We start from the raw sequence: 57,671 nt of genomic DNA, 5'->3' as shown, positions 1-57,671 counted from the left end.
TATCCGGTGTAATGATGTCTCCGTCGGTGTCAAAAAAGCCTTGGGTTTTGGTATACGCGACAGAGGCACGAGCCTGAACGTTATCATTGCCACCTGAGATAGATTGCGCCAGTTTGTAGTCAAAGTCTTCACTAGAATTTAGGCCGGAAGTGCCTCCTACAAAGGATTCAAATTCCAAATCTTCACTGGTTGCTTTCTTCGTTATGATATTAATGACACCGCCTGAAGCCCCCGCACCGTATAAAGAGCTCGCGCCGGAAAGGACTTCCACACGCTCTATATTGAAGGGGTCAATAGCATCAAGTTGGCGGCTAACTGAACGAACGGTCTGTAGCGATACGCCATCGATCATTACCATCATCTTACGGCCACGAAGGTTTTGGCCAGCATGGGTTCTTCCTCCGCTATTCACATCAAGTGATGGAATCGAAGCAGCCAGAATCTCATCGAGACTTTTACCGCCTCGGTATTCTTCTTCAATTGTTGCAGAGTCGATGTACCAAACCGTACCAGGGATATCGCTGATCGCTTTGGGCATGCGGCTTGAAACAACGACCATTTCATCGAATGTGCTTGTCTCTTGAGCTTGACTGACAACCGGGGACACGATAGCTGCGACAGCTAATGCAGTCGCGGTGATTGGAAAACTTCCTTTTTCTTTCATTACTTTCACTTTAATTGTAGGCCATAAATATTGTGGCGAATAATAATTATTATCGTTTGTCTTATCAATACTGTTTTGTTGTTTATTTATGCAGAATGTTAAATACGAGACAGTGAGAAAGGTAAATCTAACGGTAGAGATATTTACCTTTCTAATCATGCGGTTATTGGCGTCGCATTAGGTAAAGGAAGTATCCGCCTCCGATAAGAGAAGCGAGCAAGCCGGCAGGGAACTGCCAAGGGAACCACAGCGTGCGGCCTATCCAGTCGGCGGTTACCATCACCACTCCACCTATCATCGCGGCGGTTAATACCTGCGGCAATGCGCGATACTGATGAAATGAGCGCGCCATATGAGGAGCAAGTAGCCCGATAAAGCTCAGAGGCCCTATAACGATGGTGCACAAAGTCGTTAATGCGGCGACAAGAAGCAGTAATAACAATCTTACCAAGCTGCAATTTAATCCAATGCTGGTCGCTGTAGTTTCTCCAAGCCCGATCAGTTCGATCCAACGGTGTGAAAGCGCGGAAAGTGTACCTAAAACAGTGACTCCAATCAGCAACAAGAAAATATCTTGCTCAGACACTAGATACGTAGAGCCGGAAAGCCAAGTGAGTAATGCGCGAGCATTCTCGTGATCAGAACTCATTGCTATGCGCAAAAAAGCGTCCAGACCAGCACTTAGTGCGATACCCGTAAGCAAGGTTTGTGTAGGAGCAAAGTTATGCTTACGACCCATGAGCCAGACAATGGAGGTGACCGCTATAGCTCCCATTGTGCCAAGTAGCATTTGGTCACCTCGGGTGACAACTACACCAGATAATGTTCCTAAGACCAGTGCAAGGGCTGCGCCTGAGCTTATCCCCAAAACCTCGGGGCTTGCCATTGGGTTATTGGATATTCTTTGGATGATGGTGCCTGCAAACGCGAGCCCAATACCAGCCAGCAGCGCAACAAAAACGCGTGGTGCTCGCAGTGAAAACAGTGACCAGTCTGTAGTGATTGTCCAGCCTAACTGATTCCGGCCAATCGCAATCGCAGCTATGGTTGCAGCCAGTAACGCGATGGTTAAACCGCCAACCACTTGTTTTACGTTAACATGCCGATAGTGAAGGGTGGTTTCGTCGCGTGCTTTTTGCTCGGTTTGTAGGTTCGTACGCCGTAGCAGCCACAGCAAAAATGGGGAACCAATTAAAGCAGTCATAGCTCCTGTTGGTAAGAGCTCTCCACCTACACCAGAAAAAGGCTGAATGGCCAAGTCGACAATAAGCAGCATGGTTGCGCCTAAACTACCGCTCAGAATAATTTGTTGTGACAGTTTGCGAGCCCCAAGGATTCGAGCGATTGCAGGAGCAACGATTCCAACAAACCCTATCAATCCTACTTCACTGACGACAGCTGCGGTCATAAAAATGGCAATAGAGAGGCACACGAGCTTTATTTGCTTGATATTCACACCGATAGATGTCGCGACGGTATCACCAAATTGCAAAGCGGCTAAAGGTCGTTGCAGCATCAACAAAATAGAAGTGGGAACTAGAATGAGTGGGATCAAGGTTTGAACGCTTGTCCAGCCATTTTGGTTGAGAGCGCCTGCTCCCCACACAAAAACGCTTGTGAGCTGCTGTTCATTTAACATCACCAGCATGGTGTTTACTGAGCCCAAAAATAGGCTAACAACCATACCCGCGAGTACCATGTGTAATGGAGCAAAACCGCGTGGCGCACTTAAGATAAACACTAGCCCTGTTGCCAAACACCCACCTAAAAAGGCAGGGATGAAAGCTGAAACAGCAAAGCCCGCAGGCAATAATAGCAGCCCTAAAACCATACCGAGTTCAGCGCCTGCCGCTACGCCAAGAGTGGTTGGTGACGCTATCGGGTTTCTAAGTACAAACTGTATCACACAGCCAGAAACCGCGAGCGCAAAACCACATAGGATCGCGACGGTAAGTCTTGGTAGGTACGTTAAATGGGTGATCAGTTGTTTAAAATCAGCAGAATCGAAGTTAAAAATGGTGTCCCAGAGTAGTGACAGCCCCTGTGAGTACGGGGCCGTGATATGCAGTAAAACCAGAATGATCGAAGAAAGGCTGAAGATAGTAAAAAGCGCTTTTGGGGTTTTGAAAAACGCGCTTTCTAAGGCGATAGAATTTGAGTTCATTTACTGTTTATCAATTGCTGAGTTATGTTTTCACTGAATCGCTGTGCGGCGATCAATCCACCGAATGTCCAAATAGCAGGGAGTTCATACACAGAGTTGGTGCGTGTAAACTCCATTGCTTGCCAGAGTGGGGAAGTTGTCAGTTTTTGACGCTCTGATTCTTTAAGCGGCCCAAACAGCATTAGGTTTGTTTGTTGGTGTTCAGCAAGCTTCTCAGTACCAGACGTTGTAAATCCCCATACATTGGTTTGCTCTTGCCAACTGTTGTTTAAACCCATCACATCGATTGTCGCTTGGGCTAACGAACCCTGGCTGTGAATGCGTAAGGTTTTATCATTAATAAAACGAGCAAAAAGGAGAGGTTTATCTGCCTGACCGGATGAGCGAACTTTGTCCCCATTGGCTTTTAACATAGCTAGTGTTTGCTGGATCACTTGTTTCGCTTTTTGCTCTCTATCGAGCAATGTTCCCAATTGCAGGGTTACCAACTTTGCCGCCTCTATGGGTTGTTTGGTCTCGTTGTACACACTGTGAACCACCACAGGAGCAATGGCGTTAAGTTGTTCATAGGCGGGAGCCAAGTGTTTACTGATGAGTATTACATCGGGCTTGAGCGAGGTAATTAACTCTAAGTTTGGCTCACGTCGGGATCCAACATCTACAGCGTCTTTGTTTAATTGCGGTTGCACCACCCAGTTTTGATATCCTGTTACATCAACAACACCTAGTGGCTTCACCCCAAGACTGAGTACCGTCTCAGCCAATACCCAATCGAGTGCAATCACTTTCTTTGGAGTTTCATTGAACGTTGCTGTGCCCATCTCGTGTTGAATTTCTAACGCATGGATATTGAAAGAGAGCAGGGCTAACAAAAGAGCGGATATTTTTTTCACAACAGAGTCCTTTTGTATTGATTTATGGAACGTAACTGATTGACTGGCCTGTTTCCGGGTGCTTGAACAGGGCCAATTCCATTCCATATATTTGCATGAGTGTTTCTGGAATCATGATGTCGGTAGGGGAGCCAGATGCGATAACTTTACCTGAATGCAAAGCGATTAGGTGGTCACTAAATTTGGCGGCCATATTGACGTCGTGGAGGACCATGATCACTGTCAATCCTATCGATTGATTAAGCTTACGGATCAGTGACAGCAGTTCATACTGGTGTGCCACGTCAAGCGCAGACGTTGGTTCATCCAAAAGAATGCATTTACTTTGCTGGGCAAGCAGCATAGCAACCCAAGCTCTTTGTCTTTCTCCTCCAGAAAGGGTGGCGACAAATCTGTCTTTAAAAGATGACAATCCCACTTTTTCAATCGCTTGATCCACTAAGTCATAATCGGTTTGCTTGTATCGGCCAAAAGCCCCTTTCCAAGGGTAACGCCCGAAACACACTAACTCTCGTACCGTGACGCCATCAGTGATCGGAGGGTGCTGAGGAAGATAAGCGACGTTATGAGCAAAATCGAGCGCGGTAAAACTTGAAACAGGTTGGTTGTTAAACAAAACGCGCCCAGATGACGGCGTATTTTGTCGGCTCAGCAACTTAATCAATGTCGACTTTCCACAGCCGTTATGACCAAGCAAAGTCGTCACTTTCCCTTCTTCAAATGTCACGCTGGTCGGTGTAAGAATCGTTTTGTTGTCTATTTGGAAGGACGCATCGACAAGTTGATACATGGCAAAATTATTGTTTTATCAATGATTACGAGATATGGACTTTAACATGATTAAATGAAAATGATAACAATTATCATAACTAATAATTATGTAGATAGCACTGAACGGCATTGAAAGGTATTAGGGCTTGCGCTTATTGTCTGGATGCCTAGGGCAGTCAGAGCACAGCTTTCGTCCGTCGCACTTGTAAACTAGGCAACAGCTAGTGCGAATCAACTTTAAACTGCTGCTGTTCTGATCATAGTGCAGTGTATTGGCGAGCTTTAGTGGCAGATTAAAAGCAGAGAGCCATAGTTGTGCTTGTTGGTGGAGGTAATCTGCGTTCAGGTCAGGCATAAACTGATTTAACCTGACTATTGAACCAAGAATACCATCAGCAATGAGATGGTTAGTAAAACCAGGCCTTATACGCGTCCAATGGCTAATTTCTTCCCTGAAGTAGCTAAAGAGTTGCTCTAATTCTGCTCCTGCGCGCACAATTAACTCTTCTGTCCTTCCTTCTGTGTAATGGCTGTCAGAAAACTGATAACCCGAAATAAAGTTAGGCTGAACTTTTTGGCCAATCTTCAATAAATCGGGAAGACCACCGCAGGAATAAATAGAAACAAAAGCCACGTAGATCGGTTGCCAGCAAAGCAGCGTCCAAGTCCGTGTTAACCAGTATGCTGAACCCGCTTCCGGGTGCGTTGCTTTTAGGGTCTCATACAATTCACGTATATTTTCGGAGCAAGGATGCTCAATATGCAGGATCTTCTGCGCTTGAGCATCGTCCGGAATAACTTCTATCGTTCCATCGAGATAGGGCGTGATTTGTCTAGAACGCTCAAAGAGATGTTCATAGAAAGAATGAGAGTTCATTTGCTGGTTGGCCAGGTTAATTCAGGTGCTCAGTAGCATAGTGAAACCAAAATAAACTTGCAAACGAAAATCATTATCAATACGAAGTGTCTACTAATCTTTGATACTTGCTGGTGTCACTTCTTCTGCATCCTGTGTCCGTTTAAATATTGGCTTTGCCATGTAAAAGTCCATGATACCAGCAGCCAAAATCATATAGACGCTAGCAGCGAGAATCTGGGCGATTCGTGGGTAAAACGTCGCAGAAAAATCACTGTCCGGAGATTGTGTGGTGGAAAGAAGAATCACCAAAAACGCGTCAAATATACCTGCATAAATCGCCGCTTTTTGACCTTGTGAAAAGATCTGTTTGGACGCTAAGAACGCGATGGTCCCAGCTAAGAGCAGATAGAAATATAAGTTAGGATTTAATGTGATAAGAGTGAGTGCCACTAGGGTGATTAATCCACCAACTGTGTTGGTTAAGAGTAAAAAGATACTCACCTTAGCACTATTTTCTACCGTGACTTGCAGTGACAAGATCACCACAAAAATCATCATGACGAGGTAGTCAATCGAGCCTAGCCAGTAGACATATAAAACAACAGGAAATGCGATGACCAGTGCACGTATACTTTCGGTCACTCTCTGCTTTTGCGAAGGAAGAGCAGGTGGTTCCACTTCTTCACTTTTACGGTGTGGCACAAGCATGTGTACCAGTATATAGAGAACAATAGCCACACCACCAGATGTGGTTATCCCCAGAGCAACAAGCAACGATCTGCTTGATGCGCCTTCACCAAATAGCGGGATCATAACTGCCCCTACCAAAACCAAAGTGGCTAAGAAGTTCCACTTTGGATCAATAAAGCCGTAGTAGCACCAGAACATGAGCAGCCCTATGGCCAGTAACATGGGCAAGGGATATTGGACTAGCCCCGCGGACGCGAACACGGCTATTCCAAGCAAACAGAGCATGGCAAGAACTAGTTCATACACGGTGTGCCAAGTAGGAGCCTGACGACCCACTAAAAACTTTGACAGTAATACGGGCATTATGTACGCCAAGGTCCAGTTGTACGTAGCAGCGACACCAATCGCTAGTGTTAGTGCTAACGTAAAACGCAGTACCGTAAGCTGAAAATCCGTTAATCTAGCGAACATATGACAACGCGCTTACGATGCGAATCCACATTTTTCCAAGCATATCGAAGAAAAAGTTACTGTTGTCCGAATAGATAATGACATCAGCTTGGCCACCAATTCGTCTTAAGCCGATTGCTTGGTCGTCAGAAAATTTAATTGTAACAGGGAAGTATTGAGTATCACGCAACCAACCCACTTGTGGGTTAATTTGAGCCAGTTTTCCGAGCTGTTCATTCTGCCCCCAGTTTACACCGTAGTCTGTTGATACCACTTCACCTTGAAAAACGCGGCCAGGTGCAAAATCCAAAGTAAGCTCAACCTTATTGCCTGGTTTTATGTGTTCTAAGCTGTTCTCACGAAAGTACGCCTCTAACCAAATATCGTCGACCGACAGAAATGACATAAGAGGTTTACCAGCGTTGGCGTAGAAACCTGCTTCTAAACGAAAGTTAGACACACCACCGTGAGCGGGAGCACGAAGAGTCGTACGCTCTAAGTTGAGCTGTGCAATTTGTAGTGCGCGCAAAGCAGACTGTACTTTTGCGTTATCTTGGCCAGCTTTACCTAAGGTTTGCTTTGCTTGCTGTAAATCCGCTTTAGCACGGCGTACATTTGCTTCAGCACTTGTTAATTGGTTATTCGCTTTGTCTTTTTCTGCTACAGGTAGGAGCTTTTTGCTGACCAGAGCAAATACGCGGTTAGCTTGTTGACGCACGTTGTCTAGGTTTGATTGCGCTTCGCTCAAACGAGCTTGGGCAGAGTCAATATTCGCGGTCTGAGCACCAACTTCTTGTCCTGCAATTTGCAAATTGTATTGCGCTTTTTCAAGTTCTAATTGGTAATCGGTTGGATCAATTTGCACCAAGACATCACCGTTTTGTACCTCTTGGTTTGGCTGTATATGGACTTGCTTGATCGCACCACTGACTTGCGGAGTAATCGGCACCACATAACTGCGTACACGGCTCAAATCAGTAGATGGAATTTTCCTATCGGCAATGATATGAAATACGAGGAAAATGACGATTAAGCTAACTAAAACAACGGTGATTTTTTTAAGGGAATTTTCAGTATCGGCGGCCATAGGTCGGAGAGTCTAGTGAGGAGTTTGATAATATTATAAGCAGGATTCGAGATGCTGTGAATCTATCACATAAGGCGCTCAATGCTGGAATAGAGTAATTAAACTAAATTTGAACGAAAAGCTGTATGGATTTTTAATTAAGAATCATAGAGATAGGCGGCTTACTTTGGTCTATTAATAATGTTTCATTTCTTGCAAAAAATTTATAAAAATTAATAAATTGAAAGTTTTTCCATGGTTGTGATGCAGGTAAGAGAAGGAAAGCAACGTTTAAAGACTGCATGAAATAAAAGTTCTAAATAGATAGATCTTGGATATGAGATCTAAAAAGCGAGCTCAGAGCTCGCTTTTAAATTGAAACTTAAACTTTACCGATTTAGATGAAGTTTATTTAACGTATACGCGTGGGTTACTGGTACCCCAAATAGTATAAAGCTCAGGGAAGATCACTTCCGCGTGTTGCTCCATTTCTGACGCGGAAATCGTCTGTTTCTTCTGCGTTCCGAATAAAACAACTTCAGAGCCTGGTTTTACGCCTTTAATCTCCGATACGTCTACCATGGTTGTGTTCATCGACGCGACACCAACCACTTTGGCGCGTTGTCCATTAATGATCACATCCGCTTTGTTGCCCATTTTTCTTGGATAACCGTCTGAATAGCCAACAGGAATGTTGGCCATCACACTTTCTTTATTAGTGGTAAAACTGCTGTCGTAGCCAACAGTGCTGTTCTCAGGCAGATGGTGCAGTGAAGCGACACGTGTTTTGAACGAAACAATCGACGGGTACTCTGGGTTAGTGGGTAAGTCACCGTACAATACGCCACCAGGACGAACCATATCCAGCTGTGCCTCAGGCACGTTTAGCGCCGTATAGGAGTTTGCTACGTGCAATAAGATGTCTTCACGATTAAGCTTTGTGTTCTCAATAAGCCAGGCAGAGTTGGTTTTAAAAGAGGCTAACTTGTTGCGCACGTCATCAGCATTGTAGTTCGGGAAGTGAGTCATAATACCTACAATACCAACGCCTGACTGCTGAGCAATCTCAATCGCTTCTTGCTTACCTTCTTCTGTTGTCATATCGACGCCGTTGCGTCCCATGCCGCCATCGTTCAACGCAAGGTGGACTTTAATCTCGCGATTTGCTTTTTCTGCAAGTTGTGACAGCGCTTTCGCTTGTTCTGCGCTCCCGATCAACTCTTCGATGTTGAACTCAAGCGCGCTTTCAATTTCAGCAAGGTCTGCAGAGCGTACACGCATAAGTTGGCCTTTAAAGCCGCTATCACGTACCGCTTGAGCTTCCGCATTGCTTGCTACCGCGACACATGGGATCTGCTGTTCGATGATGGTCGGCATTAAACCTTGAATACCGTTACCGTAAGCGTCGGCTTTCATTACAGCACAGATCTTTGTGCTGCTACTCATATGCGTTTTAAACTGCTCAATATTGTCGCGAAATTGGCCTAGGTTCACTTCCAACCAAGCGTTAGAGGCTGGAATATGATTTTGTTGCTCAACGTTACTGTTAAGCTGAATAGGGGCACTCGCCACCTGCATAGCCGGAGCAAGAGTTGCAGCAGCAATAGTCATTGAAAGTAGAGTTTTCTTTAAAAGCATAACGTCTCCATATGCATTTATGTTTTTATTAATAAGGAAAACGAGTTTACTTGGTGGTATAAATACGCAACAAGATTCATTTTTCGTTTTCTGGCAGACGATCATTAATTGAGTTTAAATCGACCCATCACTTCTTGAAGTGAGACAGAAAGTTGGCTTAGCTCGCGACAAGCTTGAGTGGTTTGATCTGAACCTTGGGCGACTTCTTGAGATGCCAAGTGAATGTTTTCAATACTACGGTTCAGCTCTTCAGCAACTGAATCTTGCTGATTACAAGCGGTCGCGATTTGGCTGCCCATGTCTGAAATGTCAGCAATAGAGTGTTCAATGTCGCTCATCAACTGTTTTGACTGGATACCTTTTTCGGCACAGCCTGAAATGCTGCTTCGTGACAGTTCAGTTGCTGATTTCGCATCTTTCGCCAGTGATTGTAGCTGCTCAATGATAGACGTGATCTCGCTGGTGGAATCCTGTGTGCGGCCAGCAAGTGTTCTTACTTCATCAGCAACCACAGCAAAACCACGGCCTGACTCTCCCGCACGCGCTGCTTCAATAGCTGCGTTTAGAGCGAGTAGGTTGGTTTGATCGGCAATGTCGCGAATCACATCAACAATGACATTGATCTTGTTGGATTGCTCTTCAAGCTCAGAAACCGTATCACCGGCAGTACCAATCACGACTGATACTTGCTCAATGGTGTCTACCATGCTTTGAGTTTCGCGAACGCCATGTTGTGTGCGTTTGTTTGCTTCATTGGCCTGGCTTGCAGACTCTTCGGTATTGCGTGCAACATCAGCGACAGTTGCTTTCATTTCTGTCATTGCAGTGGCGATATGCGTGATTTGCTGCTGCTGATCTTTCATTCCAGATGCAGACATGTCTGAGATCTGTGTCATCTCTTCTACCGCGCTGCTTAGCTGAGTGACTGCTGCGATTACATTGTCGATAACCTGGCGTAAGTCGTCTTGCATCTTAGTGGTAGCATCAGCCAAATCACCGAGTTCATCATTCCCGATGGCTTTACGGTCAATAGTGTTTGACAGGTCGCCAGTCGCAATAGCGTTTGCCTGTTCAACGACCAGTTTTAGCGGGCCGCAAATGAGACGAGTTAATACATAAGTCATGGTAACCATGATCAACAAAATAGTGATATTGCTTGCAATAGAGGAGTTGCTCAGACCATTCACAGATGAAAGGATGTGGTTTTTGTTGCTATCCATCGCTTGTTTCAGCATTTTTACTAGCTCGTACAAATCGGCATCCACTGCTTGGAAAGCCGGCAGGGATCTTTCTAATACTGGGAACGCTTTTGTTTTATCGTTGGCCAGCATCGCGTTATTGAACTGGTCCATTGTCACCAAGTAGCTTTCCCAGTTCTTCATGACACGCTGGTAAGTTTGTTGCTCTTTGCCTGGCCAAACTGTTTTTCCGTATGACACGAGCTCTTGCGTGATCTTGTCTCGCTCGCGGATGTTGCTCGCGATTTTATTTTTTATCTTATCTTCACCTTCAAAGGTGTAAGCAGCAAACTGTGAGCGGCGCCAGCGGGATAAATCATCACGAATGGCATCCACTCTCTCCATTGCAGGTAGGGTGTCATCCGTATAATTGAGTAGTTCGGATTTTATGCTTTTTAGCTCTGTAGAGAGGAATGCGCCAAAAGCAATATTGATGATAGCGATGATCAAAAAGGAGAGGGCGATCTTCTTCGCAATAGACAAATTCTTGATAAACATTCGTGACATACCTTGTTTTTATGTTGTGCAGGTAAATTAAGCTATGTCCCTATAGCTCCAATATGTGATATTGGTCCATATTTTTATGCAATCTATGTAAACTACCACTTATCCAGTGGTTTTTCGATAGCTATATGCAATTTGGATCAAAATAAATTTTGTCAATAATTTCAGAAAGGTAAGACCAGTACTCCATCAGTTGCATTGCTAGTGGGTGTGCTTGTGAATCTGGCTGGAGTTGCTTTAACACTCCTCATGTGAAGTTATATTATCTCTATAGCTCCCTAAATTGACTAACAACAACCCCTTTACAATACTTGAAAAAATGGAAGTGTTTTTTGTATTTGAACCTACTTAATATTAAGAGTTTGATTTGTGGTTGTAAGCTTTCTATTCGATAGATGTTGAATGGAATTATTCCGTAGATTTGAACGCAAAAGATATGAATTGGGCTATATCCACGCTATTTCATAATGGGAGCGTAAAATGTTAAAACATATGGGAAAAATATTAGTTCCGCTAGTTTTACTTCAGTTTATCGTTGGTTGTGAGTCAGAAGATACGGATAACTTAAAGTTAGAGATAGAATCATTAAAACAGGAAATGAGCCAACTTTCCAAAGCGGTAGGGAAGATTGAAGGCGATATAGAAGAGGTGAAAGAACTCGCATTAAAACCACCAAAGAAACAACCTAAAACCCTACCAAATCAGCCTAACTTTACAGAAAATGGAAACCTTCCAATATTAGGCAGTAGTGAAGCCAAAATCGCAATTGTCGAGTTTTCTGATTTTCAATGCCCTTACTGCAAACGCTATACGGATAATGCTTTCAAACAGATCAAAGAAAATTATATTGATACTGGGAAAGTTCAATATGTCGCGCGAGATTTTCCACTTAACTTCCATCCGCAGGCTAAACCCGCAGCAATCGCCGCCATGTGTAGTTTCAAACAAGGTGCATATTGGCCAATGCGAGACATGATGTTCGGTAACATAAAACAGTTGAGCGAAGAGTTCTTCCAAACAGCTGCTACAGATTTGTCATTGAATATGGAACAATTCTCGAATTGCTTAAAGGATAAGGCTGTTGCCGAAAAAGTGGAGAAAGATTTAGCGTTAGGCAAATCTCTAGGCGTACGTGGCACGCCAAGTTTTCTTATCGGCCGTGTCGAAAACAATCAACTCGTCGAACCTCGAATTGTTGTAGGCGCTCAACGGTATCCAGTCTTTGAATCACTATTAAATGAATTAGCTAAAGAGAAAAAATAAACTTAATAATACCGTAAAAAATTAAATTAAAGGCAGCTATATTGGCTGCCTTTTTATTTATTATGAGTATTAAATGGATATTGTAAATTATTTAATTGTTTATCGTCGGTCTTTATATTCCTTTAACGATAGAGTAATAGTTACATTATGATACTAGGTGGGTATTATGAGTTGAGGGACATTTGATTTTTTGAATTTGTCAGGGCAAGGTCATCGTTATGACAAGTGACTAATATAAAAGGATTAAGTCTGAGATTAATTAAACATTAACTCTAATACAATCATGGTTGCATATATTTAAAAGGCTTGTTTTAAGTCTATGATTATAAATTGGTTTATTTTTATTTGAGAATTTTTCATCAGATTGGTTGAAATTTAATCTAATACTTTGATAGTATTTTTGGCCTCAAAGCTCTGCTACAACAAATAAAAGTCATCTATACAGGATATTGAGTTAGCTGCATTTATGAAGGCTAACTATAAGCTTTTATACGTTAATGTTAGTAGTGCTTATATTTAAAAATGATAATAATTAAAAGTTTCTCTATTTTTAACATCCGTAATCAAAATTGAAACGTAATTTTTAGATAGTTTTTCTTAACCTAAACAACGAAAATTTCTTTCTGGTTGATAAACCAGCAGCTTTCTATGGTTGCTATTTAGTTCTGGATTGAATTTGAAATTCCAAATTAAATAAATCTGAAAAATTTAAGTATGCTTAATATTCTCTCACAATCAAAAATATTAAAAACCAATGCTTTTAAATTCTCCACTGTACTCCTTCTAGGAACATCGACACTTTTGTTCAATACATCAGCGGTATCTCAAGATGCGATCTTTACGCATGAACACCCCGCAGAGCAGAACAATAGTCAATCAAAGTCTGGTTTGGGTATTGCGTCAGAGAAGCGCCAAAGTGCTTTGGATAATACCAAAGCACTAACGAAAGCTCTCGCTCACTACCTTAGTGCAAAAGATAAAAGCAAAGCAAACTATCTTAACCAGATGGTTTCTCTCGTAAAAGAACGTCAGTCTCTTTTGTCTGAACTTGCACAAGCAGATCCTGCTTCTGTATCTAGTGTTGTTATGACAAAAAAACAGCGTAACGAAATGCCCGAGGAAGTACAGGCGTTACTGGAGCAAAAACAGGAGCTTGAAGGTGAGTTGGAAGTCTTTTATGAAGACTATGAAGATCACAGTAAGAGTCGTCTGCGTCATGTATTGAAAACAGCAAACGGTCGTATTGAGCTAAACATGGCACAAGACGTGAAGAACAAAGCGTTTAAAACGGGCAGTAAAGTTCGTGCTCGTGTCTGGAAATTTAAAAGCACCACTGAATCACCAGATTCTCTGTTAGTCACAAATGAGAAGGATGGTTTAACGATTCTGGCACAAGATAGTACAGAAACATCGCCAACTTCTGCTGTAAGTACTTCTTCCTTATCTAATACTAAAGGGGAGCAACGTACGTTAGTTTTGCTTGTCAATTTTCAAGATAATGTACAACAGCCGTGGAGCATTGATGAAGTCAAAAGCATGGTCTTTGGAACCGTCAATCAATTCGTGAAAGAAAACTCGAGTGGTCAGACTTGGTTGAACGGTGATGTACATGGTTACAACACGTTGCCAATGGACTCTACAACCTGTGACTCGAGCAGTATTGATCGTTATGCCCGTCAGTATGCCGAAGAAGACGGTATTGATTTGAGTAATTATAGCCGACTGATTTATGTGTTTCCGAAGGTAGCCAGTTGTGGCTGGACTGGAAAGGGAACTCTGGGCGGCACTCAATCAAGAGCTTGGATAAATGGAGCTCTTACCTTGAACACGATTGGTCACGAGTTGGGTCATAACTTTGGATTGCACCATGCTGAAAAGCTGGATTGTGGTGATGATGTTATTGGTGATAACTGTGTTTCGGTTACATACGGAGATACCCTAGACATCATGGGAGCGGCTGGCGTTAAAGGGCATTATGGTGCGTACAACAAAGAGCTGTTGGGGTGGATAAGTCGTAGCGAGAGCGAGATAGTTGTTGCGGATAGCGACGGCAGTTATCAACTTGCGCCATACGAGTCGACGGCGGTGGGGACGTTGAAAAGTCTGAAAGTCAGACGTGGTACGGATTCTGTCACGGGTGAACCTAGCTGGTATTATATTGAGTATCGTCAGCCGATAGGATTTGACAGCTTTCTAGAAGGCAAAGATGGTATTACCAATGGTGTGGTATTCCGTGTTGCATCAGAAGCGAATACCAAAGGCTCTCAGTTACTGGATATGACACCGTCTAGCTCTTGGGTCGATATGGATGATGCTGCACTGCCTGTCGGTAGCAGTTATACCGATCCTGAAGCTGGCGTCACGATTACCACTGAGTGGGCAAATAGTACGGGTGCAAGTGTGCATGTCAGCTTTTCGGCACAAACCTGTGCACAGAGCAATCCTACAGTGACACTGGCACCGAACACAGTAGTTAGTGGGGTAGCAGGAAGTACCGTCAGTTACAACGTGACAGTGAAAAACAATGATGGCAATGGATGTCCAGCTTCAGGTTTCAATGTGTCGGCTAATGTACCGGCTGGTTGGACTGCTAGCAATGCCACATTGAGCCTGGCTCCGGGAATCAGTGGCACGACTACGGTGAGTATCACGTCGAGCGAAATGGCAGCAGACGGCGCATACGATATCGCCATTCAGGCGGTCAACGGAGCTGACAGCCGTTATCTTAATCAAGTGACGGCAAACTATACGGTTGAAGCTCCTATGGAGGTGTGTTTGTTGGCAAACCCTGTATTGGCGCTAACGGCAAACCAAAGTGGTGAAGTTGCGCCAGGCACAACAGTGAGTTACACCGCTACGTTGACCAGTCAGGACAGTGAGACTTGTGATGCTGCGGTTGTCGATGTCATTGCCAACGTGCCTGACGGTTGGACTGCAGATAGCAATACGGTTACGTTAGAACCGGGTGGGAAGGCGTCTGTGAAGCTAAATGTAACATCCTCTATTGACGCTTCAGAAGGGGTTTATCCCGTAAATGTGAATGCATTTAATACGGCGGACATCAGCTATCGTAGTAGTGCTGAAGAGCGTTATTCGGTGGCGGCTACAGAGCTGGTTTGCAACTCAGTGGCTCCTCGAATGGCAATCTCGTCGACCTCAGGTGAGGTCGCAGCTGGTACGTCCGTAGCTTATAATGTGACGGTCACCAATCAGGATAAATCAGACTGCGCGGCAACAACCTTCAATGTGTTCGCTGAGTTGCCTGCGGGCTGGAGTGCGACAAACAGCAACGTGACCCTGAATCCAGGCCAGAGTGCGACGTTATGGCTTAACGTAACTTCGGCAACGACAGCGCCAGAGGGTATGTATAACGTTATTATCAAAGCGCAAAATACTGAACAAACTAACTTAATCAGTAGTGGAACGGCCACCTACGTTGTTGCTAGTGCAGTGAATACATCACCAGTAGCAGTGAACGATGCGATAACGTTGTCTTCTAAGAACGCTATGTTGATCAATGTCCTGGCCAACGATAGCGATCCCGAAGGGGATACGTTGTCCATTGTCAGCGTGACTCAGGGAGCTAAAGGGTCGGTTCAAATTACCGCGGATGGACAACTGCTTTATACGCCAGCTAAAAGCTTTAAGAACAGCGATACGTTTACTTATTCCATCAGTGATGGGGATAAAACGGCGACAGCAACCGTCTCTATCAGCATGAGTGGCTCTGAGAGCGGCGGTGGTAACAAGGGTAAAGGTAAAAAATAGTCGATACCTGAGCTAGTTAAAGGTTATATAAACCACAATAAAAGAGGCAATGTTGTATATCCATTGCCTCTTTTATGTTTGTCCTGTGAAATAAAAATTATGGTTTTGTTTCTTCTGAAAGTTTTTGATCAAACAAGGCTGGTAAATCCCCGAGTTCCTCTTACACCCAAAGAGTAGGTAAACTAATATCGTCACTGATCGTTTTAAGTATGGTCTTATATTGAAGGTATAATAATTAAAGGACGATGAGTTAACTAATCGTCCTTTAGTTTTACTTTGTATCAGAATGGGTTATTGCATGCTAGACAATGCTTTAAGGCTCATTCGTAACAAAGATCATTTCAACCTGTGTATCGACTGGAGCGGAATCGCCATCGTCCAGCGAGAAGATTAAGCCGTTCGGGCCAGTAAACAACTGGTTGATGTCTGGATCAGTAATACCGGTAGCAAATCCTGGGTACAGTTTGATCGTAAAGCCGCACTCAAGCGTCGACCCTTGCGAGATAACTGCACTAGCAGAACAGAACGAGTATGGTCCGTCAGCGGCACCGTAAGGTCCAAAGCCAAGCCCGGTTTCGTTGAGAATATCAAATGCTCCAGGAACACCACCACCGTCTACCAGGTTAACACCACCAATTTTCAGTGCTGCGATAGTTACATCATCGACACCGTTATTTGGCAAGCGTACAAACACTCTGGCTTTAAGAGCAATTTCAGGAGTGATCTGCAGCGGTACATCGAGGAACTCGACGTCGGCAGGGTCACTGGCATCTTTCATTGCGCCATCAGAGTCAATACCTCGGATTGTGGCCATATTGGTGAGTGTTTCACCGGCATTACCTTGAACTTGCAAAGTAATTTCACAGCTTGCGTATTCTCCTGGCATCAGCTCAACCCCGTCGCCAAGTGGCACAGTAGGGACAAGAGGGGCACCATTTTTGGAGTCGACATCACATTGTGAGGTTAGGTCTGTAAATGTCGCAGCGCCATCTGGGTCAACCACATCTTCTAAAGTGTCGAAGGTAACGTTATCCACACTGCTTCCATCCACACTGAACTCAAACTTGTAAACGACATCTTCAAAGTTGCCACTATCACCGGTTTCTGGCACTTGGTGGGTTACACCATCTGCCTCGCCGCCAGCTGTTTTGATCAGTGCAATAACGGACGGTACATCAGAGAAGCTGACAGTGGCACTGTTCATCGCTGTATCAGTATCGTTCTCATCGTCTGTCGCTACCGCAGTGACGGTGTTGGAGTGCGCTGTATCACCAAAATCCCCTTCTATAAGCGCAGTGAATGTACAAGTATAATCGCTACCTGCTGCAATCGTAACGCCGGTATTACAGGTTGTCGCTGTTACTGCTCCACCAACACTGAGTAAGTTAAAGTCAGTATCTGTTAGGCTGGTTAATGTTAGAGGTGAGTCCCACGTTTCATTGGCTGCCGCATCGTTAGTGACAGTCACAGTAAACTCAACCTCATCACCTGGTTCTAAAACGGAAGTTGGGTCGGCAGTTTTAGAAACACTAATTTCAGGTGGTAAATTGGTGATCTCTACAGACTGCTTATTACTACAGAATCGACCCGCTACACCACCAAGCCCCATTGGGCAAGTTTCACCATTGAGCACATCGTCACCATTTTTATCTAGTAGACTCAGTGCCACGACGTCGTCGATAAGTAATGGCGCTGCAATCATAGGATCGGTGATGTTTGGCAAATCACTAGCGACGACGTGTATCGTAAATTCACAGCTGTAGGTACTAGATGGAGGAATTTCGCCAGCACCATTACCTATGTCCGCGGGCTGCATACACTCGGTGTCTGTCAGATAGATTCCGTCAGGTGTAGCTGAAGTCACCGTTGTGGTAGAACCCCATAGGTTCAGAGATTCTTCACTGTAAAGACCGTCTGCACCGATATCAAATTCATCAGTTAGCGATGTGATAAACAGTGAAGTTGAGTTGTCGTTAGTGAAGCTCACTGAGTAAGTAAATTCACCCCCTGGTTCTGGTAATGTGTTGGTAGTCTTAAGTGTTTTGGTAATTGCTGGAGGATCGGGTTTGATGAATACATCAATATTAAAGGTGTCACAATTACATTTAGACTTAGTGTTCGGGATTTGGCCCGGATAAGGATCTTCTGCAATTGTACAGTTATCACGCTCTTGATTATCCCAAGCGGCACAATAAGTGAAGTCTGCACGATTGTCATTATCTTCATCGGTACACAGCATTGTGATGGTTTCGTTGGTCAGCGTGTACTCATCTGGTCCCAAGGCCTTGGTGATATCACCACAAGCGTCGCCGTCAAGGTCGACGTCTGCTGTTTCTCCACTGCCGCCAGGTACAGGTAAAATCATGCTACAGTTTCTTCCACCGTCTTGCACAATCTGCGGGCTATCTTCAGTTAAAGGGAGGTAGAAAGTCGTATCGTAACGTTCATTCGCATTGGTACGAATGGTGACATCTGCTTGAAATGAAAATATCTTACCTGGTGAACATTCCGCATTCGGATCTAATGGTATCACCTTGGTAATTTCAACGTCGTTGGCGGTACAGTTTAATGCATCCTGAGGCAGTGAGTTCCCCGGCTCTAACAGATAAGCGTCGGCCATACAAACTTTCTCGGCAGGGGAAAGCGAATAGGCCTCAGCATGAGCGGGAGAATGACTCGTTATCCCATACAGGGCAGCAGTGCTAACCAAAGCAATACTGAGTGTTTTGGTGAGCCGACTATATATTAATCGTTCCATCATTTACCTTCTTGTGTCATATCAAGTTGATAAAAAGGGTTTTTTTGATGGCAACTATGTTTGCACTAATATCGGTTGTGCTAACATCAGCACCATCTTAACTTCTAGCCCTTGTTCCAAGACAGCAGTCCTCGAATGATCAGTACCTCACTTTACGTCTTTGAGTCTGCCGTCAACTGGCCAATACAAAAGCAAAAAACAAACCAATCTATATATGACTGATTTTTATATGGTTTTTTAATATTTCAGAATGAAGCTAGCGTAATTGGTGGACACTTAGTGAAACAGCGTTGGAATGATTAACATAAAAATACATGAGAAATCAGTGGGGTAAGTAACACGTAAACTCAGGTGTTACAGGTGTTACAGGTGTTACAGCTAGAGCACTTTATACAATTTGGAGAAAGTGCTCGTGTGACGGGAAAAGTCTTTTTGTCCTAGTAGAATTTATGTCTGCGCATTAATTATAAGTAGTTAATCTTTTTTGGTTGCTTTGTGTCCGCATTGAATGCAAAGTCGTCTTGAAGGGCTATTTAATGTCCATTTGATTGATAAATATGAAAATTTTTATTGACCTCAAATCTTAATCCGTTAAAGTACGCCTCGTTCTTACGGCACAGGCCGTTAGAGCTCGATACTCCCCCTATAAGGTATCGAGGTGGTGTTACCATCGCATGATTGCGTTGCCCTGGTGGTGGAATTGGTAGACACAAGGGATTTAAAATCCCTCGGCGTTCGCGCTGTGCCGGTTCAAGTCCGGCCCGGGGCACCATCAAACTCTCTCTGATAGAGTTAAAAAAATCAGGTAAGGCGCCTTGGCAGAGTGGCTATGCAGCGGATTGCAAATCCGTGGACCTCGGTTCGACTCCGGGAGGCGCCTCCATTACTTATTTGCCAGCCCTTAGTGCTGGTATTTTTGTTTTTCGGGCCTGAAAAGCATATCCCACTGAAAAATTCCGTTGATCAGCACATTTTATAGATAGGGCGCTGTAGTATTACTGTTTGCCACATGCTTTCTAAAGGTTCTGATCTCTTCTAACGCGGCCTCTCTTGCTAATTCATGTTGTTTCTGAGTAAGACACACAAGAGAGTTAATCGCCTTTCTGACCGATTTACTCTGTTCTGATTTATCACGCAGGTCGATAAAATGCGCCAACTGAGTTGATGAGTCATTAAAATCCCCTAACTTGTCTTGGAGTGACTTGAGTCGTGCCACGTTCTTTTTGTGGTAGTTATCGATATACAGAGGCGCAAAGTACTCCAATAAGTAACGCAGCTTTTTACACTCGATACGAACTTTATGGACAGCGGCATCAGGGCTTTTTTTACTGATTTTCGTACACTTACTCAGCACTTTTTTCTGGTAGGTGAGAATCTTATTACTGGCAAATAACTTGGTTGAATACTGAATAGGGAGCGAGTCGGACGCTACTGAACGCATAAGGCTATTTCGCAACAAAGCGCAGGTAGCAGTATAGTCCGGGGTGTTTAGCCACGCTTTCACACGTGCTTGCTCTTGTTTTCTCTCCTTTGCAATACCTTCGAATAAAGTTTCGATCGCCCGCTTGTGTTTTGCTGTCCCTGATAGGTAGTTTCTCTTGCTCAACAAGAAGACATCTAGATCTCGTAGTCGGCTAGTTGGTTTCATAAGAGTAACTAAATGTGTGCTGATTAAACTAACCTCAAAAGGTGGTAGCAGTTCTTTGAGTAATTTAATTAATGAACGACAACGGCGAAGTGATACACGGTATTGATGCAAATACTCAGGGTCACGATCTTCCTGAATATCGTTTTCCAAACTACGTGCGTATTCAAATTGACCTAAAAGGTAACGACCAAACAAATAGGGTAAATCACTATCGGCAGAGAAAGTCTGATTAGTCGTGTATTTGGGAGGTAGTGTCATGGGTTGGCTCTAAGCAGTACAAGGGCTCGAATTTTTGAAACTTTCCGCCTCGCGAGTGGGGGACAAATCTATCATTCGCATTATGGCTTTCCAGTCGGTTGTTTTGCCCCAGCGCAGTTTTTCTGTTCCATCTTTTCCTATCAATACAGCTGTATGCCTACTGGGTGGAACGCCATAGATCTTGAACATATTCAGCAGGTTAAACTCTTCTTTCACCCAGCTTGGGTTAGCAAATCCATCGGCTGTGATAACAAGAGTGACGATGTCACGTTCAGATAACTCACAATCATTGATCATTGTTTCAAGCAAAAATTGCTTTACGTGCTCATCGTTGCTTGGCGCGAAATAGATAACACTTCTATGAGCCCAGTGGTTAGAGTAGGAAGGGTAGGCATCACAAACGATCGGATTGAAAATCACGCAAAGTAAAAGCAACAGGGAACGCATGCTAAGCCTCCGGGTATCACTATCCGATGTCGACAATAAGTTAAGTGTAGGTGATAAGAAGATTAGCAGTGAGAAAGATAATAACGCTTAACCTGATGGTACGATTAGCGATACAATCCATTTACAGTTATATCAGTGGGTACCTGGCAAACGATGAAGCACATACACAGCAATATTCTTTCCGCTAATTTACTGACGGAGCATAAAACTGTTTGCGCGATGATGAGTATCTATTGCCGTGATCATCATGGTACGAAAGGCAACTTGTGCGAGGAGTGCAAAGAGCTGTTGGCTTATGCGGAAGTAAGGTTAGACCGATGCCCATATGGCCAAGATAAACCAACATGCAACAAATGCCCCATTCATTGCTACAAGCCTGAGCCAAAAGTCGCAATGAAAGCAGTGATGCGTTATGCAGGGCCGAGAATGTTGTTACCCCACCCAGTACTATCCGCCAGACACCTGATTTTAGAACGCAAAGCAGTGCCCAATAAACCGCCTAAAAATGCGTCTAATCGCGCGTTAAGGCTTGCTGATAAGAAGGACTAGAACGTCCCTAAAAAACCATGGGGAGCACAGTGCGTCCTCCCCATATATTTACTCGCCGGCAACCGCCTGACGTTTGGTTTTGATGCTGGCAAGTAGCATATATACGCAAGTCGCTAGCAGCGTCGAAAATAGGTAGCCCATTAATCCCTGAGTGCTTGTCATATACCAGTCGGCAAGCACAGGTCCCGCCACAGAACCAATACTGTAGCTAAACAGCATCACCTGCGTTGCAGAGACAATATAGTTTGCTTCCAGCTTGTCGCAACCAAGGTTGATGGCTATTGGGTACAGAGCAAATACCGCCATACCCAATAAAAACAACCCTGCACCTAGTGATTTAATGCCATTGTCTTCTGCAATAATGGCGATGGCTGCAACCCCAAGTAAGCAGTAGATAGCCATTAAGAAAATGCGTCCAAAATATTTAGACATCCAAGGCACAAGCGGTTGGACTGCCATTCCACCAAGGATGACCAACGCCATTAAGCTACCTAGATTGTCGTGCCCAATACCTCGCTGCGATAGCTCTAATGGCATTAAGCCGTACACTGCGCCTAGCGTTAAACCGGAAACTAAGCAGCCAATAATGGCAGCATGATTTAGTTTGGTGATCTGCTTAAAGGAAAGCGGGGTGCTTTCTTCGCTTGCTGGCTGATCGCTCTCTCCAAAAAGCAGTACGACGATCGCAATAAGTAGCACTGTAAAAATGGCGATGAATGGGACACCGCCAGTAACCCCTAAGATGCCAATCCCAAGTTGCCCAATCGATGTTCCGCCATAAAGCGCACCCATGTACAGTCCTAGGCGTTTTGCTCTGGCAGATTCATCACCATGTAAAAGCCAAGACTCAACAATCACAAATACGCCAGCTACTGCGATACCAGCGACAAAGCGTGAAGCTAACCAAACGGGTGCAATACTAAACATTGGTAATGCCATGATGGTGACAATGAAACAGCTTAGGCAAAGCACAAACGCATTTTTATGGCCGATTTTTTTAACCAGCGGCTCAATGCCTACAGCACCTACTAAAAGCCCAGCATAAAATGAACTGGCCAGCCAACTCGCCAATGAAGATTCCAAACCATAGTGCGGTAACATTAATGGAATAAGACTCATCAAATAGCCGGATGCAACCGCGTACAAAGCAAGCGCGATAACAGGTACCGAAATACGTGGAGCAGGAACAAAGGTGTTTTCCAACGTCGTAGCCTCAAGATGTTGAAGGTTAAGTAACACCAATCAAATTCAGGTTGTTTGGTTCGTTGGCAAATCACTGAAAACACAGAAACGCTGATGACGGAGCATCAACGTAAATAAGAACTGCGAGCTGGCTTTACTCCATGCCTGTTTTCAGCAATTGATCCTGCTTAACCGACGAACGACAACCTACCTAGATTGGCATAAAAATGAACGGGTTTTGCGCAGGAATATGGAGCGAAACGAAGAGAAGGTAAAACGAAAACTTTTACTCTTGACGATAAAAACTATTTATCGACCTTAGTGTGACAAAAGTGTAATAAAAAGCCCTAGAATTAAGTGTCTAGGGCTTAAGAAAAATAGATAAGTAATGGCTGTATTACTTAGTCAAAGCCTGGTTTAACCATTGATTAAATTGACCTTTTGGCAAAGCACCATTAATAACATCGACTCTTTTGCCATTTTTAAACACCATAACTGTTGGAATGCTGCGTATCTGGTATTTAGCGGCTATGTTTTGCTGAGATTCTGTATCTACTTTTACAAATCGTACGCTTTGTGAGCGTTCTTCGGCAACGTCAGAAAAGACAGGGGCAAAGCCAACACATGGGTTACACCATGGGGCCCAGAAATCGATAACAACAGGCTGATCACTTTGCAAAATGGCGTCTAGGTTTAGCTCTGTGCCTTCAATGGGAGCACCGTCTAAAAGTGCAGCTTGGCATTTGCCGCATTTCGGGCTTTCTGAAATGCGCTCTGTAGGAACACGGTTTACGCCTGAGCAAGACGGACAGCGAGTATTAAATGTAGACATGACTTTTCTCTGCTTTTTTGTATTTAAGTGTGATGTTTATATTTTCAATCAGATGACACTAGAGGTAAAGGGTCGTTATACTTTGATGTGTCGAGTGACTCAAATAAGAAATAACAAGTATAAGGCTCAGAATGACTTCTTTTTACGCAGAAATTACCGGTTGGGGTAAGTGTCTACCGCCAGCTACGCTCTCTAATGAAGATTTAAGCACGTTTCTTGATACGTCAGACGAATGGATCCGCACTCGTACAGGTATCGAGAACCGTCGTATCAGCCATGTAAACACTTCTGATATGGCAACGGTTGCCGCGCAGCACGCACTGGCTTGTGCAGGTATCAGTGCAGACGACGTGGATGTTTTAATTGTGGCGACCTGTTCGCCAGATTCTCTGATTCCTAATATCGCATCTAAAGTTTCTCAAAACCTAGGCATCAAAGCAGCTGCTGCATTCGATCTCAATGCGGCTTGTACTGGCTTTGTTTATGGCTTGGAAACCGCCACTCGCCTGATTCAGGCTGGTAACTACCGAAACGCGGTTGTCATTGGTGCCGAGCGTCTTTCGTTCTTCATCGACTGGACTAAACGTGACACTGCGGTGTTATTCGGTGATGGGTCAGGTGCAGTGGTACTAAGCCGAACAGAGCAGCAGGTCGGTTTGCAACATGCGCAGTTAGGTTGTGACTCAGCAGGGCGCGATATTCTTTCAGTGCCTAAATTTGGTACTTGCATGGATCGCTTTGCTGCGGACAACGGCTACTGGGATTTCAACTTCGTCGGGAAAGAGATCTTTAAGCGTGCGGTACGCGGCATGGGTTCAGCGGCGCAAAGTGTGTTGGCGCGCAGTGAACTGACGACAGATAAAGTGGATGTGGTGATCCCGCACCAAGCGAATATCCGCATTATTCAAACCTTGTGTGATTTGTCAGGCATCGAGCAAGAAAAAGCCTTTGTAAACATCCAAAAATACGGCAACACTTCTGCTGCGACAGTGCCGATTGCGTTGTGTGAGTCACTTGAGCAAGGCTTTGTAAAACCAGGTGATAACCTACTTCTGGCTGCATTTGGTGCAGGCCTTACTTGGGGGGCTGGGCATATTAAGTGGGGCGAACGTGTGACGCCGATTTCTAAGAGCGACGCCGCGCTACCAGAATGTGATAAAAGTGCGCTAGAGCTGTTGGAAACCGCGATTGAGTTTTGTAAAAGCAAAGCGCAGTAAACTTTTAGAACTGTAAATTTGTAGATAAAAGAGCCATGTCATAGCATGGCTCTTTTTATTTCATCGTATTATTGTGGTTTAGCTGAATGCGCGCGCGACTCTCCCTGAGCTAGTTACCTTGTAACAATTAGCATACGCTGGCACAAATATGGATTGGCCTTTAGTGGCGGTGAGGCTTTCTCCATTGGAGCCGATTAAGGTTAAATCCTCATCAATCGCCATCAGTATCTCTGCACTTTCGATGTTTACTAACTCTCGATTAGGTTGGTGCAAGATAGCGAACTTAAAATCCGAGACAGGAATAGGGTACGCTTGTTGGCACCCTTGCGTCTTGGCTGCCAAACATAAGCTATCAAACGGCTTTGGTACAAAGTCTGTGCATTTCACCAGCTCATCGACGTCCATGTGTTTTGGTGTCAGACCCGCTCGAAGCACGTTGTCAGAATTTGCCATGATCTCTAGCCCAGTGCCTTTAATGTAAGCATGAGGTGTTCTGGCACTTAAGAACATCGCTTCACCCGGTTTTAGAGTGATGACATTCAAAATGAGTGGCGCGAACAGGCCAATATCTCCAGGGTATTGTTTGGATAGCTCGATGATCAGGTCGTAAATTTCATTGCCCGCTTTGTGCTGGGCAAACTCGACTAATTTACCAATCGCGCTGCGCTTTTGCGCATCTTCCAGAGTCAGTAACTGGCTGAAGAACTGTTCCAATCCCAACGAGTTTTGCTCTTGCTTGAATGCCGTCACTAATTCTTCCAGTTCGGGGATGTTTAGCGCCTCAAATGCCTCGACAATTGCTTTGTATTCCCGAAAACCGTTCATTGCTTGGTAATCTGTTAGTGCGTAAACCAGCTCTGGTTTGTGGTTGGGATCTTTGTAGTTACGGTGTGCAGCGTCTAGTGGGATACCGGCTTGTTGCTCTTTTTCAAACCCGGTTTCTGCGTCTTCTTTACTTGGATGCACTTGAATGGAGAGCGCACTATCTGCCGCCAAAATTTTGAACAGGAAGGGTAAGTCACCAAATTTCGCCGCCGTTTTTGTTGATAGGTAAGCTGGCATGTCGATGTTAATCAGATCAGAGAGTGCCATTGAGTACTGTTCTACACAAACACTCGAACAACCATTTGGGTGTGTGCCCATCCAAACTTCTGCTTGTGGTTGATTATTCTCGTTACAAAATCCAAACAGATCGTGCATAGAAGAGGCGCTGCCCCAAGCATAATTCTGAATTTTGTTTTCCATAGGAAAGAAGCAATGTGATGAAATTTCGTTCAAAATCATGAATTTTGTCCATAGTTAACCCTCCGAACTGAATCGGAAGAAAAAAGGTGTGATCAATAGGAGTGTGAGTGGAGGTCAACCCCACTCACGGGTTAGCCGAAATGGCGAAAATTAAAGCGGTCTACAAACGAGGTTTAGGTTCGATAGGTTTTCGTGGTGATTGCGCTTGCAAGAAAGGCAACAGCAGTAGGCCGATAACTGCGGCACAGACGGAGATAGTAATAAAGAAACCCGTCCAACTGTATGCTTCAAGAATCAGCGCCAATGGATAGCCAGATAAGGCTGCACCCATATAGGCGAAAAGCCCGACAAATCCGGTTGCAGCGCCCGGAGAATCTTTGTGTGAACATTCGGCTGCAGCCATGCCAATAAGCATTTGCGGTCCAAAAACAAAGAAGCCGATAGAAAATAACCCTGCCGCTTGAAACGCAAAGTTGGTTAACGGCATCAACCAAAGTGCCGACACCGATAAGAAAATACCGCTGGCAAACAGCAAGTTCATTGGTCCGCGATTACCCGCAAAGAGTTTGTCTGATCCCCAGCCAGCCACCAACGAGCCTGCAAAACCGCCAATTTCGAACATAGAAAGTGCAGCATTGGCATTGAGTAGGCTGTAGTTGTGTTCTTCGGTTAAATAGAGGTTGCCCCAGTCGTTAATCGCCGTACGAACGATGTAAACCAGCACATAGCTGAACGCGAGTAACCAAATGTATTTGTTGCTGAATACATAAGATTTGAGGATTTCCAGGTAGCTTAACCCTTGGCCATGGCTTTCTTGGGCCAGCTCTAGTGGATCATTACGCCATTGTCCTACACTAGGTAAACCCTGTGTGGAAGGTTTATCGCGTAGTCGACAGCAGACAAAAGCGCCGATAAGAACGCCAATGATTCCAGGGATAATGAAACCTTCGCGCCAGCTGTAATGGAAGATTAAATAACTGACGAGGATAGGGATTAACGCGCCTCCAACGTTATGGGCGGTATTCCAAACTGCCCAGCAAAAGCCGCGCTCAGATCGTGAATACCATGTGGTGAGCAGCTTAGAACAAGATGGCCAGCCCCAGCCCTGGAACCAAGCATTAAGAATCCACAGCGCGATAAAGGCCGCCAAAGAGCTCGAAAAACCAAACGCGATGTTGATTAGCCCCGTTGCAATAAGGCCAATCCCCATAAAGTACCTAGGGTTTGAACGGTCCGAAATAATCCCAGAAATAAACTTAGAGCAACCGTATGCCAGATAGAAAAGGGTACCGATCAATCCTAGATCGCCTTTATCCAGGCCAAGATCGGCAATCATAGCGGGTGCCGCATAATTAAAGGTTTTTCGGGTAAAGTAAAAACCAGCGTAGCCAATGTACATGCCAAGCATGATATGCAAGCGCCAATAGCGATAACGTTGATCCACTTGGCTGCTGTCGCGTTCATCAGAAACTGGTGAAACATTCACTTCGCTAGCGCGTAACAATTTCAACATACTGCTTTACACCTTAGGTAACGTAATGTGAATCTGAGTTCCAGAGACATGCTCATTCAGAGAATGAATAACCATTTTCCCGCCAAGTGCATGGACACGCTCCTGCATCCCTCGCACTCCAGTGCCTTGCATGGTTTCTTGCGCTTTAAAGCCAACACCATCATCAATGATCCATAGCGAAACCTCATGCGCGATATCCAGCTCAATTTCGATACAGCGAGCGTGCGCGTATTTAGCCGCATTATTGAGAGACTCTTGGCAAAGCCGAAATAGGGTGACTTTGAGCATGTCGCTCAAGCCAGCGTCGTTGCCTTTCCATTCAATACTCACCTCCGTGCCAGATTTGGAAAACTCCATCTCACGAGTCAGTTGTTTAATGGATTCTCTCAAATCGAGATCATCCAGCACTTTGGGGCGAAGCTTGGCGAGCAGGCGCTTGGTGGTGTCGTAGACGTTTAAAGACAAGCTTTCTATCGTATCCGCGCAGCGGGCACTCATATCGATGTTATCGACTCGTTTGATGATGTTGGCTTGAGTGCGGATCGCAGTAATGTTCTGACCAATCTCATCATGGAGATCACGTGCGATGTCTCTTCTTACTGATTCTTCGGCTTCGATCAACTGACGCGAAAGGTTTTGATTACGAGATAACTCACCACGTAATTGTTGGTTTAGGTCTTTTTGTTTTTGCACCGCGAGCCCCAGCACGATTCCGGTGATGGTTTGAGCAGACAACGATAAGAGTAGGTCGGTAATCTCTAAATTAGATACTCCGCTTCGGGCCGCGATCAGTGCCATGCTGTTTAACATGGTCGCGAGCAGAGCACCTTGCCAGCCATAGCGTAGCGCCAACACAATGATTGGAATTGCCATGCAAAAGGGTGCAAAACGTTTTAACTCTTCTGGCAAGGTTGTCTGGATGACGATACTGCCAACCAGAAGTACCGAATAGAGCACAATATGGCGGACTCTGAAAATCACGGTGTTATTGATCAAATGAGAAGTGAGCGGAGACCATTGGCTTTGGAATAGGTAGCTCCACAACAGATAACACATCGGCACCAACATTAGCCCACCAGAAATACTCGCGAGCCAAATCATATATAGCGATGGCACATGGAAGCCGACCGCCACCACATTAAAAAACGCCGTCACAAGAATGACGATCGCCATGATCATTACATGGCGGTTTAGATCACCGTAGTAATACTTTTTGGCTACAAAGGTGACAGGAATACTCAACACACTCGCGACCAAGGTAGTGAGCCATTGAGGCTGGTCGAGCAAAACGGCTAATGCAAAGGTCAGGCTCCACTCGGCAAGGTAAATCGCAGGCCAATAAATGGTACGAGTGTGTAAGGTCATGCCAAGTCTGAGGGCGAACGGAAATAGCAAGATAGCCATTTCTGGATCGTTAACGAAGTGATAGGCGATCACCCACAAACAAAACCAAGCACAGGCGGTCATGAATACGCCGCACACTGAAGTGACAATATACGAACGCATTAAAAAGACTCTTGCGAGAACAATTTAGCGAGCTCTACATTGTTGTTCACGCCAAGCTTATCCATGGCATTAGCACGGTGAACGTGAACCGTTTTGTGGCTTAAACCAAGCTCACTAGCGATGGTTTTTACGTCCAAGCCATTGGCCAATAATTGAGACACTTCTTTCTCGCGACGAGTCAGTTGGCAAAGTGTTGTCGCTTTATTGCTAGGCGTCGCAAGCTTAAGAGCGATATCCGGTGTCAGGTAGCAGCCGCCCGCTGCACTGGTTCGTACTGCAACGATCAGCTCATCTGGGCTGCAGCGTTTGCTTAAATAGCCTTTTGCCCCGAGTTCTAATGATTTTTCAACCATGGTTGAAGAGTCATGCACGCTCAACATAACGCAAGCAATGCCAGTTGGAATCTCACTGAGTAAATCCAAGCCACTACCATCTTGCATAGAGATATCTAGAATCACGACCTGAGCGCCAGATGCAGGCAAGCCCAGCCTGGCTTCCGCGACTGAGCTAAATTCGCCAACAACAGTAATATCAGATTCTAAGCTCAGTAATTGAGCAAAACCGGAACGTACAATGACATGGTCATCAACTAGGGCAACGTTAATCATCAAAACAACCTAAATATGAGGGAAACATAAACAGCAATAAGCCCCATGCGGAGCCAAAAGAAAAAATACTGCAATGATACTCAATAAAAGCGCCAAAATTTATGATCTAGCGCGCTTTACCTAGGCAAAGCGCGCCATTTAATTAAGCTTGGTTTTCAGCTAGCTGAAGCTTCTTCTTCGCTTGGCGAATTTTCTTCTCTTCTGCGATGGCAACAAATAAGAGTAGCGTGATACAAATCGCGGCCGATGTATCCAGCGCAGCGAATGTACCTTGCCAACCGGTTAAACCGAAGATTGGAGTGCCATCAGCAATCATACCTAGGCCCAGTTTCGCAAAGCTGTCACCGATTAGGTAAGCAAACGTGCCTTTCACGCCATCTGCCACACTGATTGCCTTTTTAGGAACAAAACCAACTGCAGCAACACCGATAAGCAACTGAGGACCAAACACCAAGAAGCCAAGGACAAACAGCGCGGCTAAGTACATGAACTCGCTGGTGGCGTGTTGGTAGAACTCAAGCGACAGAATGATCAAACCAAGTGACACACAAGCAACCAGTGCACGACGGCCGTTTGCTAAGTCCGATAGGTAACCCCACATCAAAGTACCGACTAACGCGCCCACTTCGAAGAAGGTAAAGCCTGAAATTGCCGTTTCTTTTGAGAAGCCAAGTTCTTGGTATGCGTAAACCGTAGACCACTGATCGATACCGATACGCACGATGTAAAGGAAGATGTTGGCGAAGCACAATAACCAGATCACTTTGTTCTTAAGAATGTACTCTACAAAGATCTCTTTCTTCGTCATCTTGTTTTCTTCAGCAGCCGTATCTTCTTCACTGACGACTTCATCAAACAGTTCTTCTACTTTACCCAGACCGTAAGCTTCAGGAGAGTCGTTACCGAAACGCATACCAATAAAGCCAACGATGATCGCGATAATAGAAGGGAAAACGAACATGCCGATCACGTGGCCATCAAACAGGTAGTTTGCACCGAATAGCGCGACACCCGCAGCACCCGCACCACCAACGTTGTGGGACATGTTCCACAAGCCTAGGTAAGAGCCGCGTTTATTACGTGGCGTCCATTTAGTAATGGTCGAGTAACTTGAAGGGCCGCCCGTACTTTGGAAGAAGCCACTTAGCGCGTAAAACGCCACCATCGCGAACAGGCTTGCGCTGCCACCACCCATGCTGAAACTGAAGCCCAACATCGCAAGGCCAGAAAGGATAAGCATAAATGGTAGGAATTGCTTGGTGTTTTTGCCATCGGCGTAGTATGAAACAACCGTTTTACCAATACCGTAAGTAATAGAGAAACCAAGGCCGATAAGACCTAAGTCCGTCATAGACAACCCGTAAGTTGAGATCATGTCGTTTTGCGCGACGTTGAAGTTTTTACGGATCAAGTACATGGTTAGATAACCAATAAATACCACAAGGTAAGATTGGATGAATGGTTTAAACCACATCTTTCTTCTGGCTTCGACTGGGAGGTCGAGGGTTGGTTTTCGCACCTGTTCTAGGAATTTTAACATGGTGAACTCTCTTGTAATTTTTATGGAAACACAACGCTGTTTCGTTAAGAAGTTACGCTGCGTGCTCTTGCTACATTTGACTGACTCGAATATTAAACAAGCGAGCTTATTCCCACATGAGAGAGCGGCTTAGAGCGGCTAGGAAAAATTCCTAGAAATAACGTTTACTGATAAAAAGCGTGAAAAGTGTCACACTAAAACCATACGTATTTTATGGGGATGTGTGTCCGGAAGGGGATGAAAAGCAAGCAGTGGAAAAGTAAGCAACAAATGGGCGCTATTTTGCTCAGCTTACGTGAATTTATAAGTGCGGTTCAGGCGCAGGAGGTTTATCATATATCGCCTAAAGATAATAAGAATATAGGGCTTGCATGAAGTTTCTTCACACCTCGGATTGGCACTTAGGTCGCCAGTTTCACAATGTCTCACTCCTAGACGATCAAAAAGCGGTACTCGATCAAATCCTTAGCTACATCCAAAGCCATCCTGTTGATGCATTAGTCATCGCGGGAGATGTGTATGATCGCTCTGTGCCGCCGACCGCTGCGATAGAAGTGATGAACCAATTTGTGAACCAAGTGTGTGGTGAGCTAAAACTTCCGATTATTCTTATCCCTGGTAACCACGATGGCGCGCAACGATTAGGCTTTGGTTCAGGGAGAATGCGTGAATCAGGGCTACATATTCTGTCTAGTTTTGACGACATAATAAATCCTGTGGTGATTGAGTCTGATATCGGCCCAGTCGCGTTTTATGGGATGCCTTACAATGATCCGGAGATTGTAAGACACCATTTCAAGCAGAGCGTTTCCACACACGATGAAGCGCATCAATTCTTAGCCCAGCAGATTCGTGACTGTTTCAAGCCTGAGCATAAAAATGTGCTGGTAAGCCACTGTTTTGTGGATGGCGCGATTGAATCTGAGTCTGAACGTCCATTGTCAATTGGCGGTTCAGACCGAGTCAGCCATGAACATTTCACCGAGTTTGACTATGTCGCGCTAGGGCATTTACACCAGCCACAGAGAAAGGGTGAAGAATACATTCGCTATTCGGGTTCTTTGATGAAATACAGCTTCTCTGAGCAGCATCAAAAGAAAGGTATGACGTTGGTCGAGCTAGACGAAAAGGGGTTTAAGTCGTCCACTCATATCGAGCTAACTGCGCCGCATGAGATGCGTATCATCGAAGGAGAATTGCAAGCGATTATTGACGCTGCGCATACCGATCCAAGACAAGACGACTACCTACTTGTTCGCTTGATGGATACTCACGCGATTTTAAACCCAATGGAAAAGCTAAGAGCGGTATATCCGAACGTACTGCATTTGGAAAAACCGGGCATGTTGGTGGGGGTAGAGCAAGAGATGGCTCAGGCTAAGCTTGCCAGAAGTGAGCTAGATATGTTTAAAGACTTTTTCTCTGAGGCGCAAAACAGCGAAATCAGCAGTGAACAAGAACAAGCGCTTAATCAGATTATTAAGCAGCTAAGCCAGCAGTAAGGAGCGAACATGAAGCCACTAAAACTCACCATGCAAGCGTTTGGTCCTTTTGCAACAAAAGAAGTGATTGATTTTACGCACCTGGGCAGCAACCCTTTGTTCCTTATCAATGGCCCGACAGGATCAGGTAAAACCTCTATTTTGGATGCGATCTGTTTTGCGTTATATGGCGAAACCACCAGTAACGAGCGTCTGGGTATGCAAATGCGTTGCGATCTGGCCGCTATCGATGTTCCGACGGAAGTTCAGTTTGAATTTGCACTGCATAATAAAGTGTATCGCGTAGTGCGCGCGCCAGAACAATACTTGCCGAAAGCGCGAGGTGAGGGTACGACAAGGCGTAAGCATACTGCAGCGCTATATCAATTAGGTGAATCAGAAACGCTGATCACCAACAAAACGGCACAAGTAAAATCTGAAGTGGCAACGATTATCGGGCTGAATGAAACCCAATTTAGGCAAGTTATGGTTCTGCCGCAAGGTAAGTTTCGTGAGCTACTCTTAGCGAGCTCAAAAGATCGAGAAGAGATCTTTGGCCAGCTATTCCAAACCGATATCTATAAAAAGATCGAATTTGCGCTTAAAGATAAAGCGAGCGCCATCAGTAAAGCGAAAGGCGAGTTTGATAATCAAATTCGCGGCGCTTTAGACGTTGCGGAAGTCACAACTGAGCAAGAGCTTGAAGAACAATTAGAGCACAATAAACAGCAGTTGGCTCAAACAGTAGAAGCTGAGCAGAAAGCGCTCGCGCAACTCAATTTCAACAAAGAGCAGTTACAGAAAGCACAAACGCTTGCCGAGCAGTTTAGTAAGCTCGAACTCGCTAAGAAAGCGTTATCAACACATCTAGAGCAGCAAGAGAACAATCAAGTCATTGTTGCTCAGCTAGACGTCGCAACCAGTGCCGCGAAGCTTAACCTTCCTTACGTGAGTTGGCAGAATGCGCGTAAACAAGCACAAGATCTAAAAAGCCGGATTCAGTTGCTTGTTCGTGACTGTGAGCAAGCGGGTCTGGCGCTAAAGCAGCATACGCAAGTGGTGGAAAAAGCCGATCAGGAAGCAAAGCAAATCCCTCAGCTTAACGAGCAGAAGTATCAGCTGGAGATTACCAAGTCAAAGCTGCAAGAAAAAAGTGAACTAGGCAGCCAGTATGCCACACTTAAGCAAGCCAAGGCTCAGCAAGACGAGACACTCGTCAAATACCTCGCTCACAAAGAAAAGCTGGTGGCTGAAGCGAATGCAGGTCAACAAGAGTTAGAGCGTTTGAAAGGCGAGCTGAATGAAAAACCAGCGCTGGAAGCGGAACTCGCACGCCTTACTCGACTCAGTAACGACTTAAATAAGCTCAACCGCGTCCGTCACGATCATACACAGCTTACTACACAGCTAGAAGGGCACACCAATGAGGTGGCCAAGGCTAAGAAAATACTTAGTGCCGCACAAGTCGAAGCTGATGGGCTCGAAATGCGTTGGCACAGTGCTCAGGCTGCTGTTTTAGCGAAGAAGCTGAATCAAGGTGAACCTTGCCCCGTTTGTGGCAGTTGTGAACACCCCGCGCCAGCGGCCTTTGAAGCGGAAGAAATTACCAAGCAACAAGTTGAAAAAGCGCGAGAGCAAGAAAGATTCGCGCTTAACGACTTTAATCAGGCGCAATCGAAGTTAGAGCAGCATCAATCACTGATTAAGCAGTCGCAAAAGCAGATTGACGAAATGGTGTCAGAGTTGGGAGTGAACGCGACGGCAGAAGTTACTCAAGTGACACAAGAACGGTGCGTGGTGGAGAACAAACTTGGGCAGTTTGCGACGATAGATATAGCAAAATCTGAACAAGCCGTTACAGAGCTAATCCAGCGTAGTGAAACTGGTGAAGCAAAAATTATCGAATTACGTCAACAAATGACGGCAACCGACGCCCAATTAAAAGATGCGGCTGAGCGATTAGAGAAGCTTTCCAAATCGATTGATCCTAAGTATCCGAACCTAGAGGTTGTAAACGCAGCACTGATCGAACTGACACAGAAAATCGATCTGTTTACCAAGCAGGTAGAGAGTGCTAAGCAGCAGCAACAAACCTTGAGCGTGAATTACTCCGCGTTAGAAAGTCGGTTAAAAACACTTCAAGAGGCTGAGCAGCAAGCACAGCAAGTTGCAGCGGAAACTGAGCAAGCATGGTTGTCTGCACTGACGGCGACTTCGTTTGTAGATGAACAAAACTATCTGAATGCTCGAGCAAGTGATGAACAGCTGCAACAGTGGCAGCAGCAAGTGGATGAGTACAGTCAAACACGCATCAAATTAGAGCAGACTGTAGCAGATCTCAAACAAGCTTTAGCGGATGCAGAGCAACCCAATATAGAAGCGTTTGAACAAACCGTGGAAGAATCGCAAGTCGCTTACACTCAGGTACGCGGTCAGCTAGATTCTGTGCGCTCAACTTATGAGCGTGCTGTTCAAGTGGCGAATAAGTTAGAGAAGCTTCACCAAGAGAACACCAAGTTAGAGCAAGAATATAAAGTCTTTGGTACGCTGTACGACGTTGCCAGTGGTAAAACAGGCAGCCGAGTGAGCTTACATAGATTCGTCTTAGGTGTATTGCTGGATGATGTGCTGATCCAAGCTTCACAGCGATTAAATATCATGAGTAAAGGCCGCTACATACTGATGAGAAAAACCGAAGGGTTCAAAGGCGCGGCTGGTCGTGGCTTAGATCTGATTGTTGAAGACAGTTATACCGGTAAAACGCGTGATGTTGCCACACTTTCCGGTGGTGAATCCTTTATGGCTGCACTCTCTTTGGCACTTGGCCTTTCAGATGTTGTTCAGTCTTATAGCGGTGGCGTGCGCTTGGAAACGCTATTTATTGATGAAGGGTTTGGTAGCTTGGACCCTGAGTCACTTGATCTTGCCATCCAAACATTGATTGATTTGCAGCAAATGGGACGTACGATTGGGCTAATTTCACACGTCTCTGAGTTAAAAGAGCAAATGTCTTTGCGTATTGATGTTGAGCCGACCAAAACAGGCAGCTCGATAAATGTCATCGCAGCATAAAGAACATTAGACATTACTAAATTTATGGCCTATATAGATAGTTAATCTATTCGGCACAAATAAACCGGTTAGAGTGAAGATAATAATAAATTGAGCAAGTTGGCAGCGGGATTAAAAATGCAGGCAATGAGTGGCGCCACCAAAAGTGCTATTCGGAAGGTCTATGAATATGCAGAGCCGAACCTTACCCTAGTAGGGTGGTTTGGCCTTATTGGTTTTCCAACCTATTATTATGTTTGGTCATACCTTTACCCTCAGCCATATGAAAACCTACCGCTCAGAGCGTTTTGCTCAATACTATTTGCAGTACTGATTTTCCGTAATGCTTTACCGACATTCTTACATCGCCGAATGCCCGAGCTCTATTTATGTATATTGAGCCTATGTTTACCATTCTTCTTCAGTTTTATGATGTTTGAAAATGGGTGGAATACCATATGGGCGATGTCATTCCTATCATCAATATTCCTGCATATCTTACTTGTCCACCAAACCCGGATTGTTCTAGCACAAGCGACGGTTTCCATCGTTTTCGCATTTTTCTTCGCTTATGGAGTCGACTTTGATAAGGCGAGCGACGAAGTCGTATGGGCTTATGTGCCCATTTTTATGTTTACTTATGTATTCGGTAACCTGTTCTATTTCCGTAATCAGGCTGAGCATGAAAGTAAAGTTTCTATCGCGAAGTCATTTGGTGCCGGAATTGCCCATGAAATGCGGAACCCGCTAAGTGCACTTAAAGCCTCGATGGAAGTCTTAGGATCTATTTTAAATAAGAAGCCAAAGGAAAAGAGCGTTAGCCTTTCACCTCAAGAAACGGATATGGTTCGCGAAGTGCTCAGTGATGCGAATACTGTGATTGAAAATGGCAACGAAGCTATTGATCTTTTATTAACTTCTATTGATCAAAATCGCGTCTCGACATCAACGTTTAAAAAATATGCAATTAAAACTGTGGTAGAAAGTGCAGTTGCGAGTTTCGCTTATAAAGGGCAACAGGATAAAAAAGCGGTAGAGGTCAAATATGAAAATGAATTTGAGTTCTTTGGCAGTGACACCTTAATCAAGTACGCTTTGTATAATTTGCTCAAAAACTCGTTTTATTATCAGGAAGGCAGTGACTTCAAGATAGAAATCAGCCTAAAGAGAGACACGCATTACAACCATCTTGTGTTTACTGATAATGGTGCAGGGATACCTCCGCACGTTATTCAAGATATTTTTAATGATTTTTATACTTACGGTAAAAAGGGCAGTTCTGGGCTTGGCCTTCCGTTTTGTAAAAAAGTGATGACGTCACTTGGCGGGAAAATACAGTGTCGTTCACAGCTCGGATTGTGGACAGAGTTCACATTGAGTTTTCCGACCTACGAGTCTGATGTTGTTGAACGCATAAAAATGGATTTGTTGAAATCCAAATCCATTCTTTACATCGGCAGTAATGATAGAGTCTCCCGTGCGCTCAATGAACATGCCTTTTACAAAGGTTTTAGCTTAATTACGGTGAGTATCGAAACTGCGCTCAATAAAGAAGAGTATGAGTTTGAGTACGACCTGCTCTGTATAGATTTAGACGAATCTAATAAGCATGAGGAAGAATTTACCAAGCTTGAGAGTAAATTACATTTCACAGAAGCTAAACTTGTCTATCTTTATGAGCAACACCAGTGCTATCAACACAGTATTGAAAGTGCGCTGACCATTTATCCAATCGAAAAGAACAAAATGATTCGTGAAAGTGGTCTTGTTCTCAATGAGCTGTTTTTTGAATACCCAAGCTCAAACCGAAATCTATTGCCACGTTTGCCTGAAACAGAGAATGAATATCAAGGAAAAACGATTGTCATTGCGGACGATAATCAGTCTTTGCGCACTTATACTTCATTGCTGCTAGAGCAGCAGGGTTTTGTCGTGATCCAAGCAAAAGATGGCAATGAAGTGTTAGATGCCCTAAATAATCAATACGCTGACCTTGTATTAATGGATCTGGAAATGCCGAACTTAAATGGCTTACAAGCGGCGGATTTAATTCGTCACTCAAAGACAGAGTATGCCAACATTCCAATATTAGCGCATACCGGTGATGACTCATCGACCATGCTGGCGCAAATTAAGGAGTCAGGAATCAATGACTATATCGCGAAGCCAGCGGCTACAGACACGTTAATCAGCAAAATATCTAATTGGGTATAAAATTAGTCGTTGGATATCGCCGCGTTAAGGAGTAGGTACGTAATACAAACATTTCTGAAAAGAGCCTTAGGTACAAAAGGCAACATAGACTAAAAATACCTACCACGCGTGTCAAATTTGTCTTAAACGCTTTGTTATGTTGAGAAACTACGCAATACGCTCGTCGCTATCTAACATTTTTATTGGAAGTTGATTCTCAACTAAAAATTTATAGAAACGTAAATCCTCGATTAAATCTGGTGATGCTAATTCAAAATCTTGATAAGTTTGATTCTTGAATCGAAATCGTACCGTATGTTCAAACCTTTTGGTCTGCACATATAAAATCTCGCTAATAGTGGAAATATCAATATCAACGCTTAAGAAAATTAGACGGCCATTATCTAAGATAACTTCTTCCGATGCCTTGGTTTTCCTTGATGCTATAAAGTCGATAGCCAATGATAAAGCTGAGAAAGATGCAATATATATAAGTTGGGTTGAAAAAGGCTCTAACGAGATTTCAACTAAATAATAAGCCAGCATGCCAAAAAAAACAGTTTTCATTATGAACTGATTTAATATATTGATATTAAATATTCTTTTTTGCCGTAATAATTTTTTCATTATCCCTCTTCTCAACATAACGAAAGTTATGCTGTTTTCTGTGTGTTAAATATTTCAGGCCAGTACATTCTTACGTACCCGACCGATACCCAAATCACTAGGCCAGTCGCGATGCTCAATTCAAAAATGCCAAATTTGTGCATCCAGTGCCACTGCGGGTAACTCTCAGAGAAAAAGCTGGTGAGTCGAAACATAGCAATAGCACTAATGACGGATGGAAATGTGACCGCTGCAATAGAAGGTTGGAACTTAAGCCGTAGCAAGCGTATGTAGCACAGATAGATAAGCAAGGTCATTGTTACTGCAATGCCAGCCAAGGCGCCGGTCAGAATTGGATCCGGCTGCTCCACATTCACTAAGTAGGCGGCAAGGGTCAGATTGATTGGGGCCGCCATAATAGCGAGGGTAGGTCGCGCTTTTTGCGGAAGCATTCCTTCAAAGACCAAGCGGTACAAAACCAGCGGCAGCATAAAGAAGTAAATAGTAATGCAGGTATTAACAACCGTTTCAGAAAGGACAGAATGGCCGAGCTGAGTGCCCGCTAGCGAACTGCTTATCAAACCCACCGGATATAAAAACCAGCTGGGAACAATATTAGCGATTCTGAAGTTCATCAGTTGAAAACCGAAAAATAGCACCATCATGGTCAGGTGTAAGAGTAGCGATGCAAACCATAAAGGGTAGGCGATAATCGGTGCGATAACGGCGAGATAATCACATAAAATCAGCAGCGCCATGCTCATTGGAGCCATTAAGCTGCCACTGAGTGGATGGCGAATGTCGGTAATAAACGCGTTAAAACTGGTTAGGTACTTAATGAGGACGGGGAGTAAAAGGACAGCACCAAGACCTGCGAGAAATGGCCGAAGCGGAATACCAATTTCAGGTACGTATAGCGCCCATGCTTGTGCTAAACCAATCACACCCAGTGCAAGTGCGGCCTGAGAAGGAGGCACACTTTGAAATTGTATTAACCGTCTCCAGTTCAATGATCTATCCCTGCTACCTATCGAACAAATACTCTAAAAACAGGCAAGTATAGGTTCTTGCCAGCAATTAAACTGGCGCAGATGATAGCAAGCCAAACGGTTGCTATGCAATTAGCATTTAGATTCGTCGGGCAGGTCTTTCTGCCTTAACTTCTCATTTTTCAATGTTCTATGTAACAACTGGCTATAAATAGGCTGACCACCGAGCATTTGTGCAAAGATAACCGCGCCTAAGCAAGTGATGATGAGTGGTAATATCAGGTAGTAGTTGTTGGTCATTTCAATGACTAACAGGATTCCAGTAATGGGCGCTCGTACCGTTGCTGCAAATAGGGCGCCCATTCCAGCAATAGCAAACATACCAGGATCAATCATTAGTTCTGGTAATAGTCCTTTGGCAATCAAGCCAAACGCGTAACCGAACAAGGTGCCAAGGGCTAACATTGGCGCAAATATTCCGCCTGGTGCACCAGAGCCAAAACAAATCAGTGTAGTGGCGATACGTGCAAAAAATAGGATAAGAAGGAACCCAGCCGAGTAACCGCCATTGGTGATGGTTGGAATAAGCCCAATACCACCACCTGTGACTTCAGGTAAGTACAGTAGAGTAATGCCGAAACAGCCACCGATGATACTGCCGATGAGCAGATAACGCTTTCTGTCGTGGTTATGCAGTTTGACAAAAATATCCTGCGACAACGTCACTAGGCGATTAAAGACAACCCCAAACACACCAAACATAATGCCGAGCAACAGAAATAGACTGAGTGCAGGCAGTTCTGGCGGTTGGTATTGGGGCATGGTGATCACGGCGTCTTGGCCGTTGATACTACGAAAAACAATATTGGCAGAGATGGCAGAAATGATCACCGCTTTAATTGAAATCAGGGAGTAACGAAACTGGGGGCGCATCTCTTCTACCACAAACATTATGCCTGCAAGGGGAGCATTAAATGCGGCAGCTAAGCCAGCGGCTGCACCAGATGCCAGTAGTGAATGCCTAGTGTCATCGTTCTTTACGCGAAATATATCAGTGACCATCCTCCCTATGGCGCCACCCATTTGAACCGTTGGCCCTTCGCGTCCGAGCACCATGCCTGAACCAAGTGCGCCCATACCACCGAAAAATTTTACAGGCAGAACTCGCCACCAACGAACAGGGCGAATGCCATCCATTGCGCCTTCTATTTCAGGAATACCAGAGCCAGCTGCCTCTGGAGCAAAGCGATGCACGAGAAAATAGCCGATAAACGCTAGCGCTGCGCTAATTAAGAAGGCCGCAAGCCAAAGTGGAATCGCACTGGCGATGGCTTCTTTCAGCCAGTCTGTTCGACGTTCAGAGACAAAGTGCACGGCCAGCTCGAATAACGTGCCGACAAAGCCAGCCAATATGCCAACCGCCAAGGATAGAAGTAAAACGGATACAGGCGTTTTATCTTTGGAGAGAAATTGATTAATAGCATCCTTTGGCATTGCTGCAATCAGGGATAAATTAATTTTCTCTCTCTTAGACATAAAAAAGTGCGCCTCGAACGTTTAATTAGCAATGTGTGATATGCGGAAAATTATACGCTTGTGTAGTCTTAACCATAGCGACAAGAATGGAATATTGATTTCCAGATTTGACCTGATGGTGAGCATTTAAACGGCGTGAAGTAGGGAATGGTGAAAAAGCAGGAAACTCAGCGATCAGAACTGAAAGCAAAGCTTGCATAATTTCGAATTTGAACCATAGTTAAAGTGTAAGGCGATCTGAACCAACCCGCATGGAGGAATTGCTGCCTTACCTACAATTTGGATGGATTCAAAAAGAAAAATATTTATATCCTCGTTTGTTGTCAGAGAGCATCTACAGACTTCTGATTCGCAAACTCACGATTGAGTAACGAGGGATAAGGCGCACTTCAGTGGTGCGCCTTTTGTCGTTTAGGGACAAGAGGTTAAGAGAGGTTAGAAATCTGCTTCAGTATCAATTCCAGTTCGTCCCAAGGTAAAAGTTGGCAGTCGATAACTTCTAAACGGCTTTCAAATCCATCCAGTGACATTTCATTGACCGACACAACACCATTGCTGACATTAAAGGCGTAGCAGCCATTGGTGGTGTTCATCACACCTTTTACGCGCTCCGCCGTGATGTCGGAAAGCACCGAGAACAAATCATCAAAATTAAAAGTGACTTCTGCACCAAAGATCCAACCACAGCTAAAGTAACCCTGGCCTTTGTTCTCTTTGCGAATCAGCTGCTGGTTTGGTGGCAGTTGAAACTGCGGTTCCATCTCTGCATGTTCGTGGTGGTGGTTTTCAACCGAAGATGACGGAGATTCATCTCGGCGGTGGGTATCCAGCAATTCGATAGGGAAGCGACCTTGTTTTACCAATTGGCTAAAAATTTTCGGCGGTGTTTGATCCGTTATCCAATCGCTAAAGGCATCAATATCGCTTACGTGGCACTCGTCAACTTTGTTACCAATAACAATATCTGAAATAGCCAGTTGCTCATTGAAGTTCTGATTCTCAACATATTTAGGCTTAGACAGATTGCGAGGGTCAACCAAACCAATGGTCGCTCTCAAATCAATATAGTCTTTAAACTGCGCTGAATTTAATGTTGCTAACACTTTGTGCGCATGGCCCAAACCAGTGGGTTCAACAATCAGTCTGTCTGGGTTAGTGCGAAGCAAAGCCGTAATCGCAACCGACATTGGTACTCCAGCCGCACAGCACATGCATCCGCCAGGCACCTCTTTGATTAACGCACCTTGTTCGGTCATCATTGCGCCATCAATACCAATTTCACCAAATTCATTCACCAGAACGGCCCAGTTTTCGTTTTCTGGTTTTTCTTTCAGTAGATTCAGAATTGCGGTGGTTTTCCCTGTGCCTAAAAAGCCAGTGATGATATTGGTTGGAACTCTCATGAATACGCTCTCGTGGTTAATGTCCTTTGCGATAATATAGCAAATATCTTTATGAAACATAGAGAAAGAAAAGGGCGACTATTCTGTCGCCCTTATAGATCAAATAGTGCAGAAACTATCGCTTATTCTTCAAGTAACGCTTGCGACGTTCTTCTTTCTTCTTCGCTTTCTCTTCCGCTTTCCGTGCAGCTTCAATTTCGACTTCGATAAGCTCTTGAGTGATCATTTCTGGTAACTCAAGCGTCAATTGGCCTAGTGTGCCGTTGCGAAGTTCATGTAGCAGAATCTCTGAACATTTATGCAAATCGACACGTCCACCAGCGCGAAGTGCACCACGGCGGCGGCCAATTTCTTCCATCAATTCAATGTCTGATTCTGGAAGATCGTCAATTTGATAACGCTCTTTAAGACGCTCAGGGTACGCTTTGGCTAAATATTCAACCGTGTAGAAGGCGACTTCATCGTATTCCATTGCGGTATCTTTCACCGCGCCAGTTGCCGCAAGGCGGAAGCCACTGTGTGGGTTTTCAACTTTTGGCCACAAAATTCCTGGAGTGTCGGAAAGCACAATGCCATTTTGCAGGTTAATACGTTGCTGACGACGAGTTACCGCCGGTTGGTTACCCGTTTGAGCGATAACACGGCCTGCTAGCGTATTGATGATGGTCGATTTGCCCACGTTTGGAATGCCCATGATCATGGTGCGAATGTTTTTGCCGATCTCTTCACGGTGCGGTGCAAGCTTACGACACAGTTCTAGGATTTTATGGACTTCCTGAGGGTTAGATGTGGTAATGGCCATCGCTTTCACGTTCTTCTCTTGCTCGAAGTGCTCAATCCACAATTGAGTCAATTCTGGGTCGGCAAGGTCACGTTTATTTAGCACCTTAACAACGGGCTTTTCACCACGCAGTTGAGAAATCATCGGGTTTTCACTACTGAAAGGGATGCGCGCATCTAAAACTTCAATAATGACATCAACTTGTGGGATGGCTTCTTCAATTTCTTTACGGGCTTTATGCATGTGCCCAGGAAACCATTGAATTGTGTTGTTAACCATTTGAAAATATTGCCTTTTTGTTTAATGGTTGTGCTGGATAAATAGTGAAAAGCTAAGCGAGGATGAGATAAAACTCTATCAATGTCCGGCTTTACCAGCGTTTATCGTCAGATTTTACCATCATACGCAATATGAGGAAAAATTTAATATCATCTAATATACCAAGCATTAAACGGAGCGATTTCTATTGAATCGCGGTGTTGTTCTATGAGGCCTAAAATTGTCTTAATTCGGGGATTGTTTCGCGGCAAGTTTCATTGGGGTACTTTCTTAGATCACCTGCAAGCTACTTTTCCCGACAAGCAGATCCTCTGTTTAGATATCCCCGGAGTAGGTGAGAGGACTAGCGAGCTTTCGCCTTGCTCTATCGAGGGAATGGTTGAAAGCCTTCGCACACAACTGGACTTAACCTCACCAGTTGATGTGGTTTCTATCTCAATGGGTGGCATGATTGGTCTGAAATGGGCAGAAATGTACCCTAGTGAAATAGATAGGTTAGTTTGTATTAATACCAGTAGCAGAGGTGCCAGCCCTTTTTACTACCGTTTAAAACCCAATAACTATGTCAATTTGCTGCTGGCGTTGATCGTTTCAGCACCCACTAGAGAATTGCTGAACTACCAGATGCTATCGAATCAAGCCTTGAGGCAGGATATTTTAGATGCGTGGGTATTACTTGATCAAAAATATCCAATGCGAAAGATTAACTTTTTTCGGCAACTCTATGCTGCTATGTGGTTTAAGGCCACCTTGCCCGAATGTGAGCTGTTTTTTGTCTCATCGACTCAAGATTCCATGGTGGATTACCGCGCGACGCAAGCGTTGGCTAAGCAATGGAATGCCAATCTTATTATCAATGAACAAGACGGACACGACATCCCTTTAGATAACCCAATATGGCTATGTGAGAAGTTAAGCCACTGCTTTAACCGAGAGCGCGGTTGAGCATCGCGATATGAGTGTGAGTTAAGGGTTTATTTGCGGCTGTTATTAAATGATTGGATGTTATTGATGTTAATGATGTGTATATGAGGTTTGACAAAATAGAAACGTTTTTTGAGTTTTTAACCTAGACACTCAACCTAAACCTCTTATACAGTATTTGCTAATTTACTTAACGAGGGTTGTTTAATGTTTAGTCACGTAATGCTTGGTTCGGATGATGTAGAGCAGTCAAAGAAATTTTATGATGCAGTGATGGCAGTGCTAGGCCACAAGGAAGGGATCATTGATGAGAAAGGGCGCTGCCTTTACTTAACGGAATCTGGTGTACTGGCGTTGACTAACCCTATTAACGGTGAGTCTGCAAGTCACGGTAATGGCATGACAATTGGCTTTGCGGCAAGCAGTCCAGAAATCGTAGATGCTTGGCATGCTGCGGGCGTTGCAAATGGCGGTACCGCGATTGAAAATCCACCGGGCGTTCGTGAGTCAGGCAGCCGCAAAATGTACCTTGCTTACCTGCGTGACCCACACGGCAACAAGTTGTGTGCGACTCACTTTATGTAATGCAACACAGCTAAGTTAACCATTACAAAGTTAACAATGAAAAAAGCCAGAGATTGACTCTCTGGCTTTTCTATTTTATCTGCTCAACATCGCATCCAGCGTTAAGTTTTCCTTTAGGTTTTCAGTTTTTTATTAGTCTAAATCCCAATTGAACCCCGCCCCAAAGCTGCCATCAGGCTTAGACTTGAAATAGGTTTTCACATCCGATTGTGGCATCTCTCGAACGTAGCATTTGGTGCCATTCGAAGTCATGAAATCAGAGCCGGTATATCTATCATTCAAACAATCACTTTTACCATACCAGTCGTTATTTGGTTTGTAGTGCTGATTATGATTATGGTGGTGATTGTACGTATAGGTGTTGCCATTTGCTGAGTATTTGTCATGAAACTCATACACTTTACCTATATCACCAACAAAAGGAGATTTGGCTAAACATAGGCTGGCGAATAGTGAACTAAGAGAAAAAACAATAGCGCGTTTAATAAACATAATGACCTCAATAGAAAAGTCTTAACTGGATTTGAGCGGCTAAAGTACTCGCATATGATATTTAAATCAATAAAAACTTATCGTAAAACGATAAGTTTTTATTGAAAAGTAATGGTGATGAGGATTAAACTAGAGCCTCAAACAAGCTCATAGGTATATCCATGTCACAACAATCTATTAGTCAATTTAGTCGTAAGTTGCTTATTCTTTTCTGGTTTTCACTGATCTTCGTTGCGGTTTTAAATACGGCATTTTGGTTTGGTGCAACGCTATTCGATGCCACTTGGTTTGACGCCTCGTTCCCTGTTCCCGTCGAGCTGCCTTTATCTTTAACTCGTTCTTTGGTTGGTTTTATACCAAGCATGCTGAATACGTTTTTGACGATGGCGCTTTTATGGCAGCTCATTGTACTGTTTCGTTTATATGCGAAAGGGCATATATTCGACCCGCTAAATACCCAGTGTTATAAAAAGCTCAGCTACCTGCTGATCGCGACACCTTTTGTGGGCATCATTGCAGACGTATTACTGACTTTGGCGCTCTCATACACTGATGGCCATTGGGAGTTCTTCTTTTACGTTGATGATGTTGATGTGACCATGATGATTATTGGTTTTATTGTTCGATTTATCGCGGTGGTTATGGATAGAGCCAACCAACTTCAAGACGAAAATGAGCTCACTATTTAGATGGAACGAAGATGGCAATTGTAGTTAATCTTGATGTAATGCTGGCAAAGAGAAAAATGCGTTCAAACGAACTTGCCAAGCTTATCGGGATCACCGAACAGAACTTATCAATATTAAAAAATGGCCGAGCCAAAGCGGTAAAACTCGCCACTTTGGAAGCCATCTGTAAACACCTAGATTGTCAACCAGGCGATATCTTAGAATACGCGCCAAGCGATGATGAAAGTAGTGATTGATAAGGCTGTGAATCAGTCAAATACTCCAAGCCAGAGCATGAATGCTCTGGCTTTTTTTGTTATGACTAATCTCTCTTTTCTTAACATTATTAATTGTTGTTTTTCACAATTAACCCAGAATGGCGCTATTCCACGCGCAACGCTAGATTGCCGGGAACTAAAATAATTACAAAAGTTGCCTTACTGGAAGAAACATGAAAATCAAACCACTCCCGCCTTTAAATAGCTTGGTGGCTTTCGAAGCATCTGCTCGACACCTAAGCTTTACCCTTGCGGCAGAAGAGCTCAGCGTGACACAAGGCGCCATAAGCCGACAAATTCGACAGTTAGAAGAGTACCTCGGCAAAGCCATGTTCACCCGAGCAAACCGCAGTATCAACTTAACCCCAACGGGTCTGCAATATTACCAATCGATCAGCCAATCTTTGCTCGATATTGCTCAAATCACTGGCGAAGTGAAAAAATGGCAAGGTGAACAAAAAATCACGGTCGCGACCACCAACGCAATGGCGGCCTTATGGCTACTTCCTAAAGTGGCGGAATTTCAAAACGAACACGATGACATTGATATTCGCATCTTGGCTTCAGACAACATCCTCGATTTGCGCCGTTTAGATTGCGATATCGCGCTGTTTTATTGCCGCACGCCTCCTGCGGAAATGGAAGTCACCACGCTTTTTTCCGAAGAAGTGTTTCCTGTTTGTAGCCCTCTTTATATGGATAAGATCGGTAACCCGACCGAAGCCGAAGAGGTTTTCAGCAAAACCTTACTTTATTTGGAAGAGTCCCAACGAGATTGGGTGAACTGGGAGCAGTGGTTTAGCGGGGTAGGGTTACCTAATATCACTCCACGAAACCGGATGAACATTAATAACTACCCAATGCTGCTGCAAGCGGCAATCAACGGCCAAGGTATTGCTTTGGCTTGGGGATCGCTGGTGGACGATTATCTGCAAAGCGGTGCGTTGGTGAGACCAGTCGAACAGGTACTTTCGACCCCTTCAAAATTTTCGATGCTAGAGCCGAAAGGAAGAGGATTAGTGCCTGCCAGTGTTAAACGCTTTCGCGAATGGTTACTGCAACAACTGCCGGATGAAGTGGGCGATAAGGGGTTAGTCTAGGTATTTGCGGCTTGGTAAGAAGCAAGAAATGAAAAAGCGGGAAGCTCTCTTCCCGCTTTGTTATTGAATGATATGGTTTAAGTCAGTGCCGGTTTTTGTTCTAAGACACTGCCTTGTTCTGTTTCCATTTCTGGCTGTACTGTAGCGCCAACCTTTGCTTCAACCAGTGGCTCGACAGGACCATCTAGCTTATCTTGCTCTGGGTGTACGTGCTCAGGAAGCATCGCCCAAGGTTTAGGTTCGCGGCGGATACTATGGAACAGCGTTAGGCTCATGACAGATATAAAGATCGCGATAGGGAAGCCCGCAATAATAGAGGCAGTCTGCATCGCTTTTAAGCCTCCCGCATACAGCAGTACGCCTGCAATGGCCGCAATCATAATGCCCCACAGTACACGAATGGATTTGGGTGGTTCGCTGTCACCTGCGGCATCTAATGTACACAAAACCAATGTTCCAGAGTCCGCAGAGGTAATGAAGTAGGTCCCAAGTAGCATACAAGCTAGCACACTGAGCAGTTTACCAAACGTACCTGTATCGAGATTATCGAATAGGGTAAACAGCGCACGCGTGGTGTCTGCTTTGGTCGCTTCTAGAATAGGGCCACCGGTAAATGGTGCTGGCGCTGCTTGATTTGCTTCTTGCGCGGCAACCACTTGAGCTTCATGTGCGACGCGTGCATTTTGTTCAACTTTTAGCGCCGCGCCACCGAAGACAGAAATCCATAAGAAGGTGATCAGTGTCGGTACAATCAAAGCACCACCAATCAATTCACGAATGGTACGGCCTTTGGAAATACGCGCGATAAACATGCCCACGAACGGTGCCCACGTCATCCACCAAGGCCAGTAGTATGCTGTCCACCAGTTTTGCCAGCCCGAGTCATTCTGTGTGTCACTCCAAAGGCTCATACCGACAATATTCTGCGCATACAAGCCAGTGCTTTCTAGCAAAGTATTGAGAATGTAGCGCGTTGGGCCGATGTAAAGCACAACCAGAACTAGCATAAGTGATAGCAGCATGTTCCATTCTGACAAGCGGCGAATACCTTTACCCACGCCCGAGAGAACGGATGCAACTGCACAGGTGCACAAAGCCACAATAATAAATAATTGCGTACCTAAACCGATACCTAAACCGAAGGCTTGATTCAGGCCAGAGTTAATTTGAATAACCCCCATGCCTAGTGTTTGTGAAATACCGAATGCGGTCACTGCAACCGTTAGGATATCTACGGTATGACCGATTGGGCCGTAAATTCGATCGCCGATCAAAGGGTGCAAAATAGAGCGGAGTGTAAACGGCAAATCTTTACGGTACGAAAAGTAAGACAGCGCGAGCGCAACAATAATAAAGACAGACCAAGGGTGCAGGCCCCAGTGGAAAAATGTCAGCTTCATTGATGTGGTGGCGGCTTCATTAGTTAACCCTTGTGAAAATGGGTTATCGGCGTAATGCCACATCGGTTCAGCGACTGACCAGAAAATCAAGCCAATACCCATACCGCCAGAAAACAACATGGAAATCCAAGACAGGTAGCTAAACTCTGGTTTTTCATCGTCTTTACTTAAACGAATATGACCGTAACGGCTGACCATTAGGTAGATAAGAAACCCGACAACCAAAGAAACGAGCCCGATATAAAACCACTTCATATTCTGCAAAAGAATACCGGAAATGGTTTCAAAGTACTGACCCGCTTGGTTGGCGAGAATGGCACAGAAAAGTACAAAACCGATCACGACAATCTTCGATGCGATCGTCACAGTCGGGTTGAGTCCTTTCAATATCCCTGATGTTGCTCTCATAGGCGTCCCTCACATTACTTTTGTTAGTTGTGTTATTGATTGTTGCTTTATTGTTAATTTTCGAAAAAGAGTAGAGAGTGCCTAACGCTGTTTCAACTGATTAATACTCATCGATTAATGAGTATTAATCATGCAGTCAATAGTCTTGTCAATTGTGTGGTTATTTTATTGTCCAAGATCAATGCATGGATGACAAAAACTCATCCAAACCCTTCGAAAAAGTCGTTTGTTTGTTGCGAGGTTGTTAATCAATATTGGCATCACTAACACAACACGATGTTGTACGCACTGGATGCAACTCGACTTTCGGAGATAAGAATATGAGCAATGTCAACCAAACCATTATCCCTGTTGAACTTGTTGATAAGGTACTAAACCCGATCAGCGAAGCGACGGGAATGCCAAATGAAGCCTACACAAACGCTGAGTATTTTACGTTTGAGCGTGATCAGGTATTTGGTAACACATGGGTATGTATTGGTTTTGCCTCGGACCTTCTTAAAGAGGGTTACGTGATGCCAGTTGACTTCATGAACCTACCACTATTAATGATGAGAAATCGTCAAGGTGAAGTGCAAGTATTCCACAACGTTTGTAGCCACCGTGGTATGAAACTTGTGCATGAAGCGGGCGAAGTTCAGGGCATGATTCGCTGTCCTTACCACTCATGGACGTACGATCTTGATGGTAACCTAAAAGGCACGCCACATATTGGCGGTATTGCAAAGCATAAGGATGAGCGTTTCAAATGTGAAAAACATGGCTTGAAACCACTACGTTCAGCGGTATGGATGGACATGGTTTTTATTAACCTGTCGGGTGATGCAGCAAGCTTTGAAGAACATATCGCGCCGTTAGAGCAACGCTGGAAAGCCTTCCTAGGTGAAGATGGTATGGGCCTTCTGCGCCGTGTCAACATGGGCGGCAACCTACAAATTGAAGTGAACAGTAACTGGAAGCTGGCCGTAGAAAACTACTGTGAAGCGTACCACCTGCCATGGGTACACCCAAGTTTGAACAGCTACTCGCGCCTAGAAGATCACTACAACATCATGTTTGACGAACGTTTTGCAGGCCAGGGTAGTCTTGCTTACAACTTGTCTGACACGGCGGGTACGCACCTACCAAAATTCCCAAGCTGGCCAGAAGACAAACTACGCCACGCAGAATACGTTGCGCTATTCCCGAACGTGCTACTCGGCATTCAGGCAGACCACGCCTTTGCGATGATGATCGAACCAATCAGTGCTGACAAGAGTATCGAACATCTTCGCGTCCTTTATGTTGGCGATGAAGCAACCAAAGACGAATTTGCAGCGTGTCGTACTGCCACGGTTGAATCTTGGCGCGTGGTATTTGGCGAAGATATCGGTGCGGTAGAAGGCATGCAGCAAGGTCGCTACTCACCAGGCTTTGGTGGCGGTGTGTTCTCACCTGAAATGGATGTACCGACACACTTCTTCCAGACCTGGTTAGCGAAACAAGTGAAAGCCGCAATGGAGCAGTAATATGACGCATTACCTTAATTATATTGACGGTGAATGGTGCGATTCAGAGCATTCACTGACCGTTATGAACCCAGGCACCGCCGAAGCGTACGCAACGATTGCAGAAGCCACTATTGCTGATGCAGATCGCGCGATGGCAGCCGCGCGCCGAGTGGTCAATCAAGGCCTACTGTCGGACGTTCGCCCGGCAGTAAGAACGGAGTGGATGCTAAAAGCGGCCGCGGCAATTCGTGAAATGGTTGATGAAGGTGGCCTAGTCGCCTGCCGTGAGAACGGTAAATCTCTGCAAGATGCCAAAGATGAGTTTCTAGAGTCAGCGCGTTACTTCGAATACTACGCGGGCATGGCAGACAAGCTGGAAGGCACGTCAATTCCGTTGGGTAAAGACTATGTTGATTTCACTCAATACGTTCCGTTTGGCGTGTCAGTGCAGATTGTGCCGTGGAATTTCCCAGTCTCTATTTGTGCACGTTCATTAGCGCCTGCATTAGCCGCAGGTAACGCAGTGGTTATTAAGTCGCCAGAGATTTCACCACTTGCCATGACGCTGTTGATTCAAGCGATTGAAAAAGCGGGCTTCCCGAAAGGCACGATTAACCTTCTATGTGGCAAAGGTTCTGTGGTTGGCAGTCACTTGGTTCAGCACCAAGAAGTCGATCAAATCGTCTTTACAGGTTCGGTACCGACAGGTCAACGCATCCTGCAAGATTCAGCGCAACGCGCTACTCCATCGGTGATGGAGCTGGGTGGTAAATCGGCTGCTATCGCACTGAAAGATGCGAACCTCGAAACACTTTTGAAAAGTGTTCAGGTCGGTATTTTCTTTAACGCTGGTCAAGTGTGCTCGGCAATGTCTCGTTTGCTGATTCAAAAAGATCGTTATGAAGAAGTAAAAGCGGCGGTAGTGGAAATGGCAAAAAGCCTAACTATTGGTCAAGGCGAAAGCCAGCCGGACATCACACCGTTGGTATCCGCTGATCAACAAGCGCGCGTGCTTGAAATGATAGAGCAAGCAAAAGCCGACGGCGCGAACATTCTGACGGGTGGCTACGCACCGGATCTATCGGGCTACTTTGTTGCTCCAACAGTGATTGAAGCCACGCCAGATATGCGTATCGCGCAAGAAGAAGTGTTTGGTCCTGTGTTGGTAATTACACCGTTTGAAACCGACCAAGAAGCGATCGAGATCGCGAATGGCACCGACTTTGGCCTAGTGGCGGGTGTTTTTGGTGGAAAGCTAAACCAAACATTACGTGTGGCGCAGCAACTTCGCGGTGGACAAGTGTTCATCAATGAATGGTTTGCTGGTGGCATTGAAACCCCATTTGGTGGCGTAGGTTTGTCCGGTTTTGGACGAGAAAAAGGACAAGAAGCGATTTATAGCTATGTCCAGACGCGCAATATTGCCATTCGTTTGCAGCAAGACGGCGACGTATAGCTACCGTGTAACTTGATTTTCATCACCTCGTACCGACTTGGATTTCAGACCACAAGATCGGGCGAGGTTGATGAAATCGCTACAAACCTGACAGGGGTTTGTAAACACGGGAATTCAGATCAAGGTAGTTGGAGTAAAAGTGATGAAAAAGTGGCTCTGTATTATTTGCGGCTTAATCTATGATGAAGCACAAGGTTGGCCATCCGACGGCATTGCACCGGGAACAGCATGGGAAGACGTACCAGATGACTGGTTATGCCCAGACTGTTTAGTGGGTAAGGCCGATTTTGAAATGATCGAAATCACCGATGATGCGCCAGTAGAAGAGGTTGCTGCAGTGTCTTCGGTATCAGTAGGCTCGGCTGTTCAGCCAAGTACGGCTCAGCCACTTCCATCTGAAGTTACTCAACCTGTATTCTCAACTGACCCTATCGTTATTATTGGCAGTGGTCACAGTGGCTACCAACTTGCGGCCGCGCTTAGGGCACAATCTGCGACGGTTCCGATCACTGTCTTTACCGCCGACGATGGCGCACTGTACAGCAAGCCTGCGTTGTCTAATGCATTGGCCATGAATAAAGACGGCGATGCGCTACAAAGTGAAAGCGCGTTGGAGTGGGAAAACCGCTTGAACATCCGTGTTTACCCGCATACCCGTGTAGAGCAAATCGATCGCGCCAACTCAACCTTGCACACCTCTATTGGCAAATACGCCTATAGCCGCTTGGTATTGGCAGCAGGTGCATCACCGATTGAAATCCCAATTGAAGGTGCTCGCTCTTATGTTGTCAGTGTGAACGACTTGGTTGATTACCGCCGTTTCAGAACTCAGCTACAAGATAAAAAGCGCATCGCGATCCTCGGTGATGGCTTAATTGGCTGTGAGTTTGCGAATGACCTGATCGAAAGCGGCTATGAAGTCACGGTGATTGGTCTCGGGCAATGGCCAATGGAGCGTTTGATCCCGCAACAGTTAGGTGAATCACTACAAAGCGCACTCACTGCTCGCGGCGTACAGTGGGCATTGCAAGACAGTATCGCCAGAATCGACCCTATGTCTGAGTCAAGCGCGGTTCTACATCTAAACAGTGGCATACAGATTGAGGCTGATATAGTGCTAAGCGCGGTTGGTCTTAAGCCAAATGTTTCCCTGGCTGAGCACGCGGGGCTTGAAGTAGGCCGCGGAATTAAAGTGAATCAATTCGGCCAGACGAGTGATGAGAATATTTACTCGCTAGGCGACTGTGTTGAAACCGAGCAAGGTTGGCAACCATATATTGCGCCGATTAATCAAATGATTCCTTCCGTAGCGAAAAGCTTGCTAGGTGATATCACGCCTATCTCTTTAACGCCAACACCAGTGATTGTGAAAACGCCGATCCTTCCTTTAACTATTTTCCCGGTTGCGCCAAATGCACAAGGGCAGTGGTACATCGAACACCAAGGCGATGATCTCACTGCGGGATTTTACTCGCCAGAAGGGGTGATGCTGGGATTCGCTTTGCTTGGACGACAAGTGCAGTCATTGCGTACGCCTTGGATAGAGCAGTTATCACTTAAGCAAACTGCTGCGTAACGGAGAAAGAAGATGATTCATTTACCCAACGATGATGCGACATGTGGTTGGTACCACGCGCTACCAAGTATCCCAGAAAAACCAACATTAAAAGGCAAACAAACCGCTGATTATGTCGTGCTAGGTGCAGGGTTTGCTGGCCTAGCTATGGCAAGACGCCTAGCGGAACACGCGCCGAATGCTCGTATCGTGTTGATTGATGCACAAAGAATCGGCCAAGGCGCGTCGGGGCGTAACTCTGGCTTTGTGATCGACCTGCCGCATAAGTTTTCATTAGAGCACCCAGACCCGGCACATAAGCAAAAGCTGCTGGGGTTAAACCGCTCGGCGATTGCCCAGCTAGATTGTTTGATTAGCAAGCACAGCATTGATTGCCAGTGGTCGGCGAAAGGCAAATATCAGGGAGCTGTTGGGGCACGCGGTGAAGCGTATTTAGACCACTTTGAACACCTAATGAAAGACCTTGGTGAACCATACTTCCACGTTGATGGTAGCGAGCTAGCCAAAGTGCTGGGAACGAACTACTACAGCCGCGCTATTTATACGCCGGGCGGTTATTTAATGCAGCCTGCTGCTCTGGTGCGTGGACTAGGGGAAAGCCTGCCAGATAATGTCGAAGTGTTAGAAAAATCACCAATCCGCAAACTGAGCAAAGAAAACGGCCATTGGGTACTGCATGGTGACGATGGCTTAGTTGAGACCACCGAATTGCTGCTGGGTACCAGTATCTTTACCCGCGAGTTTGGTTACCTAAAAAACCGACTTTTGCCTGTGATGACATTCGCCAGCTGGACACGCCCACTAACTGATGTCGAAATGCAGCGTTATGGCGGCCAATTGAACTGGGGGCTAACCCCTGCTGACCATGCGGGAACCACCTTACGTATGACCGCCGATCGACGCATTTTGATCCGCAATACTTACAAACATGTGCCGAAGTACGGCTCAAGCATGAGCGATAAAGTCAGAGATCAAATTCGCGACGATCATCGTCAAGTCTTTCTGGCGCGTTACCCAGAGCTGGCCGACGTGCCATTCACTCACACATGGGGTGGGGTGTATGCCATCTCGCGTAACTTTACTAACTTCTTTGGTCAGTTGGATGAAGGTGTGTATGCCAGTGCGTGTGATAACGGTGTTGGTGCTGCTTGGGGAACCATTTCGGGCACATTGTTGGCTGACTACGTGATGGGCGCGACCTCCAACTCGCTAGACGATATTCAAAGCGTAACAGGCATGCCGAGCTTGAACCCACCAGAACCTTTCTTAGGTATGGGCGTGAAAAGCCGCATTCAATTAGCGAAATGGCAGAGCCGGAGTGAACTATGAAGCAAGTAAAATTAGTAGACAGTAAAACGTTAGATTTCAATGTACGCGGTGACACGCCAGGAATGGCCTATGTTGCACGTGCGCTTAGCACAGAAATTTCGCCAAATATCGGCGTGGGTTTTGCTAAGTGGGAAGGCGCGAAAGTGGCGTGGACCGTACTGTACGATGAAGTGATTTTTGTGATTGAAGGGTGTTTCGAACTCACTGCAAATGGCGAAACACATTTTGTTCACCCAGGACAAATGCTCTGGATTCCGGAAGGAACCGAGCTGGTTTATGGTGGACATGCACTGTTTGGTTATGTAGTTCATCCAGGAAACTGGAAAGAGCTGCATGGCATAGAGTAACTATCGTTCATTCCCCTTCATTTTGCACAGAGTTACCCACGCCTTATCCGCCATGTGGGTAACTCCTTTTCTTTTACGGTTTAATCATGGTGTTGCTCTAAACAGTGAAAAACCACTAGTCTGCATAGTTGCTCCACAACACGACACCCCAAACCGCTAGCGAGCACACCATACTCAGCAGAACAAGAGCCGAACCAATGTTCTTCGCCACTCCGGAGAGGGTATGAAATTCTAACCCCACTCGGTCTACCACGGCTTCTATTGCGGTATTCACCATCTCAGCGAACAGCACAAAGATCATAGAAAGCATCACAAGTAGCGTATGCAGGGCTGGTAAATCTAGCCAAAATGCGAAAACCGTCAGCGGTACCAGTAGCATTAACTCTTGTTGAAAAGCGGCTTCGTTGCGGCAAAGCCACTTAAAACCGTTGTAACTATGGACAAAGGTATAAATGATACGGTGTATGCCTGTGCGTTTGATGATGACTTCTTGTTGCATTGTATGACAGCCCCATTATGAGTTGAGTGAACAGGTTCGAGTAATATCTAACGCGCTGTTGCGTACAGAGGATTGAATACCATAAAGGCCAAGTAAACTATCAAACACATTATCGTGAGATAGGCTGTTGTTGCTGGCTTTGTCTCTTAGACAGTCGACATTCAGACTTTTTTGCTGCGCGTATTGCTCTGGCAGCCACAGAAGCCAAGGCACCTGAGTTTGTTCTTTAGGTGCAATCGCGTAAGGAGTACCGTGTAAATAGAGGCCGCTTTCACCTAACGATTCACCGTGATCCGAGATATAAGTGAGCATAACGTTATATTCATTAGAGACAGCTTTTAGCTCATTGATCACCTGAGCAAGCACATAATCTGTGTAAGCGAGAGTATTGTCGTAAACATTGACGATCTCGCTGTCATTGCAGTTCTCAATATCGCTACGGTTACACGCGGGCTGAAACGGCGCAATGTTGTCTGGGTAACGTTGCCAATAGGTTGGGCCGTGGCTGCCAATGGTGTGCAATACGAGTAGCTTGTCCTTCACACCGTTGTCGATAAATTGTTTTGCGTCATCCAGCATTGCTGCGTCAAAGCAAGTGTTGCCATTGCAGTCGCTGTCTTTAAGGGAACCGTCAATCGACTTTATCGGCAGCCTTCTGGCTACGCCTTTATCGCCACCATCATTATCGATCCAAAGCACATCCACGCCTGCGTGGTGGATAACATCAAATACATTATCTTGAGCGTGGGCTCGCTGTTTATCATAAGTTTGGCGCGACAGATTCGAAAACATACAAGGTACAGACAGCGCGGTGTACGTTCCGCACGATGACACATCTTGGAAAGAAATTAGCCCCATATCTTCAGTGAAAGGGTTGGTGTTCCTTTCATAGCCGTTGTAAGCAAAATTCATCGCACGTGCGGTTTCACCTAATACCACAACCATCAATGTCGGCTTGCCATTCGGCGCGGGAGTCACTTTTGCATCTTCCCCTTGCACTTTGTAAACCAGCTTTTCAGTCAGGTAATTGCGTTTTAGGTATCTAGTGCCGTTGTATACATGGGCAGGGATAATCATCTTGTTTAGGTAATGATTATTACGACCGACAGAGGCGTAGTCTTTGTAGCTTGTCATGGCGATAAGGCCAATCCCAGCGATCGCAAGCAGAACAATCCCGACGCGAGCTGCAATCTCGCGCAGCCACGTTCGGTGGGGAACAATCTTAACGCTAAAGAGTAAAATCGCCGGAATAACCCCCAAACCAATTAAGTAAAGCAGTGTCGAGGTATTTAAGTAGAACAGTATTTCTGACGAGTTGGTTTCAAAAATACTCTCCATCATGGTCATATCAAATAGGGTTTGGAAATTGACTTGAGCGTAAAGCGCTGCCGCAGAAGAAACCAGCAAAAATGCCATAAACGGCTTAAAGAAATAAGGCCACGCAAAAAGAGAGAAGATAATAATAAACGCGCAGGTAAGGAGGATAGGCGCTGTGTAAGCGAACCAAGGATCAGACACGCCTGCACTTA

45 protein-coding genes and 2 tRNA genes (1 of these 47 running past the window's edge) are annotated in these 57,671 nt (G+C 45.0%); 19 read left to right on the top strand and 28 right to left on the bottom strand.

Going from position 1 to position 57,671, the window contains the following annotated elements; genetic code table 11:
* From VNE01S_RS15795 to VNE01S_RS15755, 9 genes are all read right to left on the bottom strand, one after another.
* Positions 1-664, bottom strand: partial view of a TonB-dependent receptor gene (locus VNE01S_RS15795; protein WP_053394631.1) — the start only. It extends 1,448 nt beyond the left edge of the window; the window shows 664 of its 2,112 coding nt (coding positions 1-664); it begins with the start codon at positions 662-664; its stop codon lies beyond the left edge, outside the window.
* A 163-nt stretch (positions 665-827) separates the two neighbouring features.
* Positions 828-2,828 carry a Fe(3+)-hydroxamate ABC transporter permease FhuB gene (gene fhuB, locus VNE01S_RS15790; protein WP_053394632.1) on the bottom strand — a complete coding sequence of 667 codons (2,001 nt, stop codon included), beginning with the start codon at positions 2,826-2,828 and terminating at the stop codon, positions 828-830.
* Positions 2,825-3,721, bottom strand: a complete 897-nt coding sequence (locus VNE01S_RS15785) for an ABC transporter substrate-binding protein (RefSeq protein WP_053394633.1) — start codon at positions 3,719-3,721, stop codon at positions 2,825-2,827. The genes fhuB and VNE01S_RS15785 overlap by 4 nt, the downstream gene beginning before the upstream one ends.
* Positions 3,722-3,743: 22 nt before the next feature.
* Complete coding sequence (locus VNE01S_RS15780; protein ID WP_053394634.1) at positions 3,744-4,511, bottom strand: ABC transporter ATP-binding protein; 768 nt, start codon at positions 4,509-4,511, stop codon at positions 3,744-3,746.
* 120 nt (positions 4,512-4,631) lie between these two features.
* Positions 4,632-5,369 (bottom strand): siderophore ferric iron reductase, encoded by a 738-nt coding sequence (locus VNE01S_RS15775; protein ID WP_053394635.1) that lies wholly within the window; start codon positions 5,367-5,369, stop codon positions 4,632-4,634.
* A gap of 93 nt (positions 5,370-5,462) precedes the next feature.
* Positions 5,463-6,512 carry a DUF2955 domain-containing protein gene (locus VNE01S_RS15770; protein ID WP_053394636.1) on the bottom strand — a complete coding sequence of 350 codons (1,050 nt, stop codon included), beginning with the start codon at positions 6,510-6,512 and terminating at the stop codon, positions 5,463-5,465.
* Positions 6,502-7,578 carry an HlyD family secretion protein gene (locus VNE01S_RS15765; protein ID WP_053394637.1) on the bottom strand — a complete coding sequence of 359 codons (1,077 nt, stop codon included), beginning with the start codon at positions 7,576-7,578 and terminating at the stop codon, positions 6,502-6,504. Before VNE01S_RS15765 ends, VNE01S_RS15770 begins: the two co-directional genes overlap by 11 nt.
* Before the next feature lie 387 nt (positions 7,579-7,965).
* The gene (gene alr, locus VNE01S_RS15760) at positions 7,966-9,195 is read right to left on the bottom strand and encodes an alanine racemase (RefSeq protein ID WP_053394638.1); all 1,230 of its coding nucleotides are present in this window, start codon (positions 9,193-9,195) and stop codon (positions 7,966-7,968) included.
* Positions 9,196-9,299: 104 nt separating this feature from the next.
* Positions 9,300-10,931 (bottom strand): methyl-accepting chemotaxis protein, encoded by a 1,632-nt coding sequence (locus VNE01S_RS15755; protein ID WP_053394639.1) that lies wholly within the window; start codon positions 10,929-10,931, stop codon positions 9,300-9,302.
* Between the two features lie 486 nt (positions 10,932-11,417).
* Here VNE01S_RS15755 and VNE01S_RS15750 point away from each other — a divergent pair, with 486 nt between their 5' ends.
* Positions 11,418-12,200, top strand: coding sequence for a DsbA family protein (locus tag VNE01S_RS15750; RefSeq protein WP_053394640.1), 783 nt, complete (start codon positions 11,418-11,420; stop codon positions 12,198-12,200).
* Between the two features lie 801 nt (positions 12,201-13,001).
* Complete coding sequence (locus VNE01S_RS15745; RefSeq protein WP_053394641.1) at positions 13,002-15,968, top strand: Ig-like domain-containing protein; 2,967 nt, start codon at positions 13,002-13,004, stop codon at positions 15,966-15,968.
* 313 nt (positions 15,969-16,281) lie between these two features.
* On the opposite strand, the gene VNE01S_RS15740 is transcribed toward VNE01S_RS15745, so the two are convergent.
* Positions 16,282-18,729 (bottom strand): DUF11 domain-containing protein, encoded by a 2,448-nt coding sequence (locus VNE01S_RS15740; protein WP_053394642.1) that lies wholly within the window; start codon positions 18,727-18,729, stop codon positions 16,282-16,284.
* 682 nt (positions 18,730-19,411) lie between these two features.
* Between VNE01S_RS15740 and VNE01S_RS15735 the strand changes: the two genes are divergently transcribed.
* Both VNE01S_RS15735 and VNE01S_RS15730 read left to right on the top strand, forming a co-directional pair.
* A tRNA-Leu gene (locus VNE01S_RS15735) sits at positions 19,412-19,498 on the top strand.
* A gap of 37 nt (positions 19,499-19,535) precedes the next feature.
* Positions 19,536-19,609: transfer RNA gene (locus tag VNE01S_RS15730), tRNA-Cys, on the top strand.
* Positions 19,610-19,699: 90 nt separating this feature from the next.
* On the opposite strand, the gene VNE01S_RS15725 is transcribed toward VNE01S_RS15730, so the two are convergent.
* A complete protein-coding gene (locus VNE01S_RS15725; protein ID WP_053394643.1) occupies positions 19,700-20,632 on the bottom strand; it encodes a CHAD domain-containing protein in 933 nt (310 codons plus the stop codon).
* A 9-nt stretch (positions 20,633-20,641) separates the two neighbouring features.
* Entirely contained in the window at positions 20,642-21,079 is a 438-nt protein-coding gene (locus VNE01S_RS15720) for a DUF4174 domain-containing protein (protein WP_053394644.1), read from the bottom strand.
* Between the two features lie 153 nt (positions 21,080-21,232).
* Here VNE01S_RS15720 and VNE01S_RS15715 point away from each other — a divergent pair, with 153 nt between their 5' ends.
* Positions 21,233-21,628, top strand: coding sequence for a nitrous oxide-stimulated promoter family protein (locus tag VNE01S_RS15715; protein ID WP_053394645.1), 396 nt, complete (start codon positions 21,233-21,235; stop codon positions 21,626-21,628).
* 48 nt (positions 21,629-21,676) lie between these two features.
* Here the strand turns inward: VNE01S_RS15715 and VNE01S_RS15710 are convergent, their stop codons facing one another.
* Together VNE01S_RS15710 and trxC are read right to left on the bottom strand one after the other, a co-directional pair.
* A complete protein-coding gene (locus tag VNE01S_RS15710) occupies positions 21,677-22,831 on the bottom strand; it encodes an MFS transporter (RefSeq protein WP_053395101.1) in 1,155 nt (384 codons plus the stop codon).
* A gap of 376 nt (positions 22,832-23,207) precedes the next feature.
* Entirely contained in the window at positions 23,208-23,642 is a 435-nt protein-coding gene (gene trxC, locus VNE01S_RS15705) for a thioredoxin TrxC (RefSeq protein WP_053394646.1), read from the bottom strand.
* 131 nt (positions 23,643-23,773) lie between these two features.
* Here trxC and VNE01S_RS15700 point away from each other — a divergent pair, with 131 nt between their 5' ends.
* Positions 23,774-24,859, top strand: a complete 1,086-nt coding sequence (locus tag VNE01S_RS15700) for a ketoacyl-ACP synthase III (protein ID WP_053394647.1) — start codon at positions 23,774-23,776, stop codon at positions 24,857-24,859.
* Between the two features lie 78 nt (positions 24,860-24,937).
* Here VNE01S_RS15700 and manA read toward each other — a convergent pair whose 3' ends face one another.
* The 5 genes from manA to uhpT form a co-directional block, all read right to left on the bottom strand.
* Positions 24,938-26,143 (bottom strand): mannose-6-phosphate isomerase, class I, encoded by a 1,206-nt coding sequence (manA, locus tag VNE01S_RS15695; protein ID WP_053394648.1) that lies wholly within the window; start codon positions 26,141-26,143, stop codon positions 24,938-24,940.
* Between the two features lie 121 nt (positions 26,144-26,264).
* A complete protein-coding gene (locus VNE01S_RS15690) occupies positions 26,265-27,617 on the bottom strand; it encodes an MFS transporter (protein ID WP_053394649.1) in 1,353 nt (450 codons plus the stop codon).
* Positions 27,618-27,623: 6 nt separating this feature from the next.
* Positions 27,624-29,123 carry a signal transduction histidine-protein kinase/phosphatase UhpB gene (uhpB, locus tag VNE01S_RS15685; RefSeq protein WP_053394650.1) on the bottom strand — a complete coding sequence of 500 codons (1,500 nt, stop codon included), beginning with the start codon at positions 29,121-29,123 and terminating at the stop codon, positions 27,624-27,626.
* Complete coding sequence (uhpA, locus tag VNE01S_RS15680; RefSeq protein WP_053394651.1) at positions 29,123-29,731, bottom strand: response regulator transcription factor UhpA; 609 nt, start codon at positions 29,729-29,731, stop codon at positions 29,123-29,125. The genes uhpB and uhpA overlap by 1 nt, the downstream gene beginning before the upstream one ends.
* 142 nt (positions 29,732-29,873) lie before the next feature.
* Positions 29,874-31,271: a hexose-6-phosphate:phosphate antiporter UhpT gene (gene uhpT, locus VNE01S_RS15675; protein WP_053394652.1), complete on the bottom strand. Its 1,398-nt coding sequence runs from the start codon at positions 31,269-31,271 to the stop codon at positions 29,874-29,876.
* A 371-nt stretch (positions 31,272-31,642) separates the two neighbouring features.
* On the opposite strand from uhpT, the gene VNE01S_RS15670 reads away from it, so the two are divergent.
* The 3 genes from VNE01S_RS15670 (at position 31,643) to VNE01S_RS15660 (ending at position 38,017) form a co-directional block, all read left to right on the top strand.
* Positions 31,643-32,773 carry an exonuclease SbcCD subunit D gene (locus tag VNE01S_RS15670; protein WP_053394653.1) on the top strand — a complete coding sequence of 377 codons (1,131 nt, stop codon included), beginning with the start codon at positions 31,643-31,645 and terminating at the stop codon, positions 32,771-32,773.
* Positions 32,774-32,782: 9 nt separating this feature from the next.
* Positions 32,783-35,824 (top strand): AAA family ATPase, encoded by a 3,042-nt coding sequence (locus tag VNE01S_RS15665; protein ID WP_053394654.1) that lies wholly within the window; start codon positions 32,783-32,785, stop codon positions 35,822-35,824.
* Positions 35,825-35,941: 117 nt separating this feature from the next.
* Positions 35,942-38,017, top strand: coding sequence for a hybrid sensor histidine kinase/response regulator (locus VNE01S_RS15660; RefSeq protein WP_082331650.1), 2,076 nt, complete (start codon positions 35,942-35,944; stop codon positions 38,015-38,017).
* Positions 38,018-38,164: 147 nt separating this feature from the next.
* Here the strand turns inward: VNE01S_RS15660 and VNE01S_RS15655 are convergent, their stop codons facing one another.
* From VNE01S_RS15655 to ylqF, 5 genes are all read right to left on the bottom strand, one after another.
* A complete protein-coding gene (locus VNE01S_RS15655; protein WP_053394655.1) occupies positions 38,165-38,623 on the bottom strand; it encodes a hypothetical protein in 459 nt (152 codons plus the stop codon).
* Between the two features lie 26 nt (positions 38,624-38,649).
* A complete protein-coding gene (locus VNE01S_RS15650; protein WP_053394656.1) occupies positions 38,650-39,612 on the bottom strand; it encodes a TDT family transporter in 963 nt (320 codons plus the stop codon).
* A gap of 111 nt (positions 39,613-39,723) precedes the next feature.
* The gene (gene clcA, locus VNE01S_RS15645; protein WP_053394657.1) at positions 39,724-41,127 is read right to left on the bottom strand and encodes a H(+)/Cl(-) exchange transporter ClcA; all 1,404 of its coding nucleotides are present in this window, start codon (positions 41,125-41,127) and stop codon (positions 39,724-39,726) included.
* Between the two features lie 425 nt (positions 41,128-41,552).
* Positions 41,553-42,530, bottom strand: a complete 978-nt coding sequence (locus tag VNE01S_RS15640) for a CobW family GTP-binding protein (protein WP_053395103.1) — start codon at positions 42,528-42,530, stop codon at positions 41,553-41,555.
* 115 nt (positions 42,531-42,645) lie between these two features.
* A complete protein-coding gene (gene ylqF / locus VNE01S_RS15635; protein WP_053394658.1) occupies positions 42,646-43,590 on the bottom strand; it encodes a ribosome biogenesis GTPase YlqF in 945 nt (314 codons plus the stop codon).
* Positions 43,591-43,797: 207 nt separating this feature from the next.
* On the opposite strand from ylqF, the gene VNE01S_RS15630 reads away from it, so the two are divergent.
* Both VNE01S_RS15630 and VNE01S_RS15625 read left to right on the top strand, forming a co-directional pair.
* Positions 43,798-44,535: an alpha/beta fold hydrolase gene (locus VNE01S_RS15630; protein WP_053394659.1), complete on the top strand. Its 738-nt coding sequence runs from the start codon at positions 43,798-43,800 to the stop codon at positions 44,533-44,535.
* A 186-nt stretch (positions 44,536-44,721) separates the two neighbouring features.
* Positions 44,722-45,099, top strand: coding sequence for a VOC family protein (locus tag VNE01S_RS15625; protein ID WP_053394660.1), 378 nt, complete (start codon positions 44,722-44,724; stop codon positions 45,097-45,099).
* Positions 45,100-45,231: 132 nt separating this feature from the next.
* Here VNE01S_RS15625 and VNE01S_RS15620 read toward each other — a convergent pair whose 3' ends face one another.
* Positions 45,232-45,591 carry a hypothetical protein gene (locus VNE01S_RS15620; RefSeq protein WP_053394661.1) on the bottom strand — a complete coding sequence of 120 codons (360 nt, stop codon included), beginning with the start codon at positions 45,589-45,591 and terminating at the stop codon, positions 45,232-45,234.
* A gap of 161 nt (positions 45,592-45,752) precedes the next feature.
* Here VNE01S_RS15620 and VNE01S_RS15615 point away from each other — a divergent pair, with 161 nt between their 5' ends.
* The 3 genes from VNE01S_RS15615 to VNE01S_RS15605 all read left to right on the top strand — a co-directional run bounded on the left by VNE01S_RS15615 (position 45,753) and on the right by VNE01S_RS15605 (position 47,637).
* The gene (locus VNE01S_RS15615) at positions 45,753-46,280 is read left to right on the top strand and encodes a DUF2975 domain-containing protein (protein WP_053394662.1); all 528 of its coding nucleotides are present in this window, start codon (positions 45,753-45,755) and stop codon (positions 46,278-46,280) included.
* Positions 46,281-46,291: 11 nt separating this feature from the next.
* On the top strand, positions 46,292-46,516 hold the full coding sequence (locus tag VNE01S_RS15610) for a helix-turn-helix domain-containing protein (protein WP_053394663.1): 225 nt from the start codon (positions 46,292-46,294) through the stop codon (positions 46,514-46,516).
* 194 nt (positions 46,517-46,710) lie between these two features.
* Entirely contained in the window at positions 46,711-47,637 is a 927-nt protein-coding gene (locus VNE01S_RS15605) for a LysR substrate-binding domain-containing protein (protein ID WP_053394664.1), read from the top strand.
* A gap of 77 nt (positions 47,638-47,714) precedes the next feature.
* Here the strand turns inward: VNE01S_RS15605 and VNE01S_RS15600 are convergent, their stop codons facing one another.
* Positions 47,715-49,445, bottom strand: a complete 1,731-nt coding sequence (locus tag VNE01S_RS15600; protein ID WP_053394665.1) for a BCCT family transporter — start codon at positions 49,443-49,445, stop codon at positions 47,715-47,717.
* Positions 49,446-49,765: 320 nt separating this feature from the next.
* Between VNE01S_RS15600 and VNE01S_RS15595 the strand changes: the two genes are divergently transcribed.
* The 5 genes from VNE01S_RS15595 to VNE01S_RS15575 all read left to right on the top strand — a co-directional run bounded on the left by VNE01S_RS15595 (position 49,766) and on the right by VNE01S_RS15575 (position 55,643).
* Complete coding sequence (locus VNE01S_RS15595; protein ID WP_053394666.1) at positions 49,766-50,953, top strand: aromatic ring-hydroxylating oxygenase subunit alpha; 1,188 nt, start codon at positions 49,766-49,768, stop codon at positions 50,951-50,953.
* Between the two features lies 1 nt (position 50,954).
* On the top strand, positions 50,955-52,391 hold the full coding sequence (locus tag VNE01S_RS15590; RefSeq protein WP_053394667.1) for an aldehyde dehydrogenase family protein: 1,437 nt from the start codon (positions 50,955-50,957) through the stop codon (positions 52,389-52,391).
* A 142-nt stretch (positions 52,392-52,533) separates the two neighbouring features.
* Positions 52,534-53,967, top strand: a complete 1,434-nt coding sequence (locus VNE01S_RS15585; RefSeq protein WP_053394668.1) for an FAD-dependent oxidoreductase — start codon at positions 52,534-52,536, stop codon at positions 53,965-53,967.
* Positions 53,968-53,979: 12 nt separating this feature from the next.
* Positions 53,980-55,296: an NAD(P)/FAD-dependent oxidoreductase gene (locus VNE01S_RS15580; protein WP_053394669.1), complete on the top strand. Its 1,317-nt coding sequence runs from the start codon at positions 53,980-53,982 to the stop codon at positions 55,294-55,296.
* Positions 55,293-55,643 (top strand): EutQ-related cupin domain-containing protein, encoded by a 351-nt coding sequence (locus tag VNE01S_RS15575; protein ID WP_053394670.1) that lies wholly within the window; start codon positions 55,293-55,295, stop codon positions 55,641-55,643. Before VNE01S_RS15580 ends, VNE01S_RS15575 begins: the two co-directional genes overlap by 4 nt.
* A 115-nt stretch (positions 55,644-55,758) precedes the next feature.
* Here VNE01S_RS15575 and VNE01S_RS15570 read toward each other — a convergent pair whose 3' ends face one another.
* Complete coding sequence (locus VNE01S_RS15570; protein WP_053394671.1) at positions 55,759-56,142, bottom strand: diacylglycerol kinase; 384 nt, start codon at positions 56,140-56,142, stop codon at positions 55,759-55,761.
* Between the two features lie 15 nt (positions 56,143-56,157).
* Positions 56,158-57,671 (bottom strand): phosphoethanolamine transferase (locus VNE01S_RS15565; RefSeq protein ID WP_061781654.1); only part of this gene is annotated, 1,514 nt, incomplete at its 5' end.

This window comes from Vibrio nereis NBRC 15637 (assembly GCF_001591105.1).
Classification (GTDB): Bacteria; Pseudomonadota; Gammaproteobacteria; order Enterobacterales; family Vibrionaceae; genus Vibrio; species Vibrio nereis.
This window is presented reverse-complemented; position numbering and strand designations above follow the sequence as displayed.

Excerpts from the sequence above, each read along its gene's own strand:
- VNE01S_RS15700 (WP_053394647.1), top strand. The coding sequence starts at position 23,774 with ATGACTTCTTTTTACGCAGAAATTACCGGTTGGGGTAAGTGTCTACCG.
- VNE01S_RS15770 (WP_053394636.1), bottom strand. The coding sequence starts at position 6,512 with ATGTTCGCTAGATTAACGGATTTTCAGCTTACGGTACTGCGTTTTACG.
- VNE01S_RS15740 (WP_053394642.1), bottom strand. The coding sequence starts at position 18,729 with ATGATGGAACGATTAATATATAGTCGGCTCACCAAAACACTCAGTATT.
- VNE01S_RS15610 (WP_053394663.1), top strand. The coding sequence starts at position 46,292 with ATGGCAATTGTAGTTAATCTTGATGTAATGCTGGCAAAGAGAAAAATG.
- uhpT (WP_053394652.1), bottom strand. The coding sequence starts at position 31,271 with ATGTTAAAATTCCTAGAACAGGTGCGAAAACCAACCCTCGACCTCCCA.
- VNE01S_RS15775 (WP_053394635.1), bottom strand. The coding sequence starts at position 5,369 with ATGAACTCTCATTCTTTCTATGAACATCTCTTTGAGCGTTCTAGACAA.
- ylqF (WP_053394658.1), bottom strand. The coding sequence starts at position 43,590 with ATGGTTAACAACACAATTCAATGGTTTCCTGGGCACATGCATAAAGCC.
- VNE01S_RS15725 (WP_053394643.1), bottom strand. The coding sequence starts at position 20,632 with ATGACACTACCTCCCAAATACACGACTAATCAGACTTTCTCTGCCGAT.
- VNE01S_RS15605 (WP_053394664.1), top strand. The coding sequence starts at position 46,711 with ATGAAAATCAAACCACTCCCGCCTTTAAATAGCTTGGTGGCTTTCGAA.
- VNE01S_RS15590 (WP_053394667.1), top strand. The coding sequence starts at position 50,955 with ATGACGCATTACCTTAATTATATTGACGGTGAATGGTGCGATTCAGAG.
- clcA (WP_053394657.1), bottom strand. The coding sequence starts at position 41,127 with ATGTCTAAGAGAGAGAAAATTAATTTATCCCTGATTGCAGCAATGCCA.
- VNE01S_RS15765 (WP_053394637.1), bottom strand. The coding sequence starts at position 7,578 with ATGGCCGCCGATACTGAAAATTCCCTTAAAAAAATCACCGTTGTTTTA.
- VNE01S_RS15755 (WP_053394639.1), bottom strand. The coding sequence starts at position 10,931 with ATGTTTATCAAGAATTTGTCTATTGCGAAGAAGATCGCCCTCTCCTTT.
- VNE01S_RS15570 (WP_053394671.1), bottom strand. The coding sequence starts at position 56,142 with ATGCAACAAGAAGTCATCATCAAACGCACAGGCATACACCGTATCATT.
- VNE01S_RS15690 (WP_053394649.1), bottom strand. The coding sequence starts at position 27,617 with ATGTTGAAATTGTTACGCGCTAGCGAAGTGAATGTTTCACCAGTTTCT.
- alr (WP_053394638.1), bottom strand. The coding sequence starts at position 9,195 with ATGCTTTTAAAGAAAACTCTACTTTCAATGACTATTGCTGCTGCAACT.
- uhpB (WP_053394650.1), bottom strand. The coding sequence starts at position 29,123 with ATGCGTTCGTATATTGTCACTTCAGTGTGCGGCGTATTCATGACCGCC.
- VNE01S_RS15580 (WP_053394669.1), top strand. The coding sequence starts at position 53,980 with ATGATTCATTTACCCAACGATGATGCGACATGTGGTTGGTACCACGCG.
- VNE01S_RS15585 (WP_053394668.1), top strand. The coding sequence starts at position 52,534 with ATGAAAAAGTGGCTCTGTATTATTTGCGGCTTAATCTATGATGAAGCA.
- VNE01S_RS15660 (WP_082331650.1), top strand. The coding sequence starts at position 35,942 with ATGCAGGCAATGAGTGGCGCCACCAAAAGTGCTATTCGGAAGGTCTAT.
- VNE01S_RS15595 (WP_053394666.1), top strand. The coding sequence starts at position 49,766 with ATGAGCAATGTCAACCAAACCATTATCCCTGTTGAACTTGTTGATAAG.
- VNE01S_RS15655 (WP_053394655.1), bottom strand. The coding sequence starts at position 38,623 with ATGAAAAAATTATTACGGCAAAAAAGAATATTTAATATCAATATATTA.
- fhuB (WP_053394632.1), bottom strand. The coding sequence starts at position 2,828 with ATGAACTCAAATTCTATCGCCTTAGAAAGCGCGTTTTTCAAAACCCCA.
- VNE01S_RS15620 (WP_053394661.1), bottom strand. The coding sequence starts at position 45,591 with ATGTTTATTAAACGCGCTATTGTTTTTTCTCTTAGTTCACTATTCGCC.
- VNE01S_RS15715 (WP_053394645.1), top strand. The coding sequence starts at position 21,233 with ATGAAGCACATACACAGCAATATTCTTTCCGCTAATTTACTGACGGAG.
- VNE01S_RS15630 (WP_053394659.1), top strand. The coding sequence starts at position 43,798 with ATGAGGCCTAAAATTGTCTTAATTCGGGGATTGTTTCGCGGCAAGTTT.
- manA (WP_053394648.1), bottom strand. The coding sequence starts at position 26,143 with ATGATTTTGAACGAAATTTCATCACATTGCTTCTTTCCTATGGAAAAC.
- VNE01S_RS15750 (WP_053394640.1), top strand. The coding sequence starts at position 11,418 with ATGTTAAAACATATGGGAAAAATATTAGTTCCGCTAGTTTTACTTCAG.
- VNE01S_RS15780 (WP_053394634.1), bottom strand. The coding sequence starts at position 4,511 with ATGTATCAACTTGTCGATGCGTCCTTCCAAATAGACAACAAAACGATT.
- VNE01S_RS15600 (WP_053394665.1), bottom strand. The coding sequence starts at position 49,445 with ATGAGAGCAACATCAGGGATATTGAAAGGACTCAACCCGACTGTGACG.
- VNE01S_RS15625 (WP_053394660.1), top strand. The coding sequence starts at position 44,722 with ATGTTTAGTCACGTAATGCTTGGTTCGGATGATGTAGAGCAGTCAAAG.
- VNE01S_RS15670 (WP_053394653.1), top strand. The coding sequence starts at position 31,643 with ATGAAGTTTCTTCACACCTCGGATTGGCACTTAGGTCGCCAGTTTCAC.
- uhpA (WP_053394651.1), bottom strand. The coding sequence starts at position 29,731 with ATGATTAACGTTGCCCTAGTTGATGACCATGTCATTGTACGTTCCGGT.
- VNE01S_RS15615 (WP_053394662.1), top strand. The coding sequence starts at position 45,753 with ATGTCACAACAATCTATTAGTCAATTTAGTCGTAAGTTGCTTATTCTT.
- VNE01S_RS15640 (WP_053395103.1), bottom strand. The coding sequence starts at position 42,530 with ATGAGAGTTCCAACCAATATCATCACTGGCTTTTTAGGCACAGGGAAA.
- trxC (WP_053394646.1), bottom strand. The coding sequence starts at position 23,642 with ATGTCTACATTTAATACTCGCTGTCCGTCTTGCTCAGGCGTAAACCGT.
- VNE01S_RS15665 (WP_053394654.1), top strand. The coding sequence starts at position 32,783 with ATGAAGCCACTAAAACTCACCATGCAAGCGTTTGGTCCTTTTGCAACA.
- VNE01S_RS15575 (WP_053394670.1), top strand. The coding sequence starts at position 55,293 with ATGAAGCAAGTAAAATTAGTAGACAGTAAAACGTTAGATTTCAATGTA.
- VNE01S_RS15720 (WP_053394644.1), bottom strand. The coding sequence starts at position 21,079 with ATGCGTTCCCTGTTGCTTTTACTTTGCGTGATTTTCAATCCGATCGTT.